The 57,671-nt window shown below is 42.8% G+C and carries 51 protein-coding genes, 8 tRNA genes and 1 pseudogene (2 of these 60 only partly in view); 17 read left to right on the top strand and 43 right to left on the bottom strand.

The window, feature by feature from the left end:
* The 4 genes from NI389_RS16805 to pgi all read right to left on the bottom strand — a co-directional run.
* Positions 1-688 carry the start of a TonB-dependent receptor gene (locus NI389_RS16805; RefSeq protein ID WP_308360963.1) on the bottom strand. Its footprint begins 1,964 nt before the window's first position, so only the first 688 of its 2,652 coding nucleotides appear in the window; it begins with the start codon at positions 686-688; the stop codon falls past the left edge of the window.
* Positions 689-1,327: 639 nt separating this feature from the next.
* A complete protein-coding gene (gene pgl / locus NI389_RS16800; protein WP_308360962.1) occupies positions 1,328-2,038 on the bottom strand; it encodes a 6-phosphogluconolactonase in 711 nt (236 codons plus the stop codon).
* Positions 2,038-3,510: a glucose-6-phosphate dehydrogenase gene (zwf, locus tag NI389_RS16795; protein ID WP_308360961.1), complete on the bottom strand. Its 1,473-nt coding sequence runs from the start codon at positions 3,508-3,510 to the stop codon at positions 2,038-2,040. The genes pgl and zwf overlap by 1 nt, the downstream gene beginning before the upstream one ends.
* A gap of 279 nt (positions 3,511-3,789) precedes the next feature.
* The gene (pgi, locus tag NI389_RS16790) at positions 3,790-5,430 is read right to left on the bottom strand and encodes a glucose-6-phosphate isomerase (RefSeq protein WP_308360960.1); all 1,641 of its coding nucleotides are present in this window, start codon (positions 5,428-5,430) and stop codon (positions 3,790-3,792) included.
* A 311-nt stretch (positions 5,431-5,741) separates the two neighbouring features.
* On the opposite strand from pgi, the gene NI389_RS16785 reads away from it, so the two are divergent.
* Positions 5,742-6,776, top strand: a complete 1,035-nt coding sequence (locus tag NI389_RS16785; RefSeq protein ID WP_308360959.1) for a LacI family DNA-binding transcriptional regulator — start codon at positions 5,742-5,744, stop codon at positions 6,774-6,776.
* 24 nt (positions 6,777-6,800) lie between these two features.
* On the opposite strand, the gene NI389_RS16780 is transcribed toward NI389_RS16785, so the two are convergent.
* The 3 genes from NI389_RS16780 to glk form a co-directional block, all read right to left on the bottom strand.
* Complete coding sequence (locus NI389_RS16780) at positions 6,801-9,041, bottom strand: aminotransferase class V-fold PLP-dependent enzyme (RefSeq protein WP_308360958.1); 2,241 nt, start codon at positions 9,039-9,041, stop codon at positions 6,801-6,803.
* Between the two features lie 242 nt (positions 9,042-9,283).
* Positions 9,284-10,300 carry a LacI family DNA-binding transcriptional regulator gene (locus tag NI389_RS16775; RefSeq protein ID WP_208843047.1) on the bottom strand — a complete coding sequence of 339 codons (1,017 nt, stop codon included), beginning with the start codon at positions 10,298-10,300 and terminating at the stop codon, positions 9,284-9,286.
* A 9-nt stretch (positions 10,301-10,309) separates the two neighbouring features.
* The gene (gene glk / locus NI389_RS16770; RefSeq protein WP_308360957.1) at positions 10,310-11,323 is read right to left on the bottom strand and encodes a glucokinase; all 1,014 of its coding nucleotides are present in this window, start codon (positions 11,321-11,323) and stop codon (positions 10,310-10,312) included.
* 282 nt (positions 11,324-11,605) lie between these two features.
* Between glk and NI389_RS16765 the strand changes: the two genes are divergently transcribed.
* Positions 11,606-12,625, top strand: coding sequence for a LacI family DNA-binding transcriptional regulator (locus tag NI389_RS16765; RefSeq protein WP_308360956.1), 1,020 nt, complete (start codon positions 11,606-11,608; stop codon positions 12,623-12,625).
* A 78-nt stretch (positions 12,626-12,703) separates the two neighbouring features.
* Here the strand turns inward: NI389_RS16765 and NI389_RS16760 are convergent, their stop codons facing one another.
* The 6 genes from NI389_RS16760 to NI389_RS16735 all read right to left on the bottom strand — a co-directional run bounded on the left by NI389_RS16760 (position 12,704) and on the right by NI389_RS16735 (position 24,953).
* The gene (locus NI389_RS16760) at positions 12,704-15,097 is read right to left on the bottom strand and encodes a glycoside hydrolase family 15 protein (RefSeq protein WP_308360955.1); all 2,394 of its coding nucleotides are present in this window, start codon (positions 15,095-15,097) and stop codon (positions 12,704-12,706) included.
* 76 nt (positions 15,098-15,173) lie between these two features.
* Entirely contained in the window at positions 15,174-16,655 is a 1,482-nt protein-coding gene (locus tag NI389_RS16755; protein WP_308360954.1) for an MFS transporter, read from the bottom strand.
* Positions 16,655-18,451 (bottom strand): alpha-amylase family glycosyl hydrolase, encoded by a 1,797-nt coding sequence (locus tag NI389_RS16750; protein WP_372588607.1) that lies wholly within the window; start codon positions 18,449-18,451, stop codon positions 16,655-16,657. The genes NI389_RS16755 and NI389_RS16750 overlap by 1 nt, the downstream gene beginning before the upstream one ends.
* Before the next feature lie 301 nt (positions 18,452-18,752).
* Complete coding sequence (locus NI389_RS16745) at positions 18,753-20,552, bottom strand: glycoside hydrolase family 13 protein (protein WP_372588637.1); 1,800 nt, start codon at positions 20,550-20,552, stop codon at positions 18,753-18,755.
* Positions 20,553-20,577: 25 nt separating this feature from the next.
* Positions 20,578-22,080: a tryptophan halogenase family protein gene (locus tag NI389_RS16740; protein WP_308360952.1), complete on the bottom strand. Its 1,503-nt coding sequence runs from the start codon at positions 22,078-22,080 to the stop codon at positions 20,578-20,580.
* An 80-nt stretch (positions 22,081-22,160) separates the two neighbouring features.
* Positions 22,161-24,953, bottom strand: coding sequence for a TonB-dependent receptor (locus NI389_RS16735; protein WP_308360951.1), 2,793 nt, complete (start codon positions 24,951-24,953; stop codon positions 22,161-22,163).
* A gap of 637 nt (positions 24,954-25,590) precedes the next feature.
* Here NI389_RS16735 and NI389_RS16730 point away from each other — a divergent pair.
* On the top strand, positions 25,591-27,213 hold the full coding sequence (locus NI389_RS16730; protein WP_308360950.1) for an alpha-glucosidase family protein: 1,623 nt from the start codon (positions 25,591-25,593) through the stop codon (positions 27,211-27,213).
* Between the two features lie 71 nt (positions 27,214-27,284).
* Here the strand turns inward: NI389_RS16730 and NI389_RS16725 are convergent, their stop codons facing one another.
* From NI389_RS16725 to dnaQ, 13 genes are all read right to left on the bottom strand, one after another.
* Positions 27,285-28,037: a substrate-binding periplasmic protein gene (locus tag NI389_RS16725; RefSeq protein WP_308360949.1), complete on the bottom strand. Its 753-nt coding sequence runs from the start codon at positions 28,035-28,037 to the stop codon at positions 27,285-27,287.
* A 242-nt stretch (positions 28,038-28,279) separates the two neighbouring features.
* On the bottom strand, positions 28,280-28,699 hold the full coding sequence (locus NI389_RS16720; protein WP_308360948.1) for a hypothetical protein: 420 nt from the start codon (positions 28,697-28,699) through the stop codon (positions 28,280-28,282).
* A gap of 10 nt (positions 28,700-28,709) precedes the next feature.
* The gene (locus NI389_RS16715) at positions 28,710-30,515 is read right to left on the bottom strand and encodes a S8 family peptidase (protein WP_308360947.1); all 1,806 of its coding nucleotides are present in this window, start codon (positions 30,513-30,515) and stop codon (positions 28,710-28,712) included.
* A 354-nt stretch (positions 30,516-30,869) separates the two neighbouring features.
* Positions 30,870-30,946 (bottom strand) — tRNA-Asp (locus NI389_RS16710).
* A 55-nt stretch (positions 30,947-31,001) separates the two neighbouring features.
* Positions 31,002-31,078, bottom strand: a tRNA-Asp gene (locus NI389_RS16705).
* A 55-nt stretch (positions 31,079-31,133) separates the two neighbouring features.
* Positions 31,134-31,210: transfer RNA gene (locus NI389_RS16700), tRNA-Asp, on the bottom strand.
* Between the two features lie 55 nt (positions 31,211-31,265).
* A tRNA-Asp gene (locus NI389_RS16695) sits at positions 31,266-31,342 on the bottom strand.
* 55 nt (positions 31,343-31,397) lie between these two features.
* Positions 31,398-31,474, bottom strand: a tRNA-Asp gene (locus NI389_RS16690).
* Between the two features lie 55 nt (positions 31,475-31,529).
* Positions 31,530-31,606 (bottom strand) — tRNA-Asp (locus NI389_RS16685).
* Between the two features lie 56 nt (positions 31,607-31,662).
* A tRNA-Asp gene (locus tag NI389_RS16680) sits at positions 31,663-31,739 on the bottom strand.
* A 56-nt stretch (positions 31,740-31,795) separates the two neighbouring features.
* A tRNA-Asp gene (locus tag NI389_RS16675) sits at positions 31,796-31,872 on the bottom strand.
* Positions 31,873-31,970: 98 nt separating this feature from the next.
* On the bottom strand, positions 31,971-33,368 hold the full coding sequence (locus tag NI389_RS16670) for a TIGR03503 family protein (protein ID WP_308360946.1): 1,398 nt from the start codon (positions 33,366-33,368) through the stop codon (positions 31,971-31,973).
* A 9-nt stretch (positions 33,369-33,377) separates the two neighbouring features.
* The gene (dnaQ, locus tag NI389_RS16665) at positions 33,378-34,091 is read right to left on the bottom strand and encodes a DNA polymerase III subunit epsilon (RefSeq protein WP_308360945.1); all 714 of its coding nucleotides are present in this window, start codon (positions 34,089-34,091) and stop codon (positions 33,378-33,380) included.
* A gap of 69 nt (positions 34,092-34,160) precedes the next feature.
* Here dnaQ and rnhA point away from each other — a divergent pair, with 69 nt between their 5' ends.
* Positions 34,161-34,631 carry a ribonuclease HI gene (gene rnhA, locus NI389_RS16660; protein ID WP_308362584.1) on the top strand — a complete coding sequence of 157 codons (471 nt, stop codon included), beginning with the start codon at positions 34,161-34,163 and terminating at the stop codon, positions 34,629-34,631.
* Positions 34,632-34,660: 29 nt separating this feature from the next.
* Here the strand turns inward: rnhA and NI389_RS16655 are convergent, their stop codons facing one another.
* Positions 34,661-35,425, bottom strand: a complete 765-nt coding sequence (locus tag NI389_RS16655; RefSeq protein WP_308360944.1) for a class I SAM-dependent methyltransferase — start codon at positions 35,423-35,425, stop codon at positions 34,661-34,663.
* Positions 35,426-35,476: 51 nt separating this feature from the next.
* Between NI389_RS16655 and gloB the strand changes: the two genes are divergently transcribed.
* The gene (gene gloB, locus NI389_RS16650) at positions 35,477-36,244 is read left to right on the top strand and encodes a hydroxyacylglutathione hydrolase (RefSeq protein ID WP_308360943.1); all 768 of its coding nucleotides are present in this window, start codon (positions 35,477-35,479) and stop codon (positions 36,242-36,244) included.
* A gap of 115 nt (positions 36,245-36,359) precedes the next feature.
* The gene (locus tag NI389_RS16645) at positions 36,360-37,931 is read left to right on the top strand and encodes a LysM peptidoglycan-binding domain-containing protein (RefSeq protein WP_308360942.1); all 1,572 of its coding nucleotides are present in this window, start codon (positions 36,360-36,362) and stop codon (positions 37,929-37,931) included.
* Positions 37,932-37,995: 64 nt separating this feature from the next.
* Here the strand turns inward: NI389_RS16645 and NI389_RS16640 are convergent, their stop codons facing one another.
* The 3 genes from NI389_RS16640 to NI389_RS16630 are packed head-to-tail and all read right to left on the bottom strand — an operon-like array spanning position 37,996 to position 39,516.
* On the bottom strand, positions 37,996-38,442 hold the full coding sequence (locus NI389_RS16640) for a flavodoxin (protein WP_308360941.1): 447 nt from the start codon (positions 38,440-38,442) through the stop codon (positions 37,996-37,998).
* Positions 38,442-39,185: a tRNA pseudouridine(65) synthase TruC gene (gene truC, locus NI389_RS16635; RefSeq protein ID WP_308360940.1), complete on the bottom strand. Its 744-nt coding sequence runs from the start codon at positions 39,183-39,185 to the stop codon at positions 38,442-38,444. Before truC ends, NI389_RS16640 begins: the two co-directional genes overlap by 1 nt.
* A gap of 10 nt (positions 39,186-39,195) precedes the next feature.
* Entirely contained in the window at positions 39,196-39,516 is a 321-nt protein-coding gene (locus NI389_RS16630) for a YqcC family protein (RefSeq protein ID WP_308360939.1), read from the bottom strand.
* Between the two features lie 198 nt (positions 39,517-39,714).
* On the opposite strand from NI389_RS16630, the gene NI389_RS16625 reads away from it, so the two are divergent.
* Both NI389_RS16625 and NI389_RS16620 read left to right on the top strand, forming a co-directional pair.
* Positions 39,715-40,740: a DUF3549 family protein gene (locus NI389_RS16625; protein WP_308360938.1), complete on the top strand. Its 1,026-nt coding sequence runs from the start codon at positions 39,715-39,717 to the stop codon at positions 40,738-40,740.
* Positions 40,737-41,039, top strand: coding sequence for a DUF3301 domain-containing protein (locus tag NI389_RS16620; protein ID WP_308360937.1), 303 nt, complete (start codon positions 40,737-40,739; stop codon positions 41,037-41,039). The genes NI389_RS16625 and NI389_RS16620 overlap by 4 nt, the downstream gene beginning before the upstream one ends.
* 37 nt (positions 41,040-41,076) lie before the next feature.
* Here the strand turns inward: NI389_RS16620 and NI389_RS16615 are convergent, their stop codons facing one another.
* Positions 41,077-41,241, bottom strand: coding sequence for a DUF1328 domain-containing protein (locus NI389_RS16615; protein ID WP_308360936.1), 165 nt, complete (start codon positions 41,239-41,241; stop codon positions 41,077-41,079).
* Positions 41,242-41,253: 12 nt separating this feature from the next.
* Positions 41,254-41,700 (bottom strand): PA2169 family four-helix-bundle protein, encoded by a 447-nt coding sequence (locus NI389_RS16610; protein ID WP_308360935.1) that lies wholly within the window; start codon positions 41,698-41,700, stop codon positions 41,254-41,256.
* 330 nt (positions 41,701-42,030) lie between these two features.
* Here NI389_RS16610 and NI389_RS16605 point away from each other — a divergent pair, with 330 nt between their 5' ends.
* The 5 genes and pseudogenes from NI389_RS16605 (at position 42,031) to NI389_RS16585 (ending at position 44,575) form a co-directional block, all read left to right on the top strand.
* Positions 42,031-42,594 carry a BON domain-containing protein gene (locus tag NI389_RS16605; RefSeq protein ID WP_308360934.1) on the top strand — a complete coding sequence of 188 codons (564 nt, stop codon included), beginning with the start codon at positions 42,031-42,033 and terminating at the stop codon, positions 42,592-42,594.
* Between the two features lie 128 nt (positions 42,595-42,722).
* Positions 42,723-43,235 (top strand): annotated as a pseudogene (locus NI389_RS16600) (porin family protein); the annotation flags it as partial.
* 337 nt (positions 43,236-43,572) lie between these two features.
* Complete coding sequence (locus NI389_RS16595) at positions 43,573-43,878, top strand: DUF883 domain-containing protein (RefSeq protein ID WP_308360933.1); 306 nt, start codon at positions 43,573-43,575, stop codon at positions 43,876-43,878.
* A 1-nt stretch (position 43,879) separates the two neighbouring features.
* Positions 43,880-44,302, top strand: a complete 423-nt coding sequence (locus tag NI389_RS16590) for a hypothetical protein (protein WP_308360932.1) — start codon at positions 43,880-43,882, stop codon at positions 44,300-44,302.
* A gap of 30 nt (positions 44,303-44,332) precedes the next feature.
* Entirely contained in the window at positions 44,333-44,575 is a 243-nt protein-coding gene (locus tag NI389_RS16585) for a hypothetical protein (protein ID WP_308360931.1), read from the top strand.
* Between the two features lie 21 nt (positions 44,576-44,596).
* Here NI389_RS16585 and NI389_RS16580 read toward each other — a convergent pair whose 3' ends face one another.
* The 8 genes from NI389_RS16580 to NI389_RS16545 all read right to left on the bottom strand — a co-directional run bounded on the left by NI389_RS16580 (position 44,597) and on the right by NI389_RS16545 (position 53,350).
* Entirely contained in the window at positions 44,597-44,887 is a 291-nt protein-coding gene (locus NI389_RS16580) for a response regulator (protein WP_308362583.1), read from the bottom strand.
* 81 nt (positions 44,888-44,968) lie between these two features.
* Positions 44,969-46,561, bottom strand: a complete 1,593-nt coding sequence (locus tag NI389_RS16575) for an ATP-binding response regulator (RefSeq protein ID WP_308360930.1) — start codon at positions 46,559-46,561, stop codon at positions 44,969-44,971.
* 20 nt (positions 46,562-46,581) lie between these two features.
* Positions 46,582-47,028: a response regulator gene (locus NI389_RS16570; RefSeq protein WP_308360929.1), complete on the bottom strand. Its 447-nt coding sequence runs from the start codon at positions 47,026-47,028 to the stop codon at positions 46,582-46,584.
* Entirely contained in the window at positions 47,021-48,493 is a 1,473-nt protein-coding gene (locus NI389_RS16565; protein WP_308360928.1) for a sensor histidine kinase, read from the bottom strand. The genes NI389_RS16570 and NI389_RS16565 overlap by 8 nt, the downstream gene beginning before the upstream one ends.
* Entirely contained in the window at positions 48,490-48,696 is a 207-nt protein-coding gene (locus NI389_RS16560; protein WP_308360927.1) for a histidine kinase, read from the bottom strand. The genes NI389_RS16565 and NI389_RS16560 overlap by 4 nt, the downstream gene beginning before the upstream one ends.
* A 14-nt stretch (positions 48,697-48,710) precedes the next feature.
* Complete coding sequence (locus tag NI389_RS16555) at positions 48,711-50,084, bottom strand: sigma-54-dependent transcriptional regulator (RefSeq protein ID WP_308360926.1); 1,374 nt, start codon at positions 50,082-50,084, stop codon at positions 48,711-48,713.
* Between the two features lie 19 nt (positions 50,085-50,103).
* Positions 50,104-51,714: a diacylglycerol kinase family protein gene (locus NI389_RS16550; RefSeq protein WP_308362581.1), complete on the bottom strand. Its 1,611-nt coding sequence runs from the start codon at positions 51,712-51,714 to the stop codon at positions 50,104-50,106.
* A gap of 1,000 nt (positions 51,715-52,714) precedes the next feature.
* Positions 52,715-53,350 carry a GNAT family N-acetyltransferase gene (locus tag NI389_RS16545; protein WP_308360925.1) on the bottom strand — a complete coding sequence of 212 codons (636 nt, stop codon included), beginning with the start codon at positions 53,348-53,350 and terminating at the stop codon, positions 52,715-52,717.
* 91 nt (positions 53,351-53,441) lie between these two features.
* Between NI389_RS16545 and NI389_RS16540 the strand changes: the two genes are divergently transcribed.
* Genes NI389_RS16540 through NI389_RS16530 form a run of 3 tightly spaced genes read left to right on the top strand, consistent with a single transcriptional unit; the run spans position 53,442 to position 54,778 of the window.
* A complete protein-coding gene (locus tag NI389_RS16540) occupies positions 53,442-53,669 on the top strand; it encodes a DUF2789 family protein (protein ID WP_208843017.1) in 228 nt (75 codons plus the stop codon).
* 59 nt (positions 53,670-53,728) lie between these two features.
* On the top strand, positions 53,729-54,004 hold the full coding sequence (locus tag NI389_RS16535; RefSeq protein ID WP_308360924.1) for a hypothetical protein: 276 nt from the start codon (positions 53,729-53,731) through the stop codon (positions 54,002-54,004).
* A complete protein-coding gene (locus NI389_RS16530) occupies positions 54,005-54,778 on the top strand; it encodes a Zn-ribbon-containing protein (RefSeq protein ID WP_308360923.1) in 774 nt (257 codons plus the stop codon).
* Between the two features lie 66 nt (positions 54,779-54,844).
* Here the strand turns inward: NI389_RS16530 and syd are convergent, their stop codons facing one another.
* A complete protein-coding gene (gene syd / locus NI389_RS16525; RefSeq protein ID WP_308360922.1) occupies positions 54,845-55,363 on the bottom strand; it encodes a SecY-interacting protein in 519 nt (172 codons plus the stop codon).
* A gap of 59 nt (positions 55,364-55,422) precedes the next feature.
* On the opposite strand from syd, the gene queF reads away from it, so the two are divergent.
* Positions 55,423-56,268: an NADPH-dependent 7-cyano-7-deazaguanine reductase QueF gene (queF, locus tag NI389_RS16520; protein ID WP_308360921.1), complete on the top strand. Its 846-nt coding sequence runs from the start codon at positions 55,423-55,425 to the stop codon at positions 56,266-56,268.
* A gap of 56 nt (positions 56,269-56,324) precedes the next feature.
* Here the strand turns inward: queF and NI389_RS16515 are convergent, their stop codons facing one another.
* A complete protein-coding gene (locus NI389_RS16515) occupies positions 56,325-57,188 on the bottom strand; it encodes a peptidylprolyl isomerase (protein ID WP_308360920.1) in 864 nt (287 codons plus the stop codon).
* Positions 57,189-57,253: 65 nt separating this feature from the next.
* Positions 57,254-57,671: the 3' end of a translocation/assembly module TamB domain-containing protein gene (locus NI389_RS16510; RefSeq protein WP_308360919.1), read on the bottom strand. It continues 3,278 nt past the right edge of the window; 418 of the gene's 3,696 nt are visible here — the last part of the coding sequence; the start codon falls outside the window, past its right edge; it ends in the stop codon at positions 57,254-57,256.

The raw sequence follows: 57,671 nt of genomic DNA, 5'->3' as shown, positions 1-57,671 counted from the left end.
ATTCACGGTCAACGTACGCTCCTGCTACAAGAACACCAAATGACTCTTCTTCGTTTTTCCAGCTGTACAATGCGGAAATATCAGGAGCTACATTTTCGTTTAGCGTGCCATATTCGCCTTTTACAGAGGCAAACATTTGGTTCGCTTTTAAATCAAGTGGCTTACGAGTTTTGACGATAACCGTACCACCGATGCCACCCTCAACAATGTTTGCCTGAGTTGATTTGTAGACTTCCATACCACCAATCAATTCTGCAGGTAGCATTGAGTAGTTAAATGAACGGTCAATGTTCATTTGGTCGTACCAACCCGTTGACGCCACATTTTGACCGTTTAACGTTGTTAACGTCATACGAGGATCGGTACCGCGAATCGATACTGATGAACCTTGACCAAATGCGCGGCCTACTGTGATACCTGGAATACGGCCCAGAGCTTGACCCACATCCGCATCAGGTAATTTACCGATGTCTTCTGCATTCACTGCATCTACGATGCTGTTTGCAAAACGTTTTTCATTGATGTTGGCTTTATTTGACGCTCGTAAACCACGAACTTCGATGACTTCAACACTTTCTTGAGCCTGCACTTGATCCGCTGCTTGAACAGCACCAATCGAACCAGCGCCTGCGAGAACGATACCTACATTTATAGCAAGTAAGCTTTTCTTAAAATTATTAGCTAACACAGGATTCCCCTTGAATCATTTTGTTGGTTTTTAAATCACTTCTGCCCAGTGAAGATGACAACGCTGTCATCTAATAACAAACCATACACCCAAAATTACAATTTAGCTACACTTTTTTTCGTAGTAAAACACTATCCAAAATAGCTTATTAGCCGTTGTTTTTGTTGGGTATTTTTAAAATAAGTTGTGATTTGTTACATTTAAACGCGAGGAATATAACACAATAAAGACAGAAATTAGAAGTAAAACACGGCGAAAGCAACCTCGTTTTTACCTCTTTTGGGTATGTTGATATTTTAAAGAATTGCTCACTGGGCAAAGTTTGCGATTCGGGGGAATTGAGATCAACTCTCAATGACAGCGCTGTCATTATAGGGCCAAAACATCATTATTTCCACCATTAAATGATAAAAATAACGTTGGGACATTTTAAAATCAGTCACATTTAGTTGGATAACCAACTTATGGTTTAAAAAAAAACAGAGCTTAGTTTTCCGACAAGTGTTGAATTGATAATTCGAAAGCCTTGTACATCGTTTTGATTTGCTGAGTGATGTTCTCAGCGGCCAAAGTGTGGACAGCTAAAAGTAAAAAAGCGCCTAAAGGCGCTTTTTTTATGATGATGATGTGTTTTAAGCCTTACGGCGCCCAAAACACTGTCAATTTTAAATCCTTTTGATTCAATACAGCTCGAAGTGGCATGTCTTCAACTACCCCATCCGCTTTTGCTTGTTCATAAACAGCTCTCTTATCTTCACCGCTAATGAGTAAGATAACGTGCTTACTTGTTGCAATGCCATTTAATGAAAGTGTCATTCGCTCAGTAATAGAACCTGTCACTTCGCTTTCAATCGCATTAATTGCAGCAGTAAGATCCTCCGTTTTTAATGCTTTTTCGAGTCCATCTGCGTGAGGAAACAAAGACGCAGTGTGTCCATCTGGGCCCATACCAAGTATTGTTACATCGAATGGTTTTCCGATGGCACGGTACGCATTTTCTACTTCACTCTGTCCTAAGACTGCGGTTTGAGCTGCATTTTTCATTGTAACAAATGACGCGGCTGCGCCGAAGTTTTGTAAAAGCGTCGCTTTTATGAAAGCCTCATTTGACTTTTCATGTGACACTTCCACCCAACGCTCATCAACCATAGCGACGGTGATATTAGCCCAACCAAGATTGATCGTCGACAAATACTCATAAGCTGCTTTTGGTGAAGATCCGCCTGATACAGCAAGTACGGCTTGATTTGATGTCTTGATCGCTTCTGAAAGTTCACTTTCAAGCAACATTGCAAGCTTAGATGTCATCGCCTCTTTGCTTTCAAAGAAATGTTCCGTAATTATCGCCATTAACACTTCTCTCCAGCGTTGAACCAAACGTGATTGTTTTCTTGAAGTAACTCATCAGCATCGTCTGGTCCCCAGCTCCCAGCTCGATAAAGTGCAGGGCTGCCTTTCTTCTGCCAGCGTTCGATAATTGGATCAATCCATTGCCAAGCTTGGCGAACTTCATCACGGTGAATGAACAATGATGGATTGTTTGCTGCAGCATCCAGCATTAGACGCTTGTAGGCATCTGAATAATAAGTATTCGTATATTTTTGGCTCAGCTCAATGTTTAACGTAACTGGCTCAAGTTGCATTTCTAAATTGTCCATACGCTTTGACATCAGCGTTAATTGAATGCTTTCTTCTGGCTGTAAACGAATTACCAAGCGATTTGGTTGAATAGGACCGACCCCTTCGCCATAAACGTTATGAGATACGTTTTTGTATTCAACAACGATTTCGGCACAGCGCTTTTTCATGCGCTTACCCGTTCTAAGATAGAATGGCACCCCAGCCCAACGCCAGTTGTCGATGTGCGCGCGAATAGCAACAAAGGTCTCTGTTTTACTGGACCCTTCACCGAGTTCTTCTAAGTAACCAGGCACCAATTTACCAGCTAAGTCACCCGGTACATATTGGCCACGAACAATATTTTTATCTACGTTATCATCAATAAGAGGACGCAGCGCTTCAAGTACTTTAAGCTTTTCTGCTCGAATACTGTTCGCATTTAATTTATGCGGAGATTCCATAGCCACTAGACAAAGTAGTTGCAATAAGTGATTTTGGATCATATCTCTTAGTGCGCCGGCTTTATCATAAAAGCCTGCTCGGCTTTCTAAGCCGACCGTTTCTGAGATGCTGATCTGAATATTATCGATGACTTTTGCATCCCACATGTTTTCAAACAGTGAATTTGAAAAACGCAGAGCCATTAAGTTTTGAACTGTTTCTTTACCTAAGTAGTGGTCGATACGGAAGATTTGGTTTTCTTCAAAGTATTGCGCTATTTTCGAGTTAATTTCTTCTGCAGACTTACCACAATAACCAATTGGTTTTTCTACCACGACGCGTGACGTTTCGGTAATCAACCCTTTAACAGATAAAATTTCGCAACAACGACCATATACAGCTGGAGGTAACGATAAATAGAATACACGAGAGCGATCTTCAGCTTCCGTATCCAAAATTGATTTCAGCGTGTCCCAATGGTTATCTTCTTCTGTGACATTAATAACAACGGGAACTAGATAGGCAGAGAAGGCTTGCCAATCTTTTTTGTTGTATTCGCCTTGACCTAAATGAGCCTGAAGCGCCTGATTTGCCATTTCAACGTATTCTTCTTGTTTGGCCGGCTCTCTCACTGTAGGTAGGATACGCGTCCCTTCTGGCAAGTTCCCTTCTTGATATGCTCTGTACATTGCAGGAAGCAACTTGCGAAGGGCAAGATCTCCACCACCGCCAAAAATCACAATATCAAAAGGATTAAGCATAGTCGTCTCTCTACTCGTTGAGGCCCATCAGTCATACCTGATTGGGCAAGAATATGGATTACTCTAAATCTAAACAGTATCAAATGTTTGTTTAAATGAACGTTGAATTCGATTGCAATAGTCAGGCTGAAGTTGTTGTTATTCGATTAAATGAGCCTTAGGGGCACTGTAATTCCTCTCACAAAAATACAGGCCCTAAGAACTCCAGCGCTACCCGTTCAAAGGTATTCTATCTCACATTGCGTGAATTCGTTTCTGCTGCGTAGTGCAACCAATTCTTTATCGGCGGGATTTATAGTAAGCAATTAGACCTGACGTTGAACTATCATGCTCATGATTTACATCTTCGTTCAACAACTCGCTTTCAATCTTCGAAGCAAGACCTTTGCCTAACTCTACGCCCCATTGGTCAAAAGAACAAATTTGTAACAAGATACCTTGGCTAAAGATTTTATGTTCGTACATCGCAACTAAGCGACCGACCGCCTTAGCATCAACGGTATCCAAAATAATAGACGTTGTTGGTCTATTACCTTGATGAATTTTATGCGCAAGTAAAGCCTGAATTTCGTCTTCTGACTTTCCTTTGGCAACTAAATCTGCACGTACAGCAACTTCATCAACACCAGCCATCATCGCTTCCGTTTGCGCAAAGAAGTTCGACATCAGAATATCGTGATGAGCTCCCATCGAAACTTGTGGCTTAATCGATGCGATAAAGTCCGCAGGCACGATTGTATTGCCTTGATGTAAATACTGATAAAACGCGTGTTGTCCGTTAATACCAGTCATGCCCCAGATAAGCGGTACCGTTGTGTAAGGCACTGTTTGTCCATCAAAAGACACTGATTTACCATTACTTTCCATCTCACCTTGCTGCAAATAAGCAGGCAACATGTGCAGCGCTTGGTCATATGGGAGTATCGCCTGAGCTTTATGACCGAGGAAACTCGTGTTCCAAAGACTCAATAACGCCATTAACAGTGGAATATTTTCACCTGCTTCTGCCGTTTTGAAATGTTCATCAATCTCAAATGCGCCTTCAAGAACATCTTGAAATGCCTCAAAGCCAAGATACAACGCAATTGGTAACCCTATCGCACTCCACAGTGAGAAACGGCCACCTACCCAGTCCCACATCGTAAACACATTTTCATCTGCTATACCAAATGCACGTGTTTTTTCCAAATTGGTACTGACCGCGACAAAATGTTTTGCTATTGCAGCGTCGTCTTGCGCTGACGCTAAAAACCATGCAACTGAAGAGCGTGCATTCGTCATTGTCTCTGACGTGGTAAACGTTTTAGATGAAACGACGAATAACGTTGTTTCTGGGTCTAGCTTGTTAAGCACCTGAGCTAATTGCACCCCATCAACGTTTGAAACGTAATAAATATCCAGCGTATCGTCAGCAAATGAAGCAAGCGCTTCAGTCACCATTTGAGGCCCTAGATTCGAACCACCCACACCGATTGCTACTACGTTTTTTACCGCTTTACCTGTATAACCGCGCCAATCACCAGAACGTACTTGTTCTGTAAATTGCTTTATTTTTGCCAGTTCCGCTTGTACTTGTTCTGTGACGTTCACTCCATCAACGATCAACGGAGTGTTGTTACGATTACGCAACGCGACATGCAACACAGAACGATTTTCAGTGAAATTGATTTTTTCACCAGAGAACATGCGATTACGCCACTGCGCAAGGTCACATTCTTCAGCAAGTTGAACTAACTGAGATTTAACTTCAGGCGTTATGAGCTGCTTTGAATAATCAAATAACACACCAGGAATTTGGCATGAAAATTTTTCAAAACGCTGTTTGTCTTGCTCAAAAAGTGATTTCAGGTGAACGCCACCTAATTCCTTAGCACTTTCTGACAACGCTTTCCAACTGGTAAGTTGTGAACGGCAACTCATATGTAACTTTCCCCTAAAACACAACAAGCTGAATAATATGATTTTTTATCAAGCTCATTGCAAAATCTGCAAAAAGATATTGATCGTTGTAGTTAACGATAAGTTAAAATGACAACGCTGTCAAACATCTTCTTTTCCAGTTTATATTGCGCATAATAGCTGAATTTTTCGCTTTTGACACCGGTATCATAAATTTATTTATGATCTTTTTGCTGCTAATTCTTTTTGACTTCCGATAGACTAGCTATTAAGCATGATATTTTAATGAAACAATCGCTCATTTTCTGATAGAAAGGTTTAAGAATAATAAAATGAAAGTCACTATTAACGACGTAGCGAAACTCGCCGGCGTGTCAATGAAGACCGTATCGCGTGTTATAAACAATGAGCCTTCGGTTCGCAAAAAAACCTATGACATCGTGATGAGCGCAGTAAAAGAGCTTAACTATCAGCCTAATTTAGCCGCACGAAACCTTGCAGGTACTTCATCGTTTACCGTCGGGCTTGTATATGATAACCCCAACGCTTACTACGTTATTGATATGCAAAATGGCGTATTGTCACGATGTAGAAGAGAAGGTTATGAATTGGTTATTCATCCATGTAGCTACTCAGATGAGAACATGGTTGAAGAATTCCAAACGATGATAAAGCGTTCTCGCTTAGCTGGACTTGTCCTAACGCCTCCTTTGTCTGAGCAACAAGATATAATCGACTTGCTCGAGTCACTCGATGTTGAATTTGTTCGCATTCTTTCTGGACGCCCTTCTCAAGACGAAAATGAATCAAGAAACTGTATTTACGTTAACGACTATGCCGCCTCTTATGAAATAACAGAGCATTTGATACGCCACGGCCACTCTAACATTGCATTTTTGTGTGGTGACGAAGAACACAAATCAACAGCCGAGCGCTTGAGTGGATATAAAGATGCACTCAAAGACAACCGCTTAGTATACGATGAAAAACTCGTCTACCGTGGCAACTACTCCTTTGAGTCCGGTGTACAAGGTGCTAAGGCGTTTCTAGAAGATGGCAATAAATTCAATATTTCTGCGATTATGGGCGGTAACGATGAAATTGCCGCAGGCGCGTTGTTCGCAGCAAGATTGATGAATGTCGCTATTCCAGCACAGTTATCAATTACTGGTTTCGAAGACTCTCCCTTCTCGAAACAAACTTGGCCGAAGTTAACTACAGCGCATCAGGAAAACGACGTCATTTCACAGCACGCTGCACGCTTATTATTTAGTAAAATACGTGGCCCTCGGAATCTTGACAAAGAAATCATGACAGTGTTTACCCCGTCTATGGTCGTCCGAGAAAGCTCAAACAAAAGCGAATAATTACAGATTACGCTAGCGGTGGCGCTAACTTAGCGCCACACCACCTTTCAAATTACACACCTTGGTGAACCCCAAATTACGTAAAGTCGTTGCAGCTTGTCGCGAACGATTACCTGTTCTGCAAAGCAGTACATACGCGTTATCTGGAGCAATAACACCACGTAAAATCGCATCCGCCATACGACTGAGGGGAATATTTAATACTTCTTCAGATTCTTGGATCACTGAACAAGGGGTGCATTGAGCACTGTGCTCGTAGGCTTCTCTGGTATCAATTAGCGTCGCGTTGTTCGCGTGCATCCACTCGACTGCATTTGTCGCATTCAACTCTTCGAACGCAACGTTTTGTACTACATTGATAAAACCACACAGATCCAATTGCTCAGGTTCCGCTTCTTGAACACTCTGTGCGGCCTTATCAGCGACGAAATCTTCGACACTTAGCGCTCCGGAAGTTAACGCAAACAACAAAGGCAACTGACCTTTTTGCACTTTCCACGTAATTGCAAAGCATTGTTTGTAATCGTGTGCTGAACACATCACGGTATCTGGACTCAAAACTGTATCTAAATTCATCAAACTGCTAGCCATTGAAAAGGCATCACCACCCTCTTTGTGTGTCGCCCCCAACCCATGCGGTAACACCAAGTCACCACAAAAGCAAAGCACAACTCGCTCATTCTGGTAAAGCAAATAACTCACACTGTCCGTTGAGTGTCCCGGCGTTTTTACCGATTTTAACGTTGCATCACCAACCTTGATTTCACCTACGTTTCGAGGCCACCCCAATGCGTCTCTCTGTGAGCTATCAAAACCAAGCATGTCACTTAGTATCATGTGACCAGATGACCTATCTTGGTGGCTATGCGTGTCTAACACCGCTTTGACAATCAATTGTTGCTTTTGTATCAGGCGTTCAAGCCTAGGAAGAAGTTCTACAATTGGGTCAATAACAATGGCTTCTCGATTAGCAGCAACATACAGCCAACAACATGCTCCTTGATGACGAAATTGGGTGACTCCAATTGCGCATGCTTCCTGACTAGGGTATTGGCTATCTGAAACAATTAAACAATTTTGCGCGAGAATTGGTTTTAAAGAGCGAATACGTCTACATGCTTCCTCTATTTGCTCCATGCTATCCGCCGGCCCAAAAGACATGCGAATCGCATTTTCACTCTGCCAATCAGATAGCCCCATGGCATCTAACACAAAACTCCTGTTTGACCCTGAACTGCACGCAGATCCGCCACTCACGCGAATGCCCGCAGCATCAAACAAATCAATAACCTCTTTAGAGGTTAAATTATCAACCGAGAAGTTAAGCGTGGTCGGCACTGACAGTGCAAAATCATGATGAAAAGACACTTGTTCAAAGGTGTCAACTACCGCCTCTTTGAGCATGTCACGGTAACGTCCGAGTTGCTCGTGTGATTGAAAGGGGGATTGTTCAGCGTCAAGTAGTAGGCGACATAGCTCATTTAAACTAGCTATACCGGGTAAATTTTCCGTGCCAGAACGCATCCCGCTTTCTTGCCCACCACCGGCGATAAATGGCGTATACGGTGCGTTATGGCGTATGTATAACATCCCAATTCCTTTTGGAGCATAGAGTTTATGCCCAGAGAATGGCGCGTAATCAATGGTTGTTTCACTTAAAACTAGATTCCGTTTACCTAACGCTTGAACACAATCGACCATCCAAGCGCATTCGGTATTTTGGCTTCGAATTACAGCTTCTATGGCATTCACATCTTGAATAATACCCGTTTCATTATTTACAGCCATAGTACAAATCATGAGCGCATCTTTGGCATGTGCTTCGATAAATGCGAGATCAAGCAAGCCATTTCTATCAACGGGAATGGACAAAATTCGTGCGTTTATTCCCAGCACCTGATTCCAATGTTTTAATGTGTTAGGTACCGCCTTATGTTCTGTAGCCCCATACAGCAAGACCGACTCCGGAGTAACATTTTTCTTCGCATTTAGTAGCGCGGAAACTATTGCAGTCTGAATGCCTTCGGTTGCGCCAGAAGTAAAAAGAATATCACCATGCCCAGCCCCAACAAGTTCTCTTGCTCGCAACCTCGCTTGTTCCATGAGGTGTTTCGCTTGCACTCCCGTAATATGGGAACTAGAAGGATTACCGAAACAGACCTGCATGGCATGCGTCACAACCTCAACGATAGACGGCAATACAGGTGTCGTAGCATTTGCATCTAAATAGATGGGAGAACCGGCGCTCATGGACTCTAAAGACATTAGCGGAACCTTATAATAATTTGAAATATCTTATACCCATTTTTACATTACTAAATCAAAAAGCCTAATAATGATTTGCTTGGACAGTTTTCTCTTTTATGCGATTTTTAATCATTTCAGTGCTGAATTGCATTAACTCAGCGCTTGGCCGTATTGAGATATGTATTGTTTAGATAATTGATAATGGAAGACGCATAACGAAAAAAGGCACCGAAGGTGCCTTTGACAAGTAACTGAAATCTTTATTTCTCAAGTGGAGCCGTTGACTCTCTGCAAATGAGTTTAGCTTCAAGAACAGTTTGGAATACCATATCCGGCGATTCGGTAATCGATAGGATCAAATGCTCTACCGCCAATCGCGTCATTTCCTCTACCGGTTGAGCAATCGTCGTTAAACCAGGCCAAATATGGCGCGCAATCGGTGCGTTATCAAATCCCGCAATGGAGAGTGCTTCTGGTACTTTGAGTTGACGTTGTGTTGCCAGTTTTAATACCGCAGCAGCCATGTAATCATTTGACGCAAAAACAGCCGTAGGACGTGGATTTAGGTCCAAAATGGTCTTCGCACTGTCAGCCCCTGAATGATAACTAAAGTTACCTTCTGCAACTAATCGAGGTTCAAATGCAATACCATGATTTGCTAGTGCTTTCTTGTAACCACTAAAACGAAGTTCTGTCGCAGAGTGATCTGGGTGACCTTTAATAAACGCGATTTCTTTGTGCCCGAGTTTAATTAAATGCTCAGTCAGCTCAAGCGCCCCCTGTTCATCATTACTACGAACGCTAATTGAATCATCTTCTTCAATAGCAGAAGCTACGCGCGCATATGGCAGCCCTTTTTTCTTCAAAAAGGCAACAAGCTCTTTCGAATCCGAAAACGGTGGGGTGAGCACTAAACCATCCAAACGCGAAGTTTGTAACAGCTGTTCAATGTTTTCGATCAGTGCTTCACCACGAAGTTCGCACGGGTGAATAAGAAGGTTGTAACCAAATTTATGGCAAGCCTCAAGCGCACCACTTTGGACTCGTGTGATGTAACTTTTACTTGGATTGTCATATAAACAACCGATAATGAAACTACGATTTCTCGCTAAACCCCGCGCAATTGGATTGGGCGTGTAGTCCAATTCCTTAAATACCTTTAACACCTTTTCACGTGTTGCAGGGCTTACGTTAGGTTCATTATTCAATACGCGAGACACCGTCTTTTTAGACACACCCGCATAGGTTGCTACGCTATTAATGGTTACTTTTTTCATAAACGCCGACTACTTACCTCGTCCATGTAAACACGCTGCCGCCCCAATAAACGGAATGTTTTCTTGAGTAACGAGTGTCACTGGGATTTGTTTAGTATATTGAGACATCAATCCCTTTTCGCTAAAACGGTCTACAAAACGACTGCGCAACAAGCGTTCAGTCATTCGTGGCAATATCCCACCACCTATATATACACCGCCTAATGCACCAAATGTCAATGCTAAATCACCCGCAACGCTGCCAATCCAATCACAAAAGTGATTAAGTGTCGCATCACACATTTTGCATTCCGGCGCTTTCGCTGCTATCTCAGCTGCACTCAAATCTTCTGGTTCTTGTCCATGCACTTCGCACATTGCTTCATACAAACGCACGATGCCAGGGCCAGAAAACACCGTTTCGATAGAAACGTGCTGATTGTTCGCCTGCAAAACCTTTAATAATTGTTTGTCTAGTTCTGTCACTGCTGCAAGCGAAATGTGTCCTGCCTCACAACTCATAACTGCACTGCCGTTGATGTCACGAGCAAGGCAAGCCGCACCAAATCCGGTACCCGGCCCCATAACGGCAATGTTACTATTTGCCTGAGACTGTCCTGACTTAATTTGTAAATTTTGTGATTCGTCCAAATAAGGCGCTGCAAACGCAAATGCAGCAAAGTCATTGATCACAAGAAATGATTCAAATCCAAATTCCGCTTTCACTTCTTCTGCGTTGAACTGCCACCCAAGATTTGTAAGGTACACCTGAGGCCCTTTTATTGGCCCCGCGACGGCGAGACACGCACGTGTCGGCCTATCAATATCGAGCTCATTTAAAAAACGGGCGATTGCCGCTTCAAAAGCACTAAAGTTGGCACTTGGGTAAATTGAGAGGTGTTCAATAACAAAACTATTGGTTTGAATGTCGAAATCAGTAGCAACGGCAAAACGAGCATTGGTGCCACCGATGTCAGCTACTAAGATTGGTGAAAAGTCAGTTTGACTTTGATTTGTTGTCCTTGGACTTGTTGTCTGTGTCATGTTGTTTTCTCGTTTGTCGTGGCCTTATCGACCGTTATTAAGGTGCAGCCACCTTTATCCTCTTATTTACTTTGATGTAATAAGTTGCACGCCTACCAAAGTAAAAAAATGCTGCCCTCGGCAAAGGGCAGCCAATACGTTTTGACAACAAAATGATAAAACAGTGACATTATGACACCGGTGTCAGAATTCAGCAATAAAAAATTTCCAGCAAACGCAAAATTGGTTGAAAAAAATGTCAATTCACCGACAATGACGTAATGATTTTAGTTGAGGTAGTTTATGAAAGGTAAAGCAACTTCCTTTGACATCGCGCATTACGCTGGCGTATCTCAATCGACTGTTTCTCGAGCATTGAGAAACAGTCCTCTTGTGAATGAAGAAACCAAGCGTCGAGTTCGCGAAGTTGCGCGAGAGTTAAACTATAAAGTCGACAAAAACGCGAGTAATTTGCGCACGCAACAAAGTAGCACACTTGCTTGTTTGCTTTTTGAAGATCCCACTGGCGACGACTCTCAAATAAATCCTTTCTTCTTAAACATGCTTGGCAGCATTACACGAGCATGTGCAAAAGAGGGTTACGACCTACTCGTTTCGTTCCAGCAAATAAGCGATGACTGGCGGGCGGATTACGAAGACAGTCACCGTGCTGACGGTATTATTTTACTGGGGTATGGCGACTATGTTGACTACCAGTCACGACTGCAGAGGTTGCTCGACAACAATACAAAGTTTGTATGTTGGGGAGCAACGGTTGATGGTCGTCCGGATCTCACCGTCAAGTGTGATAACTACGGTGGTGGCAAACTCGCCGCAGAGCATCTAGTACAAATTCGTCGCACGAATGCCGTATTCATTGGAGATGCTTCCAATCACAGTCCAGAATTTTTTGACCGTTATAAAGGATTTCGAGACGGTTTAGCCGAACACAATATCTTGTTCAGCGAGCGTAATATTGCCAATGCGATTTCAACAGAAATGTCTGGATACCATGCAACTCGGTCACTCATTGCCAACAATGTTAAGTTCAATGCACTGTTTGCCGCAAGCGATCTCATTGCAATCGGTGCGATTAAGGCTTTGCAAGAAGCAGGAATAAACGTGCCAAAAGAAGTGAGTGTGATTGGTTTTGATAATATTTCAGCGGCCAGTTATGTATCGCCCGCATTAACCACCGTACAGCAAAATACCACGCTTGCAGGCCAAATGATCGTCGCAAATTTGCTTAACCTGATCCGTGGTGAAGCCGTCGAATCAACGTTGCTCCCACCGAAACTCATCGTTCGTTCATCGACGAGTTGATGACCCTAGATAATGGTCTAGGCAGCCGACTCATTGCAACATCGTCCAATAAAAAAGCCGGCATTTGCCGGCTTTTCACTATTTATTCAGTTTTTCTTCGACAATCGGGTAATAATCCCAAACTTGTTTGTCTGACACCGAGCGAATTAGCTTCACGTATTCTGCGTGTGTCCAAGCCAGTGGCGTCGCAGAGTTTGTGCCTTCGCCAAATTGATAATCTTGAGTATTTTTTCCAACATTATCCCAGACCTGTTCTGGTAACATCATGCCTTCATTGGCAAACAACTCCATGCCTTTAACATAGGTATTTCGAATTTGATCTACTTGCAGAGCCGTTACTTCACCCTTTTGGGTAACAGCGGCAAGTTCATAGTGACCTCGTTCACCAGTGAAGAAGGGCCAAACTCGGCCACGTTGGTTTTCCGAATTGTGACCCGTGGATGCGTAATTTGCACCACTCACCAAATCTTCGCCGTAACCGTCATTGCCATATCGGCGGTATCCAGGAAAAGTACCTTCAACACCGTCGAACGAAAACGAGTAGTGAACACGTAGATTGTCTTCAAGGCTTTCGTCGTCATATTCAGGTAAACTCGCAACGATGCTCGGTGCTGTTGCTTGACGTACGCCATAACGAACTAATTCTAAAAAGCCACCATCAATGATTTGCTTTTTATCCATCCCTATCCGACCGTTATTCGGATTTAATGTACTGTCACTGTTAGGATTCGCATCTTGACCAATGCGAATAAAATACTGACCATCCGATTGCTTAGATGGTAACGTACCATTCGTGGTAAACATGGTCTGTTCGACCGCGTCGTCATATCTCATCGCAGTCGCAAGATACAATGTACTGTTTTCATCGTCTTTGACTTGTTTCGCAATGTCACTCGCGGTAATTAAGCCAGCAATCACTGCGGCTGTCGTTGAAGGCGAATAACCTGGTTGTTCTTCCCAACGCTCCTGTTGCGTCATTGGTGGTTTGATGTCGGTGTCATTCCACAGAATTTTCGCTTTTCCACCATGAACAAGAAAATCGGCTGCTGGTTTAAGCATATTGAAGTACCAGTATTCGAGCTTTTCGGTACTCAATTCCCCTGCTTGCCAAAGTTTCCAAGCCAACATAATTGGCATTGCTGTTTGGTCAAGTTGGACCCCAACCCACTCAAGCTCACCGTCAACATGTGTTTTCTGAAGAAACCAACCTGAATCGCCTTGATTTCCTGGTGTGGATTCAGAAACTTGTACTTTTTGCAGATATTCAAAGGCTGTCAGTGCTGTTTTTGTATCGCCCATCGCCATAAACGCCATGGCGACTTGATAGAAGTCGCGTACCCAAACCGCTTTGTAACCTGTTTTCCCTTCTTCTGCAGAAACGGTGTCGCCCCAAGGATTAGATAACGACGCGATAAGAGCGCCCGCATACGTTTTGTCTTCCTGAGCTTTCAATACCATCGCTGACGTGTTTAACAACTTGCCATTATCCGTTGTTGTCGCATACAAGGTATTCAGGGGTTTTAAGCTGGCTAAATAATCTTCCCAACCATAGGCTTCACCAACACCGTTAAAGTTGCTAAGTACCTTTTGATAACCTGCTTTTAGTGACTTTTCACCTTCTGCAAAACTAAGTTTTTCACTAAGCCCGAAACTCAAGGCAAAATCTACGGCCTCACCGTCCTTTACATTTCCAACTGAAGCTAACCAATTGATGTTACCGGTCTCTTGCCCAGTATTTTGATAGGCTTTTTTAATTTTCTGCGACATTTTAAGCTCTGCTAAATTGTCACTTTGACCTGTAAAACCCACGCTCGCCGAAGCAAAAGGCTTACTTGCTTGCAACGTGAGGTATTTATCTGCTTCATGTGCAACCAGACCCTCTTTTGCAACAAATGCCGTGTCACCAATTCCGCTGTTATTCACGTATGGATTCACATTAACGTAAAGTTGGAGGTCAGTTCTTTGAGTATGCAAAATGGAGCGTACAAAGAGTGTTTGGCTGTCAGGATCGGTGAAAATGTGTTTTTCAAGCGAGAATCGGCCTTTAGGATCTTTACTGACTACTTTATATGCTAATGATAGAGGACGTCCTTGCGGATCTTTGTAAAGATAGTCCACCGACACATCCAATGCATCTTTCTCTGTTACCGTAAAATCATCACCCACGATTACAAATTGCATATCTCGGATTTGCGCTTCATGGATAAGCCCAAACATGGATTCGGTAATAATACCTTGCGCAATTGAAAACCACACTTTCGAGACAGGCCCTGTGACTTCATTCTCACTGTAACGGCCTTCATAATAGGCTTCATAGGAAGTACCGATGCCTGTTTTGCCTGAATATGCCCAAAATGGCTTATCGCCTGGGGCGCCCGGCGCAACAGATTCTATCGACTGTGTGACTGGTTGACTACAACCGACTAAATTGCCAGCTAGCGCCAATGCACTGATAATGCTTATTTTTTTCATATTATCCTCGTTTATCATATTGAACGATGACAGAGCTTTTTCGTTATTTCTCAGCGCTGTCATGTGCATTTTTGCTTTACACCCTAACCCTCGAAACCGCGACGGCACCCAATAAAAAGGACACGCCACCGATAATCAACGCATAAATCGGTTCGTTTCCAAATGCATGCTTTAAAATTAGACCGAGTACGCTCGCTGCCATTAATTGTGGAATGACGATAAAGAAGTTGAAAATCCCCATGTACACACCCATTTTTTTAGCTGGCACAGCGTTACTTAACATAGCGTAAGGCAACGATAAAATCGAAGCCCACGCAAAGCCTACGCCAATCATAGGGATCCACAACAAGGTCGGATCGCTAATAAACTTGAAGCTGACAAGCGCAACTCCACCCAACCCTAAATTAAACGCATGGGCGATTTTTAGTCCAAATCGACGTGTTAAAAACGGGATACACATTGCGGCCAATGCAGCAAAGCCATTGTAAGCAGCGAATAAAACGCCCACCCAATCCGCGCCATCATTAAATGCTTTAGAGGTTGTATCTGTACTTTGGTAATGAAAGCTTGTAACAGCAGCGGTGGTGTAAATCCACATAGCAAAAAGTGCAAACCAAGAAAAAAATTGCACCCAAGCGAGTTGACGCATGGTTTGTGGCATCGAAATTAAGTCGTATATCACGTGAAAAAAGCCATTTTCAACGTTTTGCTTGTTCTGCATGTATCCGGCAATCAACAAAACAGCACTGAAGCCCAATAACAAAATTGCCAATAGATACAGTTCTTTTTCTAAATGCAGACTCGCCACGGTTAACAATACCAAGCCGCCTGAGGTGCCAAGCGCCAATGCAACTTTGCTAAAGTTTAGTGTGCGTATAGTGGTACTTTCTTCATCCCCCTTTTCCGCCGCCTCAAAAGAAGCCAACTCTTCAGGGGTATATTCTTTTGTTTTGAAAACGGTCCAAAAGACGGCAAAAAACAAAATCGCACCACCGAAGTAAAACGCATACTGGACTGACTGAGGAATAATTCCTTCTGGTGCGGTATTACTTAAACCAAACCAATTTGTCATTATCCACGGCATTAACGAAGCAACAACTGCACCTACGCCAATAAAGAAACTCTGCATTGCGTAACCTGATGCTCGTTGTTTAAGAGGAAGGTTATCTCCTACTAACGCACGAAATGGTTCCATGGTGACATTAATCGATGCATCCATAATCCAAAGCATTCCGGCCGCGATCCAAAGCGTCGGTGAATTAGGCATGACAAACAAAGACAACGTGGTCAGAATCGCCCCAAATAAGAAAAACGGTCTTCGGCGACCCAATCGACCCCACGTTTTATCACTCCAATATCCAATTATAGGTTGGACAATAAGACCTGTAAGTGGTGCCGCGACCCATAGGATAGGAATGTCATCTACCTGAGCACCGAGAGTTTGAAAAATTCGGCTCACATTGCCATTTTGTAGGGCAAATCCAAATTGAATGCCCAGAAAACCAAAGCACATGTTCCAGATTTGCCAAAAACTCAACTGTGGTTTTTGTTTTTGCATTATTCTTTCTCAACTTGATAGACCGCGCTTGAAAGTGGCGCGAGTGTAAGGTTCAGAGTATCTGAACGTAATTCTTGTTTTGGGTTACTTTCTAAAATGTCGACTAACACGCTGTTTACGTGCTTTGGTAAAGACAAAGAGATGTCTTGCGACAACTCTGAGAAGTTACTTACTACAATTAAACTGGTGTCGTTGTTAGCACGCTCGAAGGCGATAACAGGTAAAGTATCGTTGGAGGGTAACAGAGGATATGTCTGGCCTGATTTGACAACCTCTAGCGAACGTAGATTGAGTAACTTTTGATAGTAATTACGCAGTTCTCGTTGTTTTGAAGTCAGTGCTCCACCATCAAACTTCCCCCCATTCATCCACGCTTGATGGGCGGGAACCCCAATATAATCGAAAATACTGGTGCGGCTTGGTTGTCCAAAACCGGCGTATTCAGAACCATCCTCGCCTTCTGTTTGACCAAAATAAATCATTGTCGCGGCGGATGAGATCAAGTGTGACACAACCATTGCTGGTTTGCCCTTTTCAGCACTTCCTGCAAATTCAGGTGACGCAATGCGTTGCTCATCGTGGTTTTCAAGAAAGTGCAACATGTGCGATTCAATGTCACTTACGGAGTCATATGCTTGCCAAACTGCCTTCGCACTACCATGACTTTGCATTAAGTTTTTGAGGTTGTCGTAGAACCCGACTTTGTCATAGAGGTAATCCATTTTACCTTGATGTACAAATGGTCGATAAAGTGTTGGGTTATAAACTTCCGCGAGTAAAAAAGCATCGGGATTGGTCATTTTTATGGAAGAATTCAAATAACTCCAAAACTCCACAGGGACCATTTCGGCCATATCATAGCGAAATCCATCGACCCCTTTGTCTAACCAATATTCAACAATTTGTCTAAATTTGGTCCAGCTACTCGGCACCGATTTTGTTGCCCAAAACTCTGCATGAGCTTGATAGGGCAACGACGAAAAATGCTCTGGGAGTTGTTCAAAATCATAACTGCCATCTGGCCTTACACCGTAGTTTACTTTAACCGTTTCGTACCAATCATGAATTCCCGGTTTAGCTTCTCGACTGCCGTTCCCCGTCCATTTGGCCGGCGTCTCTTCGAATTTGCCATCGAGTAACGGGTGTTTTTGCCCTCCAAGAGGTCGATAATTTATATCTTCAGGCACAGCAAATGCTTTGTTGGGAATGTAGTAAAAATTATTGTCTCGGCGATACTCAACGGTGATGTCGTCCGTTTCACCAAAGTTTTGAACTCCATGTGGCAATGTGATCGAATGGTAATTTCGTGCAACGTGGTTGGGGACGATATCAATGATAACTTTTAATCCTGCATCGTGGGAGCGCGTTATTAACGCCTCGAACTCTGCAAGACGCTTGGCTGGATCCTCGGCAAGATCTGGATTAACGTTGTAATAATCTTTGATCGCATAAGGTGAACCAGCACGTCCTTTTACGACATCGGGATCGTCATTCGTGATGCCGTATTCTGAATAGTCTGCAACAACGCCATGATGCAAAACACCAGTGTACCAGATGTGTGTTGCACCTAATGCGCTTATTTCCTTGAGTGCCGTTGGTGTAAAATCAGAAAACTTACCAACCCCATTTTCCTCTAACGTTCCCCATGGTTTGTTTGTTGAATTCTTATTGCCAAACAAGCGTGTGAATACCTGATAAACGACAGGCTTCTCTAACGACTTAAGCGGGCTAAGCATTGCCTCGTTCTCCGTGACAGAGTTAGAGGCGCTCGCAGAGAACGAAACACTATTCGTCATTAATCCTGCCATCAATGCAAATAGGCCGCGCACATGATGCTGTTTTTTAAGTTTTATCATATGGATGTTGTTGTCATCTTATTATCACATTGAGTCTACTTTTATGACTCTATGACGGAAACCATTTGCATACGTATTCAACCTTCAATCACGCAGTTTAGCGGGCAATTTACCTTTACCAATGGTCCAACCTCTGTTGTGTATTTTTGAGGATGAACCATTTTTAGCCGGTACAAATCGCTGTCTAATTGGAAACGTTCCAGAGGATACGTTTGGATTGCATCTAGTCGCTGTAACTTCCTCAAAGCGCCAATAACAATGCTGACTTTGCACCAATCCTCACGTTTTCGAGTTCATACATCTGACCACTCAACAACTCTGTTGCGGAAACCTTTCCACGTATAATTTCTGCGAATCGATTCATATCCACAGTTTTCTGTTCATTACCTTTGTTCAATATAATCAGAATGGGATGTTCACCTCCTCTTGCATAGGCGTACATTTCGTCAAATGGACTAAAATGAATCAAATCACCATTTTGTAATGCTGGATGGTTATGTCGAATCGCAAGTAACTTTTCTGTGTATCGTTGCATCTCGCGCTGTTCTCGCGATAGTCCCTCACCAGTAAAGGCATCTACCTGCTGGTTTTTAAAACCACCCGGAAAATCAATACGAATATCGCCATGATCGTCTGATTCACCATTATCTAACAAAACTTCAGTGCCGTAATAAAGCTGAGGGATACCTCGCATCGTTAACAGCAAGGTCATCGCTAGTTTCGTGTTTTCAACGTTTTGGTGGAGCTGAGTATAGATACGGCTCATATCATGGTTATCACCAAAAATAAGAAGATTATTTGGATCTGCAAATTGAAAATCTTTGGCAATTGACTGATAAACATGGATCCATCCTGTGTTCCAGTTTTCCTCTTCATTCAGCGCCTTAACCAACGCTTGCTGCAACGAGAAATCCATCATCGTAGGCAAGTAAGACTCATACCCATCTTTATTTTGATGTCCTTTTTGCCAATAAGCAGATATTCCAGCTTCAGCGGTCCACTCTTCACCAACGATATTAAAGTTCGGGTATTCCGCTAGAATGGATTTTAGCCAGAACTGCAAAAAGGTTTTATCTGAGTAAGGAAAAGTGTCGACTCTAAAGCCGCTTAAATCAGCAAATTCAATCCACCAAATTGCATTTTGTGTCAGGTAATTGCGTAAGAATGGAACTCGTTGATTCATATCTGGCATCGTTGGCACAAACCACCCATCCGTAAAGCGTTTTTTATCAAATTCGCTCGCATGCGTATCTTGGACCGTTTGCCTAGCATGACTAGTACCGACAAACTGGCCTTTGTAGTTAATCCAATCGTGTGTTGGTAAATCTTTCATCCAAGGATGTTCACTTCCGATATGATTGGGAACCATATCCATAATAAGTCCAATTCCTCGCGCTTTTGCTTCTATTGAAAGCGTTTTGTATAACGAGTTATCACCCATGCGAGGATCGACGAGATAAAGATCGGTAATCGAATACCCATGATACGAATAGGTTTCCATATCATTATGAAGCGCGGGGGTGAGCCACAATTGGGAAATTCCTAGTTTCTGTAAATAGTCTAAATGCGTTATTACACCAGATAGGTCTCCACCATGGCGCCCTCCGCGGAAAGTGGGATCCGCTTTTTCTTTCATGGATGCTAGAGAGTCATTCTGTTCATCTCCATTCGCAAATCGGTCTGGAGTAATTAGGTAAATGACGTCTTTGGTTGAAAATCCCTCTCGTTCTGCACTGCCTTTGGCTCGGGCTGAAAGCGTGTAGTAAAAACGATATTTCTCGTCACTGCTGGATAACTCTAGTTCACCGGGTTTAGCTTTTTCAGAGATATTTAGGTTAATGAAGGCATAATTTTGGCTATCGCCAAACTCAACTGATTCAAGAGTCACACCATCATAGTTTTTTAGTACCCATGACTGTTTTGCGTTTGGCGCTGTCACCATAATCTGTAACGTTGGATTGCTCATCCCTACCCACCAATTGAGTGGTTCAACTCGTGTTACAGCGTTAAACGCAAACGTCAGAGGGCTACAAAGCAACATCGAAATTAAAATGGTATTGATTGATTTAGGCACGTATTACTCGCTTTAAAAACTCGTTGTGTGAAGGCAAATTTCTTACTGTTTCTGTGACCAACGTATTGAGACTTTCGAACATATCTTGGAGTTGTGCTTTTGAGAGCATCTCGCCTAAAGGGTGATGGTCATTGGGTAAAAAACCTTGCCCAATGAGTACTTGCTGCCAAGCTATTTCGGTAAACAATTCTTCATCGTCTCGGTACAACTTACCTGTGTCTTTGAATAAAGTAAGCTTATTCGCCAACGACGGAGGCACGTCCATTTGGGCGCAATGTCGCCAAAATGAACTGTCATTTCGCTCATTTAGTTTGTAGTGCAAAATAATAAAATCGCGAATACGTTCAAACTCAACCCGACTTTGCTCGTTAAATTTTTGAACCTGAACTGAACTAATGCCATTATGAGGAAAGTGCTTAATCAACCTAACCGCGGCCGTTTGAATTAAATGAATACTGGTCGACTCTAACGGTTCCAAAAACCCACTTGATAAGCCTATTGCGATGACATTTTTTGTCCATGGATTATGGACTCGCCCTGTTCTAAACTTGATAAATCGTGGTTCACCAATTGGATTTCCAGGCAAATGATTTAAAAGCGTTTTTCTCGCTTCATCATCCGTCATGTAGCGACTCGAATAAACGAGGCCGTTCCCGATACGGTGTTGAAGTGGGATCTGCCACTGCCAACCAGCCGAGTGCGCAATCGAGCGTGTGTAAGGGACAATATCCGTTGTCTCATGTTCACAAGGTATTGCTATAGCTCGGTCACACAATAACCAGTGAGACCAGTCATCAAATCCTGCGTTAAGTGTTTTATCAATTAATAAGGCGTGTAGTCCCGAACAATCGACAAATAAATCCCCCTGGATTTGCACACCATCTTCAAGTTGAAGCTCAGTCACAAAGCCGGTTTCTTCCTGTTGATTGACGTGTTTTATTTTACCTTCAATGCGCTTTACACCAGATTGTTCGGCAAAATTTCGAAGAAATCGAGCATATAACCCGGCATCAAAATGATAGGCGTAAGAAAGGCCGGGTAGTTGTGTATTCGGTATATTGGTCAAGTGGCTAAATTTACCCGCTTTTGCAGCTTGGTAGTTTAGTGAATAGTCCCAAAAATCTCCGCCAAAGCCTTCGTTTCTAGCCTTCAACCAATAGTGGTAAAAATCGCAGAATGGGAAATTCTTACCAATCCCCCCAAATGCATGCATATACGAATCTGTACATTTTCCCCACCCTTCAAATTGGATCCCAAGTTTTATCGTGGCTTTGGTTTGACTCATAAAAACCGATTCATCGATACCCAATGCATTATTGAAGGGTTGCATAGGAGGAATACTTGCCTCACCCACACCAATGGTTGCAATGTCATCAGACTCTACAAGGGTAATATCAACAACTTTGCCTAAAACTTTGGAGAGCAAGGATGCCGTGATCCACCCAGCAGTCCCACCACCGACTACCACAACAGATTTAATTTTGTTCTTATTCATTGCGTAACCCTATTATGGAAAAGCCCCTGTAGTACAAGTACAACAGGGGCTTTTGATTAATTCCGCAACTTTGTCACGAATTAATATTTGTAACTAAAGCCAAGTAAGTAAGTACGACCATAATCTTGGTAATCACGAACTTGCAGTGCGTTGTCGCCAGAAAGCGATGTAAACGGCTCTTCTGTGATATTCTGAACTTGGAACGTCACAGTTAGACCTTTCAAGCTTTCAATGCCACCTTCACTGAAATCGTAACCAACTTGAGCATCCCAAATTGTTTCACCAATGATATCTACTTGATCTGTGTTAAAACCTAGACCGTATACTTCGCCTTTGAAGTCATCACGCTTGCGCATGCTCGTACGAGCTTGGAAGCCATTACGCTCATAGTATACTGTTAAGCTTTGAATCGTATCAGAAAGACCCGGTAACTGATAATCGTCGCCTTTGTGGTCTTGAATGTCAGACTTCACTTTTGTGTGACTAGCAATTAAACCAAATCCCTCTAAACTTTCGTGGAATAGGTTGAATGGCAGTGCAAGTGAAAGCTCGTAACCCCAAAGAGTACCGCCGCCGCCATTTACCTTACCTTTACCTGTGCCTTGGCTGTTAGGTGGCACTTCACCTGTTGATGGGTCAGCCACACCTGTCATATCAATTGCATAGTTACCGTCAAAAATCCAATTCGTTAGATTTTTATTGAACACAGCAACTGAGAAGTAACCTTCTGGGCTGAAGTAGTTTTCATAAGTAAGATCAACACCAATCGCTTCTTTAGGCTCAAGAGTCGGGTTACCACCCTCTACTTCCCAGTAATTACCATTTGAATCTGGAGTTAGATTGTATTTCGCATTAATCGACGCATTCATCTCATCCAAACGTGGGCGAGAAATTGTTTTTGCTGCACCAAAACGTAGTGTTTGAGTATCATCAAGCGTCATCGACAAGTTTAAGCTCGGCAATAAATGAGAATAATCGTGCTCAATGTGCGTTGGTGATAATTGAACTTTACCATCGACAACACCAAAAGCATTACCATCTGACGCCTGTTGCGTACGAACGTAACGAAGACCCGCATTACCTTTTACAGGAAAACCTGCAACTTCAGCATCAATATTCGCCTGAACAAATGCCGCTGTTACTTCTTCAGAAACAGACCATGACTTAGTTGCATGGCTTGGATTCGTTAGACTTTCCGCTAGTAACCCAAACATGCCATCTGCAACCATTTGACGTGAATCATAGGCAATCATATTACCCATGCCGATAAAATCAAGATTGGCAGTACCTAAACGATACTTCTCAGGTACAGTTAACATGCCTGGATTATCAGGGTATGAGAATGAACTTACCGTCATGAAGTAACCTTCAGACACTTTCGTTTTCTCACGGTCGCGGTATGACACACCAAATTCTACCGCGTTGACAAAATCACTTTCGATGGTCTTTTTAGCAGCCAATTTTAGTGATTTAAGCTCATCGTCAACCGTAGGTGCATTAATAAAGCCGTCTTGAAGTTGGTTTTCATATTCAGTTCCAACCACGCCGTATTTTTCATTCAGTGCAGAGCTCCAACCCCATGACAAAGGACCACCGATTTTAATCAGGTCGTAATCACTATAATCAAGGTTGTGCCCGAACTGCGCACCAGCATTGCTGCCATTGAATGCGTAAGCAATGTTATCGGCTTCACCGCGTCCGTCACCACGGCCAGTACCTGAATAGCTTTCTAAACTCCAAACTTCACGCTCTACTTTTGAATAGCTCGCGTCAAACTCAACACGCCATTGGTCATCAATATCGTATTTCGAATTAAAACCAAATGATTTAAGGTCCGCTTTACGATCTTCATAGTCGTTACGTACTACAACTCGTTGCCCAATCGTTGCCGCACTGGTGATAAAGCCTGTTGCATCATCAACTGTCGCGTATTCTGCTGGAATTTGACCTTGGCCCCACGCAAATGGGATTTCAATACCACGCAGAATTTTCTCATCTTTAAAATCAACATAAAGTGCATCAAAAACCATTGACAATTTGTCTGATGGTGCGGCTTCAAGTACGAACATAACCGAGTCACGCTCAAGTGTAGAAGAACGTACAAATGGTTTTGCACCACCTAAAATAGAGTACTTTTTACCACCCGCCTCAAACTCAGGGTAACCCCAAGCATTCCAGCGTTTTTCTTGGTTTGGCGAGCTCATTGAAGTGTAAGCAAACGCAATACCAATCGTGTCGTCTGCAAATTTATCAATGTAAGAAATCGTGCCACGGTATCCGCGCTTATTTCCATCAGGATTCAGTTTGTCAAAACTAGTTTCTTCAACTTGACCATTAAACTGCAACGCACGCTCATCAACACTCAAAGGCTTGATTGTTTGCATGTTAATAACGCCGGCAATACCTTCAGCTTCTAATGATGCACTTGGTGTTTTGTACACCGTAACCGCACTCATGATTTCTGAAGGGTAAAGATCAAACTCTACGCCACGGTTGTCTGAGATAGACACTTGCTCTCTGCCATTGAACATCGTGGCACTTTCGTTTTCACCGAAACCACGAATAGACACGCGACTTGCACGTCCATCAAGACGCTGAGCTGTCAAACCAGGTAATCGAGCAATTGACTCAGCAATAGAAGAGTCCGGTAGTTTACCAATGTCTTCTGCAGAGATTGACTCCACCACTTCAGTAGAAAAACGTTTGGTGTTAATTGATTCCACCACACTTGCACGGAAACCTTTGACTTCAATTACTTCTACCGCTTTTTCGTCTTCTTTTTGTGCTTGCTCTTCTGCTGCATATGACGAGTAACTACTCACGCCAGCAGCAACAAGTGCTAAAGTGAGCATACTTGGTTTGAACATTGACATAGTGTTTTATCCCATTAAGCCGTTTATTTGCCAGTAACCGCATATCGCGGTGTATTCAACTTTGATTTTTTGTGTTTTTTACTAGCGACGTTTGTTGTCGTCACAAATAGTAGCTCTCACCTTTTTTCTTAAACAACTTTATGCATACGTATTCAAACGTAGGTCAAAATCTTTAACTTCACAAAATATTCACATGATTTTTGCGTATACCTTTGTTTTAGTTGAAAAATTAGATGTATTAATAGAACTTTAAAAAGTTCACTTTTATTTTAAACTTTTTTGCCCCAAATTTAGGTTCGGAATCATATACTTGTCATTTATTTTCGTTATTCTGGATGATTAATGTGTAAACCAGCATCGAAAGTAAATTGGTCATACCAATAAAGTATTTACTTCGCGTAGCAAACCATCAAATTTAATGAGGCTACAGAGGACATCTGACCTCTACATCAATTACTGCATCCTTTATTGGTAAACTAATCTGACAATGTGATTTCCAATTTCAGTCACATTCTTTAACAAATTCTGAAAGACGATTTCCCGTGCATACGTATGCAGACTTTTTACTCTCCAAAGTCTATAACGTATTCTTCATACAACTTAAGAAGGCCTATGGACGCAACGACGGAGAAGGTGCATGGCAAACAACGAGTGGTGGAAAGGTGCTGTTATTTATCAAGTGTATCCACGTAGTTTTCAGGATACGAATGGTGATGGCATTGGTGATCTGCAAGGGATCATAAAGCGACTAGATTACATAAAAAGCCTAGGTGTGGATGCTATTTGGATTTCACCATTTTTCAAATCTCCGATGAAAGACTTTGGCTATGATATTTCGGATTACCGAGATATTGACCCGATGTTTGGTGATTTAGAAGACTTCGATACGTTAATTGAACAAGCACACGCACGTGATATTAAAATCGTAATAGACCAAGTGTTAAGCCACACTTCAGATCAACACCAATGGTTCTTAGAAAGTCGAGAAAGTAAAGATAACGACAGATCAGATTGGTACGTTTGGGCGGACTCTAAACCAGATGGAACACAGCCTAACAACTGGCTATCGATTTTTGGCGGCCCTGCATGGCAATGGGAACCTAGACGTGGTCAATATTACTTACATAACTTCTTGACCGAACAGCCAGACCTTAATTTCCATAACCCGGAAGTAAGAGCTGCCGTACTTGCCAATGTTGAATTTTGGCTCGCAAAAGGGGTCGATGGCTTCCGTTTGGATGCAATTAACTTTTGCTACCATGACAAACAGCTACGTGATAATCCTGCGAAACCGAAAGAGTTGCGCCAAGGCCGTGGTTTTAGTGAAGATAATCCTTACGCCTTCCAATATCATTACTACAACAACACACAGCCTGAAAATTTGGCCTTTATGGAAGAGATCCGCACCCTTCTCGACCGCTATCCGGGAACTGTTAGCCTAGGTGAAATTTCGTCGGAAGATTCTCTCCAAACAATGGCGGAGTACACTTCCGATGGCAATAAATTGCATATGGGTTATAGCTTCGAGCTTCTAACCAATGACTACAGTGCAAAATACATCCGTGAAACCGTGTCGCGTTTAGAAGAAGTGATGACCGAAGGTTGGCCGTGTTGGGCGTTTAGCAACCATGACGTAGAACGAGTCGCGTCGCGTTGGGACCAATCTGGTGGCAATGGACAACCACTCCAAGCCTCTATGTTGACTTCGCTATTAGGCTCTTTACGTGGCAGTATCTGCATGTATCAAGGAGAAGAACTTGGGCTTGGCGAAGCCGATGTTGCCTTTGAAGATCTGCAAGATCCTTACGGCAAAACATTCTGGCCGAACTTTAAAGGTCGCGATGGTTGCCGTACCCCAATGCCTTGGACTGCGGACGGTGATCATTTAGGTTTCAGTAAAGCGAAACCGTGGCTTCCTATGGGTGAACAACACGCCAGTCTAACAGTTGACCAACAAGCTTCAAAACCCACGTCTGTTTTAAACCGCTATCGTGAATTTATGGCGTGGCGAGCGGACAAATCCATTTTGAAGTATGGCAACATTGAATTCATTGACACTGCTGAGCCGGTATTAGCGTTCTACCGTACATTTGAAGGTGAAACGATGTTATGTGCGTTCAACCTAGGCGCGGTAGAAGCTTCAATGGACATTGATCTGGCATCAATGTTTGAACACAAAGAACTTTCTCACCACACTGGAGAATACAGTTCAGGTGAACTTAGACTTCCTGGATTTGGTTGCTTTTTCGCAACTATCTAACCCAATAAGCCCACAGAAATCTGTGGGCTTATCTTCCGACTGAGAACTTAATAAACAATCAAATCAGGTTTTTATTGAACACTTTCTTCATTCCAGGTTGCTAAACTAGGATGTACTTTTAATACTTCAACAAGTGTTTGATTTAAGGTTTTGATCACTTCACCATCAACCGCTTTATTACACGCCATCCCCAAAAAAGATTGATATAGTGGCGCAATGATTTTGTAATTGTTCGAATCTATATGTGCCCGTGAAAACTGAAAGCGCGCAATGACATCTCCATAAGCAATCAGATCGACCCGTTTCAATTTCAGCATACGGACGAGCTCGTAACCTGTTTTTAGATAAACAAATTGATACTCATGAAACCCTTCTTTGACGAGAAGTTGATGACCAATATCATTTTTCACAACGCCAACTTTGAGCCCCGGTATATTTTTCAAATCGACATCTGAATAATCGCTTTCTTTATGCCCTATAAGTGAAACGGTGTTCTGGATCATCGGTCCAATAAAGTTAAATTGCCTCGCTCTTTCTTCTGTAAAAGTAATTGAGAATACGCACGCGTTAGGACTATCTTCGAGTGTTTTATAGACACGAGCCCAAGGCATTAAAAGAATGTCTGCTTCATCAAACGTCCAATCCAATTTCTCGTACATAGCACGTAACACCTTAATTGAAATGCCTTCAATTTGCCCTTCATGCATGTAATTGAAGGGAGGATAGTCTTCCGTATACCAATTGATCTTAGGCTGTACAGCATAAGATGGGTACATAAAGAAAATACTCAACATAATGATTAGATTAGCCCGGTTCAACTTCATCACATGGATCCGTAAGTTCAAAATCATGGAAAACGCTAATTGGTTTATCGTGCCGAATTACAAAACAAAGATGATATTGTCACGTGAGTGACAATCATTTATAAAAATAGACGCTAGTATAAGGCTAGTCGAGAAGACTTGAGATTGATGTACTTTTTAAAAAATCGGTTAATTAGCGGCAATATACGCCAAAAAAAGCGACAGGTTTCCCTATCGCTCGATAACGCTTACCTAGATTGCAGTTATTTTACTGACACACCTAAATCCCGTAGGTCGAGGCTTGCAGACAACACTGTTCCGTCCTGCTTCAACGAGGTAATAACATCGTTCAAGTTCGTCTTTGACGCCGTAACAATATAGTATTGCTTATATGCTTGTTTAAGTGTCAAACCATGTGTCTGGGCTAATTTGTCAGCATCTGCAACAGACGCGAGCTTGATAACAACCTCACCAGTTGCACGATAGGCATCTAGACCATTTTCCCCCACGAGGATCTGGCCTTTTTGTACACTTTCCGCCCCATCAACTGTTACAAATGCAGAACCATCCAAAACAGTCTCTGGTTGGATCTGTAGTACTTGAAGCTCTTCTACATTGATTGGTGATTTGGCAAAAACACTAGGTGCAAGAACCAAGACTGCTAGCAAAGATAATTTTTTCATTGATTGCTCCTTAGTGACCGTAAATTTTCAAAGACCAGTCTTTTAATACACCAGCTAGTTCATTGTTTTTGCTGTTATAACCAATTAGACCTGCTGATTGATTGTAAATTAGGGTATATGAATTACCTTTGTCTGTATCAAGTACTTTGATAGTCCAATTGCCTTTTGAGTTTTCACCATAGAAATGGTGAGTTAACATCAGCGCATCCGTGAATCCACCTTCGTTTCCACGTAGGAAACCCGTTCTAGGGCTTAAAACCACACTTCGTGTGCCAGATGGCGAGGTCAGTTCAATAGCGACGTCACGAACGCGTTCGTGGTCAATGTTCACTTTTAGTTGAACCGCTTCGATTGTTAAATCTTGATCAACTTGCATCGCACTTACTGCGCCATCAAGACTTGCATCAGGAATAGCAATGTCTGCGACTTCTTTTTGCCAATCGGTCACCTGCAGCTTTGGTAAAGATACGCCTGTAAATAATGCCTTGAATACCGCATCATCGACATTGACAGCGCCAAGACCATAAAAATAATGGAAGTTGTAGCCTGCCGCGTTTGTTTGCCAACTCGGTATAGCATCATAGGAAACCATCTCGCCTTGGGCATTCTCAAACGATAACATCACACCTGGATTTGTTGGGTCCGTTTTTCGTGCTGTTGACGCTAACAGATGACGAACTGTACGAGAATCCAGCGCTGGATTTGCAGACATGACAGTTGCAATAGCGCCTGAGGTGTTTGGTGCAGCGGAAGATGTGCCGTTCATCGTACCTGCGTAGTTACACTCAGGGTCAAGCTCGGTACCACCATGAAGCGAGTTTCCATGAGGCCCGGTCTGGTTCATCCCTTTATCACAGCCCGTTAAGTCTGTTGTAACCATAGCAGGTGCATCTTCACCGTATTCGCCACCTGGTGCACTTAAAAAGATATTAGACCCGACAGATGAGTAAGAGGCTAATTTACCATCAGCATTGAGCGCTGAGACGACTAAGTTCCAATTTGACGCATTATCTACCGTGATATTTGCATCATGAAATGGTAAACCTTGGTTATTGAAAAACTCTTTATTTTCATAAGGCAATACAAGGTACTTCACACCATTGATGTACGTGTTGTAGTATCCAAACGAGTTACCTGCAGATTTCACGTATATTGCTCCACGCCCCCAATGGCTGTTGAGCGTGATATCTTGCATTATTGCTTCTTCAAGTTCAGCGGCAGGATCATTTGATAAATCACCATTGCGAGGTGATGCAGGAGTACTTCCGTAGCTTTGGTTGAACACGCGAGGGTCCGTAAAACGATCTAGTGCCCTAAAATCCTCTGATAGGCCGTGTGAGACCATCCAAGAAGCCATAGACTGTTCATCTAGATAGTTGAAACCAACCAAATTTGCATATGGAGCAACGCCTCTACCACCAATATTATTGCCCTCTACTGCAGCAATAAGTCCAGCGACGGATGTACCATGACCATGGTTGTCTAGAGGGTAATCCGAGCCATCGATTAAGTTACGAGATCCAGGTACCACATTGCCCGCAAGATCTGGGTGACTGATTTCTACTCCCGTATCGATCACAGACACCGTAATACCACGACCTTTAATGCCCATTCGATCAGCAAAATCGACGTTAAGGTCCTGCCCAACGGTGCCCGCCGATTTAGAGAAACCTGTTTGACCTACGTTTTGTAGATGCCATTGTTGGAAAGTGAGCGGATCTCGTTTCGTTAACGGTAACTCAGGTGACGTGTTCGCATAGGCACTTGTAGCTGCACTCAGTATCGAGAGTACAATTAAATTCTTCTTATAATTCATGTTATCCTCTGACTATAGACCCCGAAAGGGGAACTATTGATAACACCTTGTTCACCATATAGCAACACCAAAAGACAACGCTGTCAGCTTTTAAATTACAACCCTATGAAAAATATGTGAATTTATTTGATAACAATTTTATATAATTTATACCTAATATCGGTCTTTACTGCGCTGAATAGGCAATGATGTCTCGAAAGATAAATTGTGACTTTTAGTCATATATATCAGCTAGTTAAACTTTAGACATTCGATGAGATTTGAAATAAAAAAGGAATATAAATGAATAAAAAGCAACAATTAAAGAAGAGAGCCTAAGAATTTATTGAAAGATGAGAAATGTATCTTTAGTGATGGCGGAGCGGACGGGACTCGAACCCGCGACCCCCGGCGTGACAGGCCGGTATTCTAACCAACTGAACTACCGCTCCATAGGGGAATTTTAATGCGTTTATTCGCAGCGTTTAAAGACTGTGCTGTCTAAAGTGGCGGAGCGGACGGGACTCGAACCCGCGACCCCCGGCGTGACAGGCCGGTATTCTAACCAACTGAACTACCGCTCCATAGGGGAATTTTAATGCGTTTATTCGCAGCGTTTAAAGACTGTGCTGTCTAAAGTGGCGGAGCGGACGGGACTCGAACCCGCGACCCCCGGCGTGACAGGCCGGTATTCTAACCAACTGAACTACCGCTCCATAGGGGAATTATAATGCGTTTATTCGCAGCGTTTAAAGACTGTGCTGTCTAAAGTGGCGGAGCGGACGGGACTCGAACCCGCGACCCCCGGCGTGACAGGCCGGTATTCTAACCAACTGAACTACCGCTCCATAGGGGAATTATAATGCGTTTATTCGCAGCGTTTAAAGACTGTGCTGTCTAAAGTGGCGGAGCGGACGGGACTCGAACCCGCGACCCCCGGCGTGACAGGCCGGTATTCTAACCAACTGAACTACCGCTCCATAGGGGAATTTTAATGCGTTTATTCGCAGCGTTTAAAGACTGTGCTGTCTAAAGTGGCGGAGCGGACGGGACTCGAACCCGCGACCCCCGGCGTGACAGGCCGGTATTCTAACCAACTGAACTACCGCTCCACTTTGGGATTTTTTAAGTGTTGATTCACTGCGTTTGAGACTGTGCTGTCTGAAAGTGGCGGAGCGGACGGGACTCGAACCCGCGACCCCCGGCGTGACAGGCCGGTATTCTAACCAACTGAACTACCGCTCCACTTTGGGATTTTTTAAGTGTTGATTCACTGCGTTTGAGACTGTGCTGTCTGAAAGTGGCGGAGCGGACGGGACTCGAACCCGCGACCCCCGGCGTGACAGGCCGGTATTCTAACCAACTGAACTACCGCTCCACATTTCGTTGCTGTTGGGCATGTGCCCTGACAGCGGCGTGAATAATACGAATCACCCCTATCTGAGTCAACAGTTTTTTTGAAAAAAACTACGAAATTTAGCGTTCCTTCATCGAAAGGTTCAAAATATCACCGGAGTCGTTGGTTTTTTGTTCAGAATCACTGTTCTCATCTTGTTCATTTTCTAACTCGTCCAAATCTAAAGACTTTTTCTTGAACAAATTCGGCAAGCTTGGCATCGCTAATTTTGGTAAAAGCGGTTTGTTTTGGACGAAAACACGTACAGCAGCCCAACCGAGTAACAAGATGACCATGTTACCAAGCACAATAATCGTCACCATCATCTCGGTTGAAATTTCAGGTTCCGGCGGAAGTTCTGGCTCAAGGGGCGTTTCAACAAGCGGTTTCAGGATCTCTGGTACTTTTTCTATTGGACGCTCTATTTCAAATTTATAAAGCGGCAGCGTCGCCATAAATTCTCGACCATTAATGTTTTCACCAAATGCCGATATCTCAATACTGTAACGTCCCCAGTCATAGTTTTTAACTGAAAGCTCTCGATATAAACTCGTTTCCTTCCCTAACGTAAAGAGTTGCTCTTCGCCATTTGGGTAGAAGATTTTCCCTTGAAAAATCACCGTATCTGGTTTAGCGACATTTGGATCTATGCGAATTTGTAATAAATGATCTGATGGATCACCATCTGATGCCAGCGTCATGTTGAAGTTAAAGGGAGGTTCTGCTACCACTAATGGCGCTTTGACGACTCGACGTTTGAGGATAGGCGTTTGTATTGAAAACTCAGGCCTCCACTCTCCGGCCGGAAACGACAACTTAAATTCCCCGGTAAATACACCATCCATTGGACGCTCGTCAAAGTCTTGCCCGTTATCACGAAACTCAGTAACACTTTTTGTACCCGCTCCAAAATTATCGTACTGGTCGTTGTTGGTGCTAACAAACTCAACGTACAGTGTGACAACATCACGAAAGTAGCCAACGCTAATTGGGCTGCCATCGTTTAATACTCGAGCTGTTACTTTCAGTGTTTCACCTTGGAATATCAGTGGAGGTAAAGGGTCGACATCTAACGTAATGTCTCCCAGAATCATAATTCTGCTGTCTTTTTGGATTTGTCCGACAACTTGCCAAGGACCCGGTGTAGGGTGGCGGATAATCACTAAGTCGTAGCTTACTTCGTCATACCAATCTAGGTTTTCATTATCCATCGCATGTGAAGGATAGAGCTTACTCCCATCGGGTTGCACAAGCACCACTGGCGGAGCACCAGGACGACGGAAGAACAACATGGTAATTTCTTCGACCTTATAATCGATACGAAATCGATTATTCAACAGCGGTACTTCATTGACTACACCATCGCGCTTTAACATGGTAAGACCATATTTCTTTGTGTCTTCGTCAGTTTGAGCATATGCAAACGAACCAACTAAAACCAAAACCGCGAAAAAACAAACGCGAAGTATTAAAGTCATTTCTATCCTCTATTGTTTAAACCACAAAGACCCACCTGAGGCTTTTTCTACTAATTGCATACGTTCTTCGTGCGCAATTACTTCATCGGCAGAGGCATATACAATCTTGAGTGGTTTTCGATTTTCACCAAGACGCACAATCCCGCCCTGCTCGCTTTGGTTTGACGATTCCGCATTTTGACCCAAATTGAGCTTAGCTTGCCCACCCGTCATACCTAAGTAAACATCAGCTAGAATCTCGGAATCCAGCAAAGCGCCGTGAAGTGTACGTTTGGAGTTATCAATGTCGTAGCGGCGACATAATGCATCAAGGCTATTCTTTTGTCCTGGATGCATCTTTCTTGCCATGTCGAGCGTGTCTAAAACCTGACACATTTCACGAGTTGGCTGAATATTCTGCTTCAGTGCTGCAAACTCATGGTCCATAAAACCGACGTCGAACGGCGCATTATGAATTACCAGCTCAGCACCTTTTATAAAATCAATAAACTCTTGTGCTATCTGGTGAAAACGAGGCTTATCGCGTAAAAACTCATTCGTGATACCGTGTACGTCAATCGCTTCATCTTCTATGTCGCGGTCTGGATTAATGTATACGTGGAAATTATTACCTGTTAAGCGTCTATTTATGAGCTCGACGCAACCAATTTCGATAATGCGGTGCCCTGCTTTTGGGTCAATACCCGTCGTTTCTGTATCTAGTACTATTTGTCTTTTTAGCATGTCTAAACGCCGTAACTTTGATATGGTTAGCGATTAATAATGTCATTCTACATAAAAAGCGGTAAATACGTGCAAAAAACAGTAGAGATTTATACAGATGGTTCTTGTTTAGGTAATCCAGGTCCTGGCGGTTATGGCGTTTTAATGATGTACGGCAAGCATAAAAAGGAACTCAACCAAGGCTATACATTAACAACGAACAATCGTATGGAGTTAATGGCTGCGATTGTTGGTTTAGAAACCCTAACTCAGCCTTGTAATGTAAAACTCGTCACTGATAGTCAATATGTCAAACAAGGCATTGAAAGTTGGTTAGAAAACTGGAAGAAACGCAATTGGCGTACCGCTTCCAAACAACCCGTCAAAAATGTTGACCTTTGGCAACGCCTTGATGAGGCAGTTAAGCGTCACCCAAGAGTAGACTGGTTCTGGGTTAAAGGTCATAGCGGTCATGATTTCAATGAACGTGTTGATACGCTTGCACGTGAAGCCGCAACGTCGTCCAACTTAATCGCAGATGTTGGTTACAAACCGGAGTAGCTACAAACATTAAGCTCGATGCTTAAACATTAATCATGACTCTCACATTTATGATCACACGTTTGGCGCAGACCTGCATTTTTAACCTGCGCAAACGTCGGTCTAGCGCGAGCATGCCACTTCGGTTTTATGGGTGTAAGCGGTGTTACGCGCTTTCTAGCCACCAGCATGTACACACTACCCATCGGCCTTAAGTAATGCTTACAAAATCTTCTCCACGGTGCAAAGCGGGATAATCGACTGCCTCTTGCGAGTGAAGAATGTATAAAACGCTCATCGGCAATAATTTCGAACCCCAACAAATCGAGCCAATCCTTAACGCGCGCCGGCGTGAAAAAGCGTCCTGACCAAGGTAACTTTTGACTGCTAAAGGGCAGAAGATGTGCAAGACCTGTTAAACTAAACGGGTTAAATCCTGAAATCAAAATATACCCTCCAGGAATTAGCGTTCGATGGGCTTCACGCAAAATGTGATGTGGATCCGAATGGTATTCTAAGCATTGACTTAAAATACAAGCATCAACACTATTTTCAGCAAAAGGTAATTCGTCTATTTCCGCATAAACACCCACATGCTTACCAAAGGGCGCAACACAAACTTGATGTTTAATCGGACTTTTAGAGGTATCGAGCTGGCCACTTAAACTGCCTAGTTTAAGCATATGATAACCAAACATTCTTGGCAGCCAAGGCGCCATTTTCCGCTCAATATCACAGCGAATATAATCGCCATGCGGAAAATCTCGCCAATCCAGCGGTTTGGGGCCCTGCAAGAAACTAAGTGCTGGTTTCATTTAATATGCTCGTTATACTAATCGCACCAACACTTTAACGAGCTAATCACAATGGTGCAAGTAGAGGCAATTCCCGCCTTTAATGATAATTACATTTGGCTTATCAAAAATAGCGCAACGCAAACCGCTTTTGTTGTTGATCCTGGCGATGCACAAGCAGTAAAGCAAGCATTAAGTCGATATACTTTGCAGCTTGAAGGAATATTATTGACTCACCACCATTGGGATCACACGGATGGCGTAAAAGAGTTAAAAGCAGCCTACCCTGACTCGTGCGTGTATGGCCCAGCTAATAGTCCATTTAACGGTATTGACGTAAAACTGACTGAGCAGGATACGGTCAATGTGCTCGGCAAAGTACTTCGAATTATCGAAACACCGGGTCATACACTTGATCACATATGTTATGTCTGTGATGAATTTGCTTTTACAGGAGACACGCTCTTTCATGGAGGGTGTGGTCGACTTTTTGAAGGGACCGCGAAACAAATGTGGCAGAGTCTGACAAAACTCGCTGCCTTACCCGACTCAACATTGGTATATTGCACTCATGAATACACGCAGGCTAATCTCAGATTTGCTCTATCGGTAGAGCCCGACAACACTGATTTACACCGTATCAAGCAGCGTATAGATTCAATGAGGGCAAGTGCTGAACTGACTATACCAACAAGTATTGGCGAACAAAAACGCTGTAATCCATTTTTAAGAGCCTCTCTTGACAACATTTTAGAGAATTGCCCTCCTCAATATGTTGACGACACAGCCTTACCTGAGAATCGATTTGCCGCTCTTAGAAAATGGAAAGACCATTTTTAACGCTCAATATGACTATAGACTTACAAAAAATCACCAAGCTGAACGAGCCTTATACTTCAAAAATTGCAATGAAGCGGGTAGACTTGTCGAGTTTTTGCCAACATAAGGGTTAATAATGAGCAAGTCCCCTCTTATTGTATTACTAGCGGCTATTTTGGCTGGGTGTCAGATGTCACCTGATCAAGCGCAGTTAGATAATTCTTCAAAGAACTTAACCTTTGCATCACCGCAGGATGTGTCGGATGCATTGATGGCATCGGAAGAAGTTACAGAAGAAGAGGAACCCGCTCCAGTATTTGACGACGTGTGGGAACGTATTCGCTACCAGCTATCCATCCCTGTACCTCAAAATCGCCCAGTTGTTGCAGAACGAAATTATTATCAAGCACACCAAGCGTACCTAGATCGTATTGCAAAACGTGCAGAACCTTATTTGTATTTCATCGTTGAAGAAGTTGAAAAGCGTGAAATGCCGATTGAAATAGCACTGCTACCAATCGTCGAAAGTGCTTTCGACCCGTTTGGTTTTTCACACGCAAGTGCATCTGGTATTTGGCAATTTATGCCTGTAACAGGCGAGCGTTTTCAATTGAAACAAAATTGGTGGTTTGATGGGCGTAGAGACATTGTGCAATCAACTCGTGCTGCGCTCGACTATTTGAGCTATTTGCATAAAACGTTGGAAGGCGACTGGTTGAATGCGATTGCTGCATACAATTCTGGCGAAGGCCGTTTGCTTAACGCTATCCGAAAAAACCGTAAAAAGCACTTGCCGACCGATTTCTGGTCTTTAGATTTACCAAGAGAAACAACGGCATACGTCCCCAAATTACTAGCCTTGTCAGATTTACTAAGACGACAAGACGAGTTTAGTGTGAAGTGGAACCCGATAATCAACGCACAGGTCGTCGATACTGTCGATATAGGTGGCCAAATTGATTTAGCGCTTGCAGCGGATATGGCAGACGTTTCTTTAACAGAATTATACCGCTTAAACCCAGGGTTCAATCGCTGGGCAACGGATCCGGATGGCCCGCACGTCCTGTTACTTCCAATCGATAAAGTGGACGCCTTTAATGAAAAATTGGCCAAAACCGAGCTTAAAGACCGTTTGCGTTGGCAATACTATCAAGTAGCGAAAGGTGATAGTTTGTCAGTGATTGCGAAGAAGTTTTCAACTTCACCGAGTGCAATTCAGAAACTAAATAACCTCGACAACAATATCATCCGAATTGGTCAGCAATTGTTAGTACCGCTGAGCGAAGGTGCTCTGCAAAGTGAACATTTACCGAACGCAGTCCGTGTCGCCGCAAACAAAGTCATGCAAGAAAAAGTGACTCATGTTGTGAAAAGTGGCGATACGCTTTGGGACATCAGCCGCGAGTACGACGTTACAGTGAAAGAGCTGGCGCGTTGGAATAAATTACGAGACTCTGCAGTATTGCGTTTGGGTCAAAAACTCACCGTATTTAAAGACACCAAGGCAGCTCAACAACCGTCAGAAAATTTGCAATCTGTAAACCGCACGATCACATACAAAGTGCGTCGTGGAGATTCTCTGGCGCGAATCGCGAGTAAGTTTAATCTCACTGTCGATGAAATTGTGAAGTGGAATAATTTAGATGGTCAGAAGTACCTGCAACCTGGCCAGAAATTGAAATTAAAAGTCGATGTAAAAAGAACCTAAAAAAGGCCCGTTGAGGGCCTTTTTACATTCTACCTAGCACATCACTATCACTGCTCGTTTTATGCTAACTGAGGTGCGTTATCCAATCAGCGACCCAAGTTTCTGCAGCTTCCCATGGTTCAAAATACTCACAAGCATCAACATCAAGGCGTTTTACGGGCAATGTCGCATTGAGTTCCTGAAGTAGTGCGTCAATTTGACGCCCCGCTCCGCAGTAGGTATCGCCATAACTGCTGTCACCAAGCGCTATGACACCGCATAACTTGCCGGTCATCATTGGAAACTGACTTTGCATTTGTAAAAACAGTGGTTGCAAGTTGTCCGGAATATCGCCTTGGCCCGTCGTTGAGCTGACAAATAATGCATTGCTTGCTGCTGTTAAATCGGCGATAGTTGCAGACGAGTAAACGTTTACTTCATGACCTGCAGTAACTAAAACCGACTGGATCTTTTCCGCCAGACCTTCTGCGTTACCGTACATACTCCCCACAAATATTGCGACGTGTGCCATTATTGATATTCCTCTTCTGTCGTTGGCCAACCTAATTTTTCACACACTTTAAGCATCTCTTCACCAAGATTTGCTCGTATGACAATCGGTTCATTGGTATAAGGATGTACAAAACTAAGTCGAGTTGCAAATAACATCAAACGTTGTACACCAAACTCATCATAGAAAAAATGATTTTGCGTGTTGTCACCATGATTTACATCACCAATAATTGGATGAGCTAAGTGCTTAAGATGGCGCCTTATTTGATGTTTTCGACCTGTTTTTGGAAAACACTCGACGAGACTATATCGGACGGTAGGAAATTTACCCAGTGGGATGGGTAACGACGCTTGGTATAAACAGCGAAAATCCGTAACTGCAGGCTGAGCTTCTTTGTCTTGCTGAGCGAACTTATCTGCAATTTTGTCCAACTCTTCTTTTAGTGGCTTATCGAGGGTTACTTCCTCTGGTGCAAAACCTCTCGTTAATGCTAGGTAACGTTTTTGAATAGTTCCTTCGATAAACAATTGATTGATGACTCGAGCATCTTCCGAGCTTAGAGCAAACAATAGTACGCCTGACGTTGGTCTATCCAAACGATGGACAGGAAACACGTGTTGACCAATTTGATCTCGAAGCATCTGCATTGCAAAACGAGTTTCTCGTTTGTCGAGGAATGATCGATGGACTAATAAACCAGACGGCTTGTTAATAGCAACAAAATGCGCATCCTGGTACAAAATTTCTAATTCATCTTGCATAGTTCGTTTACTACTTTGTAAATAGGGTATCAAGTCGCGTAATCACGCTGTATACACTGCTCAGTTTTTGTGAATTTGGGTAGCTCACTTCAAGCATTGGGAGTAGTGAAAGTTGAGTGGGTAATGCTTGTTCACTTTTGATGAGTTCATTCATTTTGGGAATAAAAACAAATTGTAGCCACTGCCCAAATGTCATCGTATCGCAGCAAAAGGGTGCACTAGAATTATAAGCACTGTGACTCAAGGGAGCACTTTGCCACAGATTTTCTTCATGCATGGCGAGCTGCAGCGCAACCAACAAATCAGCGATTAATTCGTAGCGATTTTGCATTGTAAACCCCATCTAACTAAACATGCGTGTAATTGTACCTTGAATAAGAAGACTTCCCAACATTCTAAATTCTCAGCGAAACCAGTATAATAAGAGTAGGCGGCATCGTGGGAATGTTTTGTGACTTCGAGCAATTCCCGCCGTATTCAACACGACCAAGATAGTTTGGTGTAAGTAATCAAAAGACGGTAATAAACAATGAATTCAAATATTTCGACATTAGGTGAACTCTTAGAAGCGGCAGGCACACAATGGCGTGCTTATGACGTCGGCCGACGTATCACTAAACTCGATAAAGCTGAATTTACACAAATAGAACTTGGCGCACGCCCCTATCCTTTCCCGTTAATGGGCCATGCCCACATAGCCATTCAATTCTGGGATAAAAATGCCACGCAAGACCCATATGTCTGGTTTTTAAAATTCCCGATTGACGAACAAAGTAAGCTGGTTTTGGCTACACGTGATCATTTCGCGAATTTAGTGTTAGAGGCACTTGGCACAGAGCTTACCAGCGAAGATGCGGATGGTAAATTGGATAACAATCCGTATGTATTTACACCGAATGCCAACAAACTAGCCGCATTCAACGCCTTGATGAAAGTAGAAATAAAACGTCCTGCCTCACAGTATTATGAAGCAGTGGAAAACTATTTCCATGCACCACTCATTCATGATTGGCAAACACTCGCGGTACAGGGCTTAGCGGATTTTGCGATGCGTTTAGAGCACGGACAAAACCAAGCACTTTTGCAGTCTCACTGGCAGGTACTTCCTGGAGAAGTTCAAAATACGCTGGCAGCGATGTTAGAACACGTTGCGATTTCAGTTTCCGTCACAGAGTTAATGTCGAAAAGCATTGACGATGCACTTGAAAACCAGAATAAAGCAATGTTGATCAATAGTCTAAGAGCGATTAGTGGTTCTTCGTCGAAAGGTATTTTAGAAAAATGCGTAGACAACACACTGGATAGCGTTTTTGCAACTGATAGAGAAATTTTGCTCATTTTAGTGGGAAGATTATGGCAAACATTTATCTTGCCTGAGCGACTATATGCATTGTTAGATAACGCAGCGCAAGTAGGTGAAGGTGACTTTTTCGCAGGTGTATTTGCAGATTTGGTTGCAATTCCAGCGCTTCGCCCCCAAGTATTAAGCATTCTTAGAGCACCAAGTCGCAGCGAAACGCTTTCGCGCGCAATAGGAAAGTTATTTAACGCATGATAACACTATGGATGATAATGGCAGTGGCGGCAGTGATTGCCTCATTCTGGATGAGTCGCGTCGTTGCTGACGCCGCAAAAGTACACGCAGAGCGTCAGGCCGAGTCATTGAACGTCCAACTACTGAGTGTTGCGATGAAACGATTTCGTTTAGGTATCAACCGAACGGGCAAACCCGGAATTAAAGCCGAGTTTGTTTTTGAGTTTTGTTCTGATGGTGATTCCGTCTACCAGGGTTTGCTGTACTTAGAAAACGAACGACTCGTTAAAGTCGATATTCCTCCACATCGCATCCGATAAAAAAGGAAGCAATTGCTTCCTTTTTCAATTTAGCTCTTTAAGGTACTTTTCTTCGGCCAAAAATAAATGAAATTACGGTTAGAACAACAAAAATAAAGAAAAGTATTTTTGCCATACCTGCAGCTGCGCCTGCTATACCACCAAACCCGAATGCCGCTGCGATTAATGCTAGAATTAAGAATGTTACTGCCCAGCTTAACATAACGCTTCCCTCCTATTGTGTGATAACGTCAAGTGCACGCATTTCGTCATGACATAGCTTCATGCGCTCTTTAATTTGATATAGTGCTGCTTCACAAGGTGCAGGCACTGTTGTAGCGAGCGCTTTATTCACCTTTTCTAGTACTTTGTCTTCAAGTTCCTCTAGCTGACTTAAGTAAAGGTGGATGTTGTCTTTTTTAAACATGCCAATAAGGTGAGTGTAAGACTCACGAATTTCTACCGCAAGCGCATTGCCCTCTTCAATACTGCCTTCGTCCGCGACGACAAAAGGTTGTAGCAATGCTATAGCTCTTACTTTTTCCGTGATCATTCTCGAAAATACATCGTTATATCGATTGTCTGTCGTTTCGCTTGCTGCTTTTTTGTAAAAATCAATTCCACTGTTTAAAACTCGAATAAGTGATTTCACTGCTTCAAAGTTATAATTTGAAAGTGTCATTATAATGCTCCTTTTATTTAATCAAGTCATATCACTCCTTTCAATTTACAGGCCAAATTATAACCTTTTGTATTTTATATACTTTTAAAAATCATGATTTAATACTTCGGTAAATATTTCAATGGCAACCATTACACCTCGGTAATTTTTTCATTAACTAAAAATGAATATCCACAGTGAAATTTTTACCGGAATATTTTTCTTACCATTCTCATCAAATCACATTCAACAATTACAATAAAATCAACTTTTATTTATTTTTCAACAACTTATATTTTGGCACACTGTCTGCAATAGTTAACTCGAACAAACTTCAAAGGAGAGTAAGTTATGAACAAGCTAATTATTGCAGGTGTAATTTCGACAACTTTAATGACCGCTCCAGTTTTTGCAGCACAAAATAGCTGGGAAAAGGAAGCAAATGATGCATGGATTGATGGCAAAGCTGAAGCAACCTTGTTATTTAACGGCGAGTTGAACAACTTTGATATTAATACGGACGTGAAAAACGGTGTGGTAACTCTGACCGGAAAAGTAGAAAACAGCGTTGAGAAAAAACTCGCTGAAGAACTCATCGTAGGCATTGATGGCGTTAAAGACGTCAAAAACGACCTTACGATTGTAAAAAGTAACAACACGGAAACGAAAGCATTGGAAAAAAATGACAAAGGTGCCGATTTCACCGACGCGAAGATCGCAACGGTCATTAAAACACGTTTTCTTTTTGATGGTGATGTCGACGGAACCGATATTGATGTCGACGTAGTTAACCGTAAAGTTACTCTGACCGGTACGGTCGCAAGCGAAGCGGAAAAAGATCTTGCAATTACGATTGCTAAGAACGCATCTGACGTGACCAGCGTGAACGATGAATTGGAAATCGTAAGCGAATAATTCGGACGTATCACCTAAAAGTGGGCAATGTTGCCCACTTCTCTCTCGTAAACGCTAAGGACAAACTATGAAAAAATCATTGACGAAACTACTACTCATCTCAGTCGCCACTTTCTCTCTCCGCTACCGCGGCCATAAATAAAAAGCCCGTTGAACAATTTGATGTCTACGCAGGTATTGGCTACGGTCAATATTCTCTCCAATGGGAAGATAGAGAACGAGACATGGAGTTTGACGACGATTCAAGTATGCTCAAAGCGTACGTTGGGACTTACCTCACGCCGTATTGGAGTGTCGAGCTTGGCTATGAAAACTTCGATGAAGCAAGCGATATAGACAACTATGCGGAGTTTGATGGATTTACGCTCGGTACTCGTTTTATCGCGCCAATTACAGATTACGTAAGCCTATATGCAAAAGGTGGCTGGTTCGAGTGGGATGGTGAATTCTATGCAGATGTCCCTGCACTTGGGCGAATCTCCTCAAATAGTAGCGGTGGAGACTGGTTCTATGGCGCGGGCATCGGTTTCGATCTTTCCTCAAATTTAGGCGTGCGGTTAGAGTACTTGCGTTACGAACTTGAAGAGAATATTGAACCTGACCTCGATGTTGCCTCAATTTCTTTAGAGTACACGTTCTAAGTTGCTCAGTATTTCCCCTTTAGACCCTTTAAGTGCGCCTATGCGCACTTTTTTTGTAGATGACATCGAGCGCCGTAGCGTTCTTCCTAGATTGAAACAAGACTCATCACGCTCAAATCCTTAACTTCCCCCTCTTTAAACAATACAACGGAATTTCATAACGAAGTCTATCCAAAACTACCTTGTTATTTTTAGTCGGTAATTTTTACACGATACCTGAAAAACATACTGGCTCACCGTTCCATAAAAACCTATCCTATTGTTTTAAATGAAAAAATAAATGGCAACCATCTTGCAGTTATCAAAGAGAAGAATCATTCGTTATAAGGAAAGAAACATGGCAACTTCAACTCAACCAACTAAAGGTAATGGTGCAAATGGCGAGCACCCTGTCTCAGATAACCTAGCGAAAACATTGCACAATTCAGTTGATGCACTACACGAAACAACGGCCAACGCAGAAACAACCATTCGTGATAAGAGTGAGCATTCAAAACAAGCTTTTGATGCTCAAGTCACTGATCTGAAGAAGAAATGGAACAAATCAGAATTGAAACGTTATGCGAGCGAAAACCCCATTGCGACCGCAGGTGTCGCTTTCACTATTGGTGTATTAACGACACTGCTTGTGGGAAAAAAATAGTATGAACTCGACAAAGACCTCCCTAAACACACAACGTCCCTCTGCGTCTGCGCAGGGGGGCAGTGAAGATAATTGGCATGTGTTATTAAATAGCCTACAAGACACATCGTCTGCTTACCAAGACCTCCTGAAAAAAGGGATTGGTGCATTACAAGCTAAGTGGAAAGCCAACTTGCGTGTACTGCTTATTGCTTTTTGCTTGCTCTGCTTTGCCGTTACAGTGGGTGTTGTATTGTGGTTTTGCTTACATGCGTTACTCGCCTACTCCTTAGTCTACTTAGGGGTGAACTGGCTTGTGAGTGCAGGCCTTTTAATGACGATAAACGTGTTCATTATGTATTATTTAATTTCGACAGCAATGAGTCTATTTAGCGCCTCAGCTCGCTCAATATTTCAAGATGACGAACACATCAATATACCTTAAACCCTCTTTTGTTGATTGGGAGCTTTGAAAATGACTCGATTGTCAAACTGGATTTGGGCTCAATGTCACCTGAAAAGCCGTAAGAAAAAAGCTGCTTTCGAATGGCAACGTCAATATTGTCATTCGAAGAAAGCGGATACGTTGAAGCTGATGAAAACTCAATTAATGACGCCAGTCGGGATTAGCTCAATCGCCATACTCGCATTGACTCTAACTAAGCTACCTAAACGACAGCTTCTACGTTGGGCTGTATTGATAAAACGAGCATTATAAACATGTTTCACATACGCCTCGTTATGACAAACACGATTTGAGCATGTCCACACTTACCGGCTTAAGTAAAACATGTTCAATACCTAACTTTTCCATTTTTGCCTTGTCGGGTTCGTAACCGCTGGTGATGGCAATTCGCATGTTAGGGTATTGCAAACGAAGTTGAGTCGCCAAATCAAGGCCATTTTCATCGGGGAGCCCAATATCCATCAACACCAAGTCCCACGGTTCTGACGATAATGTCTCTTTGCAGTGTCTAGCACTTCCAACCCCTGAACAATTAAGCCCATAGCGCTTAACAAACGCTCTAATAATTTTCGACTATCTTCGTCATCTTCCACGACCAAAACACGCTTTATGGTATCACGGGATTCTTTCAGACCAAAACACGCTTTATGGTATCATCTTCAGTTCATCAATGCGCTCTATCACTTTGACAATAGCAGCTTTCAATAACATTGGCTCTATTGGTTTATTGATGACATCAAGACAACCCAAAGCACTTAACTCTTTACGAGTGCTCGCTTGTGCTGCTGCGGTTACCGCAATGACCGGAATTGACAAGTTCTTAGAATAGAGTGAGGCGAGAACTTGCCTGCCATCCATCTGTGGCAAATGCAGGTCGAGTAAGATCATCGCGTAGTTTGAAATACCCTGTTCCAGTTTGTGAATAGCCTCAACACCATTGCTTGCAACATCTACGTTAAATCCCCAGTCTTCAACATGTCGCTTAACTAGCTGTTGGATGTCGAGATTGTCTTCCACGACTAATATCTTGGTATGAGGTTTTGCCTGCCAATTGAGCAGATTAGGATCGTAAGAATGGTCTAAATCTAAAGGCGTATTTTCACAAAGTTCACTTGGAACTGTAAAAGAAAAACAGCTCCCTTCGCCGAGCTTTGATTCAACTTTTAGGGTTCCACCCATGAGTTCAACCAAATTAGCACTAATGGCAAGACCTAGTCCAGCGCCTTCATGGGCTTTACTTGTCACATTCTGAACTTGACTGAAAGGTTCAAAAATTCTAGCGAGATCTTCTTCAGGAATCCCAATGCCAGTGTCTCGCACAAGACAAGTAAGTTGTCCGTCTTTTTGTGTTACGTCCAAACAAACTTCACCAGAAAACGTAAATTTAATGGCGTTATACAACAAGTTAATTAAGATTTGCTTTAAACGTGTTTGGTCACACAAAATCCAATAATCTTCCGGCGAACGATTTACGATGGTAAATTGCAAACCTTTACTTTGCGCATTTAACTGGAATATATCACTTAAATTATGGATAAGTGCGTTTACATTTGTAGGTGTGTTTTCTAATCGGATTGTGCTTGATTGAAGCTTTGATAAGTCAAGCACATCATCAAGCAGCTTTAAAAGATGTTCACCATTGTTATATATAATCCCTAATTCAGAGCGGATTTCTTGCTGAACATTTTGGCGCATTAACAATTGTGTGTAACCCAAAATAGAGGTCAGTGGGGTCCTTAATTCGTGGCTCAAATGGGCTAGGAATTGATCTTTGGCACGGTTTTCAGCCTCCGCTTTTAGTCGTTCCACTCGCTCTCTTTTTAGTTCCTTCCGAGCAAGTGCATATCGAATTGCCCGAATAAATCGAGCATTGCCGAGTTCAGATTTCACGACAAAATCTTCAGCTCCGGCTTGCATTGCAGCTTCATCTAACGCTGCATCAGCCTGACCGGTCAGCATAATAATAGGCGTTTCGACGTGATTTTCTTTCGCTATTTTGAGAAGAGATAAACCACTCTCATGGCCTAGACGAAAATCCAATAAACAAAGATCGAATGACTCGTCAATAAGCGCAGCGATTGCACCATCTAGACGGCGGTGCCAGGAGATGTCGAAATGAAAGTCAGCGATGTCTGAAAGCCGGTCCTCAGTCAACACAAAATCATCTTCATCATCTTCGACTAAAAGTATTTTAACGTGTTTGGCATTTAGACTTTGACTTACGTGCTCTCGGTTCACATTGCTTCCTTTCGCTTAAACTATCTAGGTAATTCGACTATCTCTATCCAATATTTGCCAAGCTCTCTCATCAATGTAACAAGGCCTTGAAAATCAACAGGTTTACTAATGTACGATGCTGCGCCCAAATCATATCCTTTCAACTTATCTTCTTCTTGAAGTGACGTGGTTAAGATAACAACGGGGATCGAACGCAAGCTCGCGTCTTGCTTTATCTGTTCAAGCGCTTCTCGACCATCCATCTTTGGCATATTCAAATCGAGTAAAATTAAATCAGGCCGCACATACTTTGAAATATCATCATAGGGAGGGTCATTTCTCAGGTAATTAAGTAGCTGTTCGCCATCTTTAACAAATTCAATTGCATTCAACACTCGACTTTCAGCCAGTGCGTCCCGTGTAAGTAATTGATCGTCTTCGTCGTCGTCAGCCATGAGTATTTTTATTGGAATGGCTTTTCTATTCATAATCTGGGATCTCTGTATTTATTGTCGGTTGTATATCACGTTGCAATGTGATGTAAAAAGAAGCACCTGCATCCACCTCAGAATGACAGGTAATTACTCCGCCATGTCGCTCCACAATTCGACGACAAAGCGTTAGACCTATTCCGGTTCCTGGATATTCAGAACGTTCATGTAAACGTTGGAAAGGCGAGAAAATTTTTTCTTCATATTGTGGATCAAAGCCAATTCCATTGTCTTTCACTAAGATGCAAACACTTTGGAGGTTGTCCGTCGGCACTTCTGCGATGGATATTTCAGGCACCACATTTGATTTTCTGAATTTCAGCGCATTGGCTATCAAGTTAAAAAACAATTGTCTGAGCTGACTGTCATCACAACTCACGGTCGGTAATGATGCAATTTCAATGTTTGCCTTTGTTTCTTCTATTACCACTTCCAAATCGTCTAGCGCTCCATCGACGATTGGATTAAGAGGTTGAGTCACAAACGGTTTTCTTTTAGTCGCGACCCTGGACAGGGCGAGTAAATCATTGATAAGCACAGACATCCTTGCAGCTGCATTCTTCATTCGCATTAGGTAGTCTCGACCTCTGCCATCTAACTCGCTTCGATAACTGTTTTCCAAACGGTCACTAAAAGCCTGAATTTTTCTCAGCGGCTCTTGTAAGTCATGTGAAGCAACAAACGCAAAATCTTCAAGTTCACGATTACTTTTGTTAAGTTCATCAGCCAGTAGCTGAAGCTTAGCGGTTCTAGCTTGCACTTTGAGCTCAAGATCTGCATTCGCATTTGATAACGAAATTTCTGCTCGCTTTGAGTCGCGTAAATTCTTAAACACCAAGGCCATCGTGAGTAACACTAACGAAATACTGATAAAGGCAAACCACACGATGTTGCTAATGGCCCCGCGCTTCACTTTGTTCAAAAAGTTACGCTGGATGTCACGAATCGCCGTTTCTTCCTCAATAATCCGGTTATATTGCTGTCTAAGATCTAACGCCGTTTTTTCAATTGTTCTGACCAGCGCCAACGCGCTTTGCTTGTCTTCGCTCGCTTTGTCTGCATGTTGTTTAAGTTGAGATACCTGAAGAATAGCGGTATTTAAGTATGTTTTTATTCGTTTTTGTTGTGGGAGACTTTCTGATTTTTCTGCCGTTACTCTGGCAATGTTTTCATCAAGCTCAGTTAAACTTTCAAGCAATGGTCCAAGCGTCGATGTTTCTTTTGTCAGTAAGTAAGACTTAATACTCGACTCGGCGTTTAACGATGCTACATGTAAATTGTCGATTGCTAAAATTAACTCACTTGTGTTTTCCATCCCTTTTTGCAACGAGTCCAAGTCTTCAACATTTTTAAAACCGACAACAACGTTACTAACCAGAAAACCAATGCAAATTGCCATCGCTAACCAAACACTTAACAAGCTTGAGGACAGTCTATTAAAGGCATTCACTAAAGAACTCATCGCGCTTCCTTGGAGTTAAGCGCTTTAAGTAACTCACTGCAATCCAACACACTTTTTAAGATGTTATCGGCGATGCCTTGTATTTCTTCATTTTCAGGTCCAGTTGAGTTGATCAGTTTTAACAGCTCCGCGTTCATCGAAATTTGATTGAGTGTCTTTCTGACATCATGCAAGAGTTCATCCTGCTTCATGGTGTCATCCATAATAGTCCTTATCTTTATTCTGTGATTTGATAACTTGTAAGACGGTTGTACAGTGTTTTTGTACTTATCCCAAGCATCTTAGCTGCAGAAGTCTTGTTGCCATCCACCGATTTCAGTGTTTCAAAAATAAGCGCCTTTTCAACTTCTTCTATCGTTTTCCCTGCCTGCACATTGTGCAAAGTGGACCCCGATGAAGGTGCCACGATATTATTTGATAACTCATTGAGACTAGGCTCAGATCGCTGTGAGGAAAACACTGAAAAGGGGGATGAAAATGCGTTGTCAAACACCAGCTTATTTGTGGTCTGATCGGCCAAAATATAAGCCCGATGAACACAATGCTTTAGCTCGCGAACATTACCTGGCCAATCATAGAAACTCAGTTTTTCCAGATCTTGTTCGCTTACTTCATACCGCGTGTTTCCTTGTTGATTAAATTTGTCGAGGAAAAATGCGACCAACAGAGGGATATCTTCTTTGCGATCTCTCAACGGCGGAATCGTGATAGGAAAAACGGCAAGTCGGAAATAAATATCTTCCCGGATCACATTTTGGCTCGCCAGTTCTTCCATTGTGCGGTTTGTCGCGGAAATTATACGGCAATTTGTTTTTATTACTGACGTGCCGCCAACTCGGGTGAGAGAATTAGTTTCCAAAACCCTAAGTAGGTTCGGCTGCAAATCAATCGGCATTTCCGTCACTTCATCAAGGAATAATGTCCCCTTATTCGCCTGTTCAAACACACCCATTTTTTGCGATACTGCGCCTGTAAAGGCACCTTTTTCATGCCCAAACAGCTCGCTGCCGATTAATTCTTTTGCAATTGCGCCGCAGTTAACGCCAACATATTTCCCTTCAACTTCACTGGAATTGTGAATAGCCTGCGCAACCATTTCCTTACCTACCCCACTTTCTCCCTGAAGCATGACATTAGCATTTGTTTTCGCCACTCGCGCAATTAAGTCATAAAGTTGGTTCATCGCCGGCGAATCGCCTATCAAACAACCAAAATGGAGTTTGCTTGTAGTTACAGGTTTTTTCTTGGGAGACAAAATACTCGCGAAGTCTTCCGCAATGAGAGGCTTCAATAAATGAGTGATGCCATCTACACACAACTTTTCAAGCGCTGTTTTTACAGATGGGTGCCCGGAAATGAGCGTCACTGGAACTTGACTCCCTTGCTTTCGTAACCAATCCACAAGATGGAGTCCACTGCCATCTGGCAGCATGAAATCGATGAAGAGATGATCGTAATGTTGATGTTGGAGCAGTGCTTGCGCTTCTTCCACACTTAATGATATGTCGCACAGGCACCCTAGATGTTCCAATATACGTGCCGCTATTTGAACAAACTGATCGTCATCATCCACTAATAAAACGGTTTTCACTTACTCTCCTTGCTGAACTTCACGCACTTGGCACCATCATAACCAAGCTTTTTGGTCTAATTTCAAAGGACATTTTGTCAAATTGATGCACTTCGCCATCAATTGCAACATTTAGCTTTTCTTGAAATTGCAAATGCACTTTCTTACAACAAAAATGGCGCACCGTGTTGTCGTTACTTGGTTTTTCACCGAGTAGCACTTGAGCAACACTTAAGTAGTCTTGCACATTTTCTCGATGAGGTACAATTGTTACGTCCAACTGACCGTCTTGATAGTCCGGTTCAGTGCGTCCTCCTTGCGCTAGAATAGTGACTTTAGGTGCTGCGTTCGCAACAACCAGACTTGCACAATGCACGACCTGCGTTTTATTTTCATCCACAGTAACCCGTACTTGTATGTGGTCATTGTCCAACAAGGCATTCATGAAATGTCGGATATAAGCGAACTGGCCTTGCTCATTTTTACTTTCTCGGTCTGAGTCGGCAATCATTTTTGCTTCAATTCCAATCGCCGCCACGAGCAACATGGTTATGCCATTACACTCTATTGTGTCGATATTCTGTAATTTACCAAAAAGTAAAGTACGACAAGCCCTATCAATCGGATCAAATTTAGTGACCACACCTTGTAAAACATGAGCAAGTGAGTTTGCAGTACCGAGTGGAAGTATCCCAAATGTGCATTGATTTTCCATTGCAACTTCGGACGCTGCAGCGAGCGTGCCGTCACCACCTCCGGCTACAAAAACGTCTAACTCATGCTCGTTAAACAACAGCTGAGCCGATTCGCGGGGTGTTTTATCTACCTGCGTTTTAGCAATCACTAAGCGATAGCGTGTGGTTAAATACCCCAGAATATCGTTTTCGTACTTCATCCATTTTCCACCGCCTGCTACTGGATTGACCAACATTCCAAGCCGTTCTTTATGTTGTAAGAGATCATTTTGATGTAAAGCAGTTAGGGCTCGGCGTTGTTGTTTGTTCAAACGAGCCTTTATTCTGTGTTGTTGAATACTTTCCATTACTGTGTCTGTGTTCGAAGAGGCACTTTGCGCTAAAAAATAGGCAGCACAGACAAACACTGAGCGACCTCGCCCAAGTGCACAGTGCACTACAACACGGCGCGATTCGCTATGCATAACTTCAATCCAAGCGAGCGCTTGCGCTAGTTGAGCTGGACTAGGAATATGATGATCGAGAATGGGAATATTGAGGTAGAAAAATCCTTCATCGCTTTGACTTAAGTTAAGACCATCGTATTCAGCGGTAACATCTAATATGGCTGAGATCCCCTCGGCTCTCAGCATTGGCACATCCGATGTTGAAAGTCGGCTCGCAACAAAGACGTTTTCGCTTAACTTTGAACAGGCTACATGACCTTTTTGTCTGCAAACAATCCAATTGTAGGATTGAGCGACAAACAGGTAAGGCAGTAAAACGATTTTTACTAAAAGTGGTATTTCACCAGTACTACGCTTTCTAAAAATGGTTGGCCGATTAAATAAATAAGCTGCTGATATGAGCGCTACAGCACTGAATGCCCAGAGCAACGGATAAACAAGCCAAGAGTTTTTAAAGAAGACTACACATAAAGCCAACAATAATGAGATAACAAGATTGTATTTGAACATTTTCACGTAAGCTCTCCCTCTTGTGGTATATCCTTGCACTTTCAGGTTGAACCTTTACTGTAGCTTTTTGTTCCTTAACCACAACTGATTACTCGGGTCTAAAATAAATCCTTACCTACCCATTATGTTATACAGCTTCGTTGCGCTCTAAAATGGGTTTGCTGAACCCGTGAAAAAGTAATCTTTGGTTTCGCAACTCTCTATAGCGGGTCGGCGGCATGATCGACTTGGAAGACAAGGTAAGTGAAAGAGCGAATCTTAGATTGCACATGTTTACGCGTAAATATCTAGAACAGACATAATTAGTATGAAAAAACGAGGTGAAACACTCCTCACCACGCAGAGTCGAATTGTTGTCAAACGCAGAAAAAACTAAGGCGCAAACAAAAGTCGCGCCTCAATCTCTAGTAATCCTATTTTGGTATCCATTCCTCGGATAGGTCCATTTTATCTCCCCTGATCGGGTATGTGTCCAGTATACCCGCCGTCACTCCATTGTGATCCATCACTAACGCACCCTGCGTATTTCGCTGCATCCTACTTGCGTCCCTTAAACACAGCCCTGTGTTCATTCCTTTTTAAAACGTCCGTGAATGCTTCTTGCTGTCCGTACGAGGTATCATCCATGCCAACCACATCCAGTAGTTTTACCCCATCGCTCCCTGCTCGTCCTTTGCTATCCTAACTAGTGAACTTCCTATTCACTACAATTCAATCCTTGTGAATCCATTCTAACTTCCGCTGTCTTTGACGTCCTGTCCTAGGCTTCCTGCCGTGTCCTTCTGTCGTCTTGACGATATATATAATAGGACATATGTCCGCCAATCCAAGCTATCAATTCAAATTCAAATTTAGTCATATTAAAGAAACAAATTATATCTAATTGTTTTTAATATATTTTAAATAAAAAAATAAGCCACAATGTGTGGCTTATTCCTCTACTACTTACAACCTTGTGAGATATATCTCACACCTCAATTTCCAATTTACCCAACGCGTTTTACTTTGCTATTGCTTTAAACATGACTTCGCCACGGACTTTATTGAACTCCAAAATGTCGTGAACCTGATAACCCAAATGCGCGAAAAACGACTGATGCTTTTCATGAGTAACGAACACGCCAATTCCAGACGCGGCAGGTACGTCGAGGATCATTTCTTCCAACCCTTGCAGCAGGGCTTTACCAAACCCTCGTCCATGTACATGCGGGTCTACGGCAATAAAAGCGAGGAAGAAATAGTGCCCACATGGTGCTAGAGCTTCTCGAATTGCCGATTCTTTGTCTATAAGGGCTTGAGTTTGCAGATATCCCGCACTCATCATCAATCGTAATCGCCAGTGCCAATAGCGCTGAGCTTGCAACTCGCTGTCCGCTTCAATTAGGCACGCCACCGCGCGCAATCGGTCGTCTTCATACAAACCAATCATTGGCTGCTGCCCCTGTCCAAAGCTCGACAACTCTTCGCGGATCAACGCCCTGAGTTTCGTCTCAAACTTCGTTTCATTGCTTGAATCTAAGACACTGCGAAGCACTGGGTCATCATGATAGGCTTGATACAACAAACTCGCTGCAACATTTGTGTCTTCTGGACTCACATACCGAATGGTTAACTCAGTCTGTAATTCTACATTCATAATCGTTCCTTTATTGTTATTCTAAACATTCGCGATATGCGCTGTTCCAACTATAGTTAGTGTGTGATTTTTAATCAAACGGAGGACAAAAATGGATACAACTACGCCTTCTATAGAGAGTTTGTTTGCCCAACTTGGTTTACCTAATGGGCAACAACACATTGATAAGTTCGTAGAGCAACATTGGCTTGAGGCCAGCATTTCATTATCTGATGCCCCTTTTTGGACAGACTCACAAAAACACTTTATTGAGGAATCGCTAAGAGAAGATGGTGCATGGAGTGAAGTAATAGATGAACTAGATAGTATGCTCAGATAGTGTGTGTAAAATCGCTCATACCTTGATAACATGCGCTTTATTTTCTGTAAGTAAAGCGCATGGATCCTATCGTATTAGATGCCTTGTTATCGCTAATTGCTGAAGGCAAAACACCTACCGTCGCGACGACGAAATCCAGACTAAAATCGCCAGTACCAATGCCGACAATTATTGCGGGTATCGCTGCTTATAAGCAGGATCCTGAAGGTGTTGCAAAACTCCAAAAACCATCCTTTAGTTCCACAGCGAAGACAGATTTACAACACCAATCCCAGCTGGATAGGATCGAGGCGAAATTGGACAAACTCCTTGCTTTACTCGATAAGGATGCCTAAATGTTTGTCGTTGATTTAACCTTCGATTGCTACCAAGACACAACCTTAGACAACGCGGAAGCTGCCATAAACCGAGTGGTAAATGCACTTCGCTTTAACGGCCAAATTATTGGTGAAGAATTTCCCACGGTATTGAAAGATGGTTTCTTTATCACCAGAGTCATGTGCCCGGAGGAAGATTCTCTTCACCCACTTAACCACAGCCCTTTCGTCAAACACAGCGTTGGATTGCTGCAAGAAGCAGGGTTACTTGCACCAAAAGTGAAAGTAATTGGGCAAGATATACATTCGAACGGCGCGGATATGTGTCAGGAGTCGAGCTGTTTTATTTTGTATACGACTTACGTACACACCTGCAGTCCACTTTACTGCGGTGATGATTTCCAACCGGTACCTTTATACAAGATCCCAGCTATTGCAAACGGGGATTACAAAGCCCTCATAAAATGGCAAGAAGATTGGCAAGCATGCGATCAAATCCAAATAAACGGCGCGACGCGTTGCGAATTTCCTGCACTCCATGAGATCTCAGATCCAACGAGTGATCTATCAAGGCGTGGCTTAGATTTAAGCAAGCGTATTCGTTATTTGACTCAAAAACCAGTCTATTACTATTTGTATCGCGTTGGGGGAGAAAGCTTAAACGCCGAGCTCGCTCGCAAGTGTCCAAGCTGTAATGGCGATTGGGCTTTGCCTGAACCTTGGTTTGGTCTTTTCAATTTTCGCTGTGACAGCTGCCAACTCGTCTCAAATTTATCGTGGGATTTCCAGTAAACCAGAATCATTCCCACAAGCGGGTAAGTTCACCTGCATTGTTTTTACAAGTGAACTTATCCTGCATTATGTAATAGAAAGCTGCTCTACAAACGCTTCTAGACTGCTTGCGAGCACATGATGTGGTTTTTTGCCAAGTTGCTCTAGGCACACCTTACCCGTTGCCAGCTCTATGGTAATGAGTACATCGTCCTGCTCAGTCAAACCGATGAACACTGTCTCAGGCTGTTTTAAACGTCGCTTCATCAATACATGTCCTGTAATGTTTTCTTGCAAACGTTCAAAATCATCTTTTGACCATGGTTGAATTAACTCGATGCCATGACCTTCGAAGGTCGCTTGAATATTAGGTGCAAAAAACTCGCAGTAGAATTGATGCAGTGCAATAGGAAACTGCACTTCTAGTGCCTTGGCCAATGCGCTCAGAGACTCACCTTCTCGAACTACGGGTCGCCATGCTATTTGCTCATCGTCGAGAACTCCCCCGATCTCACAAGGACTCGGCCACGCATCATCATGAAAAGTCGTTGGGTGTAGTTGATTAAATTGGTTTAAAGTTTGTTGCAATAACAAAGTCTCAGACATGCTGTGAACACCAGTATAAATTGTTATAATTGCGTCATTGTAACGAGATTAAATTGAACATGACAGACTACAGCAACGCACCAGAACTAAAAGCCTCCGTTTTAGGTAAAACGACGGAATATGCAGACCAGTACGACGCCTCATTGTTACACCCTATCGCAAGAAAGCTAAATCGCGATCAAATCAACGTGAGTGATGACGCATTACCATTTAAAGGTGAAGACATTTGGACAGGCTATGAACTTTCTTGGTTAAATGCAAAAGGAAAACCTGAAGTAGCTGTTGCAACGTTTGCATTTCCATGTACGAGCCCTTCGATCATTGAATCTAAGTCATTTAAATTATATCTAAACAGTTTCAATCAAACACGCTTTGATACTTTTGATACCGTAAAAGAAACACTTACACGTGATCTATCAAAAGCATCAAATTCAAATGTTATTGTGAACCTGTTCAAAGCAGACGATTTTAACTGTCTTCCTTTTGGTGCATTACCTGGGGAGTGTCTTGATGACCTTGATATTGAAGTTGAAACCTATTCGCCATCCACAGCGTTATTGGCGTCAAAGAGTGATGATGTCGTTACTGAAACGCTGTATAGCCACTTGCTTAAGTCAAACTGTCTGATCACCTCCCAACCCGATTGGGCGAGTATCATAATTCGTTATACCGGACGAGAAATTTGCCGAGAAGGCTTATTGAAATACCTGATTTCATTCCGAAGCCATAACGAGTTTCATGAGCAATGCGTGGAGCGGATTTTTTGTGACTTGCAAAATGCTTTTGCTTTTGAAAAGTTAGAAGTATGTGCTCGATACACTCGTCGTGGTGGATTAGACATCAACCCGTTTCGATCAACAGACAGTGCAACGACGACACTGAACGTTCGCACTAATCGCCAATAATGTGCATAGATGTTGCGAGCAGTGTGCTTGTTGCTCGCAACATCGACTTTACGACTTTATACTTTTTCTAAGCGTTTGGTTGGTATTGCAACGGAACAAACATCCGTAAAATCTGGTCTAGTTAAAAACCACGCTTCTGGCCGATGTGCTCTGGCTTTAATTAATGCACTAAAATCATCCGATTCCGTGTTCATTACCTGAAATTTGGTATTATCCGATGATGCAACATCGTTCAAAACAACCACATCAGTGATTGGGTTAAACACCTTACCTTCTACCGCTTCTCGGTCCAATTTTTGAACGTGCTCCATGCCCGCTAACACACGTCCAAAAACCGTGATATTCAGATCAAGATATCGCTGAGGCGCTAGAGTGATATAAAACTCCGTTCCGCCCGTATCAGGTCCATCACCACGGGCCATTGCAAATGCTCCTGTGCAATGTGTTTGCCACGTTTTTGTGCCCTCTGCATTCTGCGCGACGGCAAAGCCATGATAAAAACCGGTCGTTGCCGAATAGCCATCTTTATAACCCAATTTATTGATAGCAAGCGGTTGCTTAGTAGACAACGCAAATTCACTAGGAATGGCTTTTTTACCTATTTTAGGTGTTTTAGATTCCTCGGCATCACCACCTTGCGCGACAAAGCCTTCAACAAATCGATAAACGCTAAGTCCCTTATAAAAGCCTTCTCGTGCAAGCGCTTTGATGTTGCCCACATGACCAGGCGCTAACTCAGGGTTTAACTCCACATACACATGACCGCTAGGAAGAGTGATCCGTAACACGTTTTCATTGTCTACTGTACGCCATGCAGTTGGTGGCGCTTTTTGAATAATTTCATGAGGCGACAAATGACAGTAGGCTTGTTGAGAACTCACCATCAGCGCTGCGGCGATAATTGATTTAAATCCGTTCATTTTATTACCTTTTTTGTTTTTACTTTGTGGTTATCTATGGACTTTTTTTGTGAACCAAACCGACTCTATTCCCAATCGAAACGGTACAGCAGGTCGATACTGTTGTATAAGCCGCTCGTAATTTCAACATACAATTTAGACATAATCTGGTAGCGCACAGCAATCTCACTCAACGAGTCAAACACCCCAACACTGTACCTTACCTGCACACTTGGGGTTAGAAAGCCAGTCAACTCAACTTGTGTATCGACCCCTGAGCCTTTAGTACCGACATTTACATCTTGCAAACCGACCCCGCTTCCCACTTTTTGTAATAAGCCCTCACTTCGGCCAAGGCCTTGGCTTATCAACAAGTTTGCGAGTAACACGCTTTTATCCGCATCATCACCACCTAATGGTCTTCCATTTAATAGGTAGGATAGCGCCTGCGCTTGGTCCATCGCAGGTTCCGAGTACACGGTTAATTCGGGTTCTGTTGCAAGA

Origin of the sequence: Pseudoalteromonas xiamenensis, from assembly GCF_030994125.1 — a bacterium.
In the GTDB taxonomy this organism is placed as follows: domain Bacteria; phylum Pseudomonadota; class Gammaproteobacteria; order Enterobacterales; family Alteromonadaceae; genus Pseudoalteromonas; species Pseudoalteromonas xiamenensis_B.
Note: the sequence above shows the minus strand (reverse complement) of the source record. Positions and strands in the feature narration are given on the sequence as shown.

What these genes read in the sequence shown, in the direction of transcription:
- NI389_RS16780 (WP_308360958.1), bottom strand. Translation starts at nt 9,041, where the DNA reads ATGTCTTTAGAGTCCATGAGCGCCGGTTCTCCCATCTATTTAGATGCA.
- NI389_RS16655 (WP_308360944.1), bottom strand. Translation starts at nt 35,425, where the DNA reads ATGAAACCAGCACTTAGTTTCTTGCAGGGCCCCAAACCGCTGGATTGG.
- NI389_RS16570 (WP_308360929.1), bottom strand. Translation starts at nt 47,028, where the DNA reads ATGAATAGAAAAGCCATTCCAATAAAAATACTCATGGCTGACGACGAC.
- NI389_RS16590 (WP_308360932.1), top strand. Translation starts at nt 43,880, where the DNA reads ATGAACTCGACAAAGACCTCCCTAAACACACAACGTCCCTCTGCGTCT.
- NI389_RS16615 (WP_308360936.1), bottom strand. Translation starts at nt 41,241, where the DNA reads ATGTTAAGCTGGGCAGTAACATTCTTAATTCTAGCATTAATCGCAGCG.
- NI389_RS16735 (WP_308360951.1), bottom strand. Translation starts at nt 24,953, where the DNA reads ATGTCAATGTTCAAACCAAGTATGCTCACTTTAGCACTTGTTGCTGCT.
- NI389_RS16760 (WP_308360955.1), bottom strand. Translation starts at nt 15,097, where the DNA reads ATGAAAAAAATAAGCATTATCAGTGCATTGGCGCTAGCTGGCAATTTA.
- NI389_RS16730 (WP_308360950.1), top strand. Translation starts at nt 25,591, where the DNA reads ATGGCAAACAACGAGTGGTGGAAAGGTGCTGTTATTTATCAAGTGTAT.
- NI389_RS16645 (WP_308360942.1), top strand. Translation starts at nt 36,360, where the DNA reads ATGAGCAAGTCCCCTCTTATTGTATTACTAGCGGCTATTTTGGCTGGG.
- NI389_RS16670 (WP_308360946.1), bottom strand. Translation starts at nt 33,368, where the DNA reads ATGACTTTAATACTTCGCGTTTGTTTTTTCGCGGTTTTGGTTTTAGTT.
- NI389_RS16610 (WP_308360935.1), bottom strand. Translation starts at nt 41,700, where the DNA reads ATGACACTTTCAAATTATAACTTTGAAGCAGTGAAATCACTTATTCGA.
- NI389_RS16740 (WP_308360952.1), bottom strand. Translation starts at nt 22,080, where the DNA reads ATGAATAAGAACAAAATTAAATCTGTTGTGGTAGTCGGTGGTGGGACT.
- NI389_RS16775 (WP_208843047.1), bottom strand. Translation starts at nt 10,300, where the DNA reads ATGAAAAAAGTAACCATTAATAGCGTAGCAACCTATGCGGGTGTGTCT.
- pgl (WP_308360962.1), bottom strand. Translation starts at nt 2,038, where the DNA reads ATGGCGATAATTACGGAACATTTCTTTGAAAGCAAAGAGGCGATGACA.
- gloB (WP_308360943.1), top strand. Translation starts at nt 35,477, where the DNA reads ATGGTGCAAGTAGAGGCAATTCCCGCCTTTAATGATAATTACATTTGG.
- NI389_RS16560 (WP_308360927.1), bottom strand. Translation starts at nt 48,696, where the DNA reads ATGGATGACACCATGAAGCAGGATGAACTCTTGCATGATGTCAGAAAG.
- NI389_RS16785 (WP_308360959.1), top strand. Translation starts at nt 5,742, where the DNA reads ATGAAAGTCACTATTAACGACGTAGCGAAACTCGCCGGCGTGTCAATG.
- NI389_RS16715 (WP_308360947.1), bottom strand. Translation starts at nt 30,515, where the DNA reads ATGAATTATAAGAAGAATTTAATTGTACTCTCGATACTGAGTGCAGCT.
- NI389_RS16755 (WP_308360954.1), bottom strand. Translation starts at nt 16,655, where the DNA reads ATGCAAAAACAAAAACCACAGTTGAGTTTTTGGCAAATCTGGAACATG.
- zwf (WP_308360961.1), bottom strand. Translation starts at nt 3,510, where the DNA reads ATGCTTAATCCTTTTGATATTGTGATTTTTGGCGGTGGTGGAGATCTT.
- NI389_RS16585 (WP_308360931.1), top strand. Translation starts at nt 44,333, where the DNA reads ATGACTCGATTGTCAAACTGGATTTGGGCTCAATGTCACCTGAAAAGC.
- queF (WP_308360921.1), top strand. Translation starts at nt 55,423, where the DNA reads ATGACAGACTACAGCAACGCACCAGAACTAAAAGCCTCCGTTTTAGGT.
- NI389_RS16550 (WP_308362581.1), bottom strand. Translation starts at nt 51,714, where the DNA reads ATGTTCAAATACAATCTTGTTATCTCATTATTGTTGGCTTTATGTGTA.
- NI389_RS16605 (WP_308360934.1), top strand. Translation starts at nt 42,031, where the DNA reads ATGAACAAGCTAATTATTGCAGGTGTAATTTCGACAACTTTAATGACC.
- NI389_RS16515 (WP_308360920.1), bottom strand. Translation starts at nt 57,188, where the DNA reads ATGAACGGATTTAAATCAATTATCGCCGCAGCGCTGATGGTGAGTTCT.
- pgi (WP_308360960.1), bottom strand. Translation starts at nt 5,430, where the DNA reads ATGAGTTGCCGTTCACAACTTACCAGTTGGAAAGCGTTGTCAGAAAGT.
- syd (WP_308360922.1), bottom strand. Translation starts at nt 55,363, where the DNA reads ATGTCTGAGACTTTGTTATTGCAACAAACTTTAAACCAATTTAATCAA.
- NI389_RS16530 (WP_308360923.1), top strand. Translation starts at nt 54,005, where the DNA reads ATGTTTGTCGTTGATTTAACCTTCGATTGCTACCAAGACACAACCTTA.
- NI389_RS16720 (WP_308360948.1), bottom strand. Translation starts at nt 28,699, where the DNA reads ATGAAAAAATTATCTTTGCTAGCAGTCTTGGTTCTTGCACCTAGTGTT.
- NI389_RS16745 (WP_372588637.1), bottom strand. Translation starts at nt 20,552, where the DNA reads ATGTTGCTTTGTAGCCCTCTGACGTTTGCGTTTAACGCTGTAACACGA.
- NI389_RS16565 (WP_308360928.1), bottom strand. Translation starts at nt 48,493, where the DNA reads ATGAGTTCTTTAGTGAATGCCTTTAATAGACTGTCCTCAAGCTTGTTA.
- NI389_RS16750 (WP_372588607.1), bottom strand. Translation starts at nt 18,451, where the DNA reads ATGACGAATAGTGTTTCGTTCTCTGCGAGCGCCTCTAACTCTGTCACG.
- NI389_RS16765 (WP_308360956.1), top strand. Translation starts at nt 11,606, where the DNA reads ATGAAAGGTAAAGCAACTTCCTTTGACATCGCGCATTACGCTGGCGTA.
- glk (WP_308360957.1), bottom strand. Translation starts at nt 11,323, where the DNA reads ATGACACAGACAACAAGTCCAAGGACAACAAATCAAAGTCAAACTGAC.
- truC (WP_308360940.1), bottom strand. Translation starts at nt 39,185, where the DNA reads ATGCAAGATGAATTAGAAATTTTGTACCAGGATGCGCATTTTGTTGCT.
- NI389_RS16595 (WP_308360933.1), top strand. Translation starts at nt 43,573, where the DNA reads ATGGCAACTTCAACTCAACCAACTAAAGGTAATGGTGCAAATGGCGAG.
- NI389_RS16540 (WP_208843017.1), top strand. Translation starts at nt 53,442, where the DNA reads ATGGATACAACTACGCCTTCTATAGAGAGTTTGTTTGCCCAACTTGGT.
- NI389_RS16630 (WP_308360939.1), bottom strand. Translation starts at nt 39,516, where the DNA reads ATGCAAAATCGCTACGAATTAATCGCTGATTTGTTGGTTGCGCTGCAG.
- dnaQ (WP_308360945.1), bottom strand. Translation starts at nt 34,091, where the DNA reads ATGCTAAAAAGACAAATAGTACTAGATACAGAAACGACGGGTATTGAC.
- NI389_RS16725 (WP_308360949.1), bottom strand. Translation starts at nt 28,037, where the DNA reads ATGAAGTTGAACCGGGCTAATCTAATCATTATGTTGAGTATTTTCTTT.
- NI389_RS16640 (WP_308360941.1), bottom strand. Translation starts at nt 38,442, where the DNA reads ATGGCACACGTCGCAATATTTGTGGGGAGTATGTACGGTAACGCAGAA.
- NI389_RS16535 (WP_308360924.1), top strand. Translation starts at nt 53,729, where the DNA reads ATGGATCCTATCGTATTAGATGCCTTGTTATCGCTAATTGCTGAAGGC.
- NI389_RS16545 (WP_308360925.1), bottom strand. Translation starts at nt 53,350, where the DNA reads ATGAATGTAGAATTACAGACTGAGTTAACCATTCGGTATGTGAGTCCA.
- NI389_RS16620 (WP_308360937.1), top strand. Translation starts at nt 40,737, where the DNA reads ATGATAACACTATGGATGATAATGGCAGTGGCGGCAGTGATTGCCTCA.
- NI389_RS16625 (WP_308360938.1), top strand. Translation starts at nt 39,715, where the DNA reads ATGAATTCAAATATTTCGACATTAGGTGAACTCTTAGAAGCGGCAGGC.